The organism is Streptomyces sp. NPDC015131 (assembly GCF_043079975.1).
Lineage (GTDB): Bacteria > Actinomycetota > Actinomycetes > Streptomycetales > Streptomycetaceae > Streptomyces.
In genome coordinates this window covers 528965-578124 of record NZ_JBIBVB010000004.1, presented here as the reverse complement: position 1 = coordinate 578124, position 49160 = coordinate 528965, and the positions used below count along the sequence as shown (strand labels likewise).

Genomic DNA, 49160 nt, shown 5'->3' with positions numbered 1-49160 from the left:
CGACCCGGACGTGTACGCGCCCCAGGGCCGGAAGTCGGTTCCCTTCTTCGACATGTCGACCATGACCTTGCAGTTGGTGTCCGGGTCGTACAGGGCCTCGTTGTTCTTCAGCCCGTACTTGGCCCGGCGCTCTGGTCCCATGGCGCCCAGCATGTTGATCTGCCAGAGACCGTAGGACTTGTCCCCGGTGTCGGTGGTGAAGTTCCAGGCTCCGGTGAAGTACGACGACTCGGCGAAGCACACGGCGATGGCGGTGACCATGGGCACGCCCTTGCCGGCGTCCGGGTCGATGCCGTGCTTGTAGCACAGCCGCGCCACCTGCGCCGGGGTCAGCTGCCGTCCTGACAGTGGCATGTCATATTCCCTTTCCTTGCTGCTACCTTCAGGGCCTCTTCCAGATCACCGATCCGGGCCGGATCCGGAACCCTCGGCTCGGCGGTGATGAAGCCCCGGCCCCAGTGGAACGCCCACACCGCGGGCACGACGACAAACGCCAGCGGCCACAACATGGCGATCGCCGTCGGCGCCATGCAGTCGCACCGCGCCCGGTTCAGGCGGGCCTGCTGTTCCTCCCTGGTGTTGTAGTACGAGGTGTATATCGAGTCACGCCGACGGCATTCGACCCAGTGCCACTGCCCGTCCGGCAGGGCGCGGCGGCGTGCCGTTTCGAGCTTCACCCAGCGGCGCCGGGCAACGAGAAGGGCTCCTGCCGTGTACAGCAGGAGCCCGAGGATGCTGGCGAAGGCGGCGATCATATGTGCCTCCAGGTGTTGCGCCGGATGATGTCGCCGATGCTGGACGGTTCGACGTCGTACTCGTGGGCCAGGGCCTCGTAGGTGACCCCGCCCCGGGCATAGGTAATGCGGATCCTCCGGACGTCGGCCGTCGTCAGCTTGCTCTTGTGGTGCCTCTCGCCTCGGTGCGCGGCCATCACGCCACCTCCGGGGTGTAGCTGATCCGCTCCGTCGGCCGCATCGCCTTGGCCGTGGCGTCGCAGTACGCCTTCGCGGCCCGGACCGCCTCCTCGCGACTGTCGTACCGGTTCATCAAACTGGTCCATTCCTTGGGCTCGCCGCCCTCGGTCCAGGTGATGCGGTACTTCCAGCCCTGGAGGCTGGGCCAGGTGACCGAAGCGGCATAGCTGATCTCGATCTCGAACGTCGGTGCTTCCGGCGGCGCGGGTTCCGCCGGCACGCACCCCGCCTTCTCGCAGAACTTCGGCATCTCCGGATGGGCGACACCAACCCCGCCCGGCGGCTTCATCAGCCGGGCCATCAGGACCCCTCCAGAGCGGGGTCGTGAGCCAGCTCGGTGAACAGCAGGACCACGTCCTTCGCTGTCCGCTCCGGGGCGTCGCTCCAGCGGGCCAGGGGGTGAAGGGCGCTGTCGCCCGGAATGCTGTGCGGACCATCGACACCGAGGTTGACCGCGATCCTTTCGGCAGCCACATCAGCAGCGGCGTAGCGGTCGAGGGCGCTGCTTCCCAGGCCCGCATGCAGGAGAGCGCCGAGAGCGCAGCGCCGCCCCGCGTCGTCTTCCAGCTCCCCCTTGCAGAAGCCGTAATCTGCAAGGACACGGGCAGCCTCTCCGAAGAGGTTCATCAGAGATCGTCCTCCGACCAGTCACGTCCCTTGAGGGCGTACAGCTCGACCATACGGCGGGCGCGATTGTCGGCGCTGTAGAACAGGTCCCCGGCCTCGCTGTCGGTGAGCCCGAGCGCTTTCGCGCCGCCCACTTCGTAGGCCACGGAGGTCGTGATGAGGTTGTCGTCTTCGAAGACGCCTGCGGCCAAGGCCAGTTCTCGCGCTGTGGTATCGGTGCGCTGGTTCGGGTTGAGGAAGTGCATCGCCCAGCCGGCGACGCAGCGAGTCGTGCCGCAGATGTCTGGGCCGCTGTCCCAGCCGCCCTGGTCGTGGGTCTGGGGGTGCATCGTGATCTGGTCGTGGATCTTCTGGAACAGCTCGCGGTTGATTTCAGGTGTCATGGTGGGCCGCCTTCTTGAACGTGAGGAGAACGTCCTCGCGGGTGGTGTTGCTCCCGTCGTTCCAGTCGGGAACGACGTCTTCGGCCGGGCCCAGGATCCCGATGCTGGAGGTCAGCAGCGCACCAGCCTTGAGGAACAGGTCCCTGTGCTCGTCGGTCGGGCAGGCCGAGTCGTTCTCGTTGAGCACACGGGCAAGAGCGCCCAGGGAGCAGACCGGACCCGTTCGCTCGGCCAGCCACATCTGGTAGCGAACTTCCTCACGCCACTGCGTAATCTCGTCCATGGTCACCTGCCCTCCCTTCCACTCCGCGTCAGGCGGAGCGCAGTACGCGCCCTGGTGCCAGCCGTCGCGTTCGATGACCTCACGTGCCCGGTCGAGGACTTCTTCAGGTGTCATGGCGTCTCCTGCGGGGTGATGTATTCGATGTCGAGGCCGCTGTTGTGGCGCCGGGCGATGTCGAGGCAGCGGCGGTCGGCGGCGGCGACGGCACGGGCGCGGGTGCTGGCGAAGGAGTGGGTGGCGCCGGAGCCATGGGGCCCGTGCCATTCGGCTCGCCAGTGCCAGGTGCCGGAGCTGTAGGCCCCGGGGGCGATGGTGACGGTGAAGATCACGGCTTTCCCTTCCTCTCCCGTTCTTGGCAGTTCCGGCAGTGACGGACGTGCTCCTCCCAGGCCCCGGCCTCCGTCACGTCCTCCAGCACGCGCGGGTGCAGCGGCTCCTCCCGCTCCGCGCACGCAGCGGCAAGCGCGTACACCGCGGCGCCCAGTCCCCCCAGGCCGGCCCACAGCCACTGCTGGTACACGGCCATGGCGACGGCGAACAGCACCCACAGCAGGGCGATGAGTGCGTACCAGCTCCTCATCGCTGCTGCCTCCGCTCCAGCGCCCGTTCCACGGTGCGCACCCCGATCGCCAGCTCGTCGGCGATCCGGGCGTTGGCCAGGCCCTCGTCGGCCAGCTTCCACACGGCCTCGTCGTGGAGACGGCCCGTGCCCGAGCCGGGGTGGGTCGTCTTGTACTTCTGGTGGGCCTCGCGGCAGGGTTCGCAGAACGGGATGTGTTCGCGGTAGTGGATCTGGTAGCCGCGCTCCGAACCGCACGCCCCCGTCCACTCCGGGATCGCGTCCGGGTCGTCGATGGTGTCGTCGTCCCAGCAGGACGGCGGGGCCCAGTCACGGCTGCGCGCAACGGTGCGGATGCGAGCCTGGGCGTGGACGCTGGCTCCGAAGTCCGACGGGTCCGCGTGCTGCAACTTCTCGTAACCGTCCCTGATCCTGTCCCGCCTCACCGCGCTGATCACGCCCTGTTCTCTGATCACGCGCCAGAGGTTCGCGACGTGACCGTTGAAGCCCAGCTCTTCCGAGAGGACCGGGCCGGTGAAACCCAGGGCCATGAGAGCCTGCGCGCGGCGCTGGCTGCCGGTGATGTCGACGTGGGCGGAGGCCGCGGCGCGGACCGGCATCTCCGGCCGCACTGCCATGATGGCTTCGGCCTTCAGCCGCCTGATCGGCCGATCGCAGCGCTCGCCGTTGACGAGGCGGCTGACGAAGGACGGGGAGACGCCCGCGCGCCTACCGATCGTCCGCAGCGACATGCCGTGCTCGTCGTGGAGCCACCGGGCGTGCCGGATGACGGGCTCCGCGTCGATCAGCGGGGGCCTTCCGATGGAGTGCAGGTACCGGCGCTGCTTGGCCTTCCGGTTCAGTTCCTGCTGGCGGGGGTTGGTCATGTGTGCGCCCCCTTTCATCGGGGTTTCAGTGCTTGCGCATCAGCCGGGCGAAGTCCCCTGGCGTCACGTCGAAGGGGAGCCGGCCGTCGTTGAAGATGTGGATGCCGTGGACGCGGTGGACGTCGTCAGCGGCCTGGGAGCAGATCATCTTGTCGGAGCGTTCGACTCGCGCCCGCAGGATCCGGGTCAGCACCGGCAGCCGAAGCCGGTACGCGGCCAGGTAGAAGTAGGTCGTGTAGTTGTAGCCGGCGCCGACCCGGCGCCTGCACTCGTCCACGACCTGGCGGGCCTGGTGCTCGTCCCTGACGAATCGCAGGAGTGCGACCGGCCTGAACTGGTACTGGGACCAGGGCGTGATCACGGCGCCGCCCGGCTGTGCCTCGAAAACGGTGCCGTCACCGAGGGAGACGGCCACGTGGGTCCAAGGCGAGACGTCGCCGTTCATCGCTTGAAGAGCCCGCACCACCGCCCCGACCCACCCCTCGATCTGGGTGAGGATCACGGTCCCTGCGGGCGGATGGGTCACAGCCGGCCCCCGAGCTGCATCAGCAGGTACACCGTGACCACCGACGCCAGCGCGATCACGGCGTAGATGACGAGCAGCGCCACGATCTCCAGCGGCGTCCACCTACTCATCCTCGGCCGCCCGCTTCATCGCGAGGATCACGTCCTCGGCGGTCCGCTCCGGGGCATCGTTCCAGATAGGGATGTGACTCAGCGGGACCACGCCCTCGTAGCGAGGGATCAGCCCTTCGCGTTCCAGGTGAGACCCCAACAGCGCGGCAGCCTCGTAGAACCTGCCCCCCATCATCCCTCGGTCACCGGTGACGCGCCGGAGGGCGCCGAGGGCGCAGGTGACGGGGTGCTCGGCGCCGGCCGACCAGTGCTCGTAACTGCCCTTGTGGTGTCCGTGCTCGGCTATGTATTCGGCGGCTTCCCGCAGGTAGTCGCTACTGTCCTTCACTCGCGCTCCCAGGTGTGTCGCAAAAGGTGATCAAGCAGGAGGCGGTCGCAGGCCACGCAGGTGGGGACGCCGTCCGGGACGGGCAACCCCAGCAGCTCGGCTCCGCAGATCGCCTTGATGGGCCAGGCGCCCTCGTCCGGATAGCAGACCTCGCACCGGTAGTGCGCCGGGAAGAACTCGGCCTGAATGGCGTCAGCATCGGTAACGGGTTCAGTCGTCGTCGGCATCGGCTTCCTCGTCTCTGGCGGGCTCGCACAGCAGGCACGGGCACCGCGGCTGCGGCACGTCGGGTCCCGGCTGCGGCGACGGGGCCTCGCCGCTGCCGCCGCAGATGGTGTTGGGCCGGGACTTGTCGCGGCTCGTGCTCGCCGACCGGAAATGCTCGACGAGGACCCCGTCGTCGACCGGCTCCAGGCGGTGGCAGTGCGAGCAGAAGCCCCAGCTCACTCCGGCCGCCACGGACGGACGTGCTTGTGGCCGCAGCCGCAGTAACGGACCTCGATCAGGTGGGCGCCGATGCGGGCGTCAGGATCGAAGGCCACGAAGGAGTAGCCGGTCCAGACGTGGACGTGGGTTTTCACGGCACACCCCCTGCCCGGTGGCGGATGATGGCGGCGCACGCGACGCACAGCGGCAGCGAGGCCGCCTTCTCCTCCTCGTCCTGGCTGCCGGTGCCGTACCAGTAGCCCGGCCAGGCGGTGCGACCGCACAGTGCCTCGGAGCCGGCGCCGTTGGGGGAGTGGTTCCACTTCAGCCGGTGGCTGACGGTGCCGCCCGGGAGGTAGACGGCGGTGTCACTCATCGGGAGGGGTCGGATTCTGCATCTGCACCGGCATCAGCGGTGACCACGGCCGCCAGTCCGGGGCGCCCAGTCGCCTCAGCATCTCCTTCACCGGCTGGCTCTCCACCAGCAGCGACGACGGGACGCCCATCGCCTTGGCGGCCTGGACCTCGGCGGCGAGCGTCTTGCGCTCATCACGCCGGGCGCTCTCGCTGAACCTGGATTCCTTCGCGAGCGTCTTCTGCATCTTCTCCAGGACGCTGACGATGTCCTCGGTGGCCTTGGTCCGCTTGTGCTCGGGGCCCTGGATCCGGTCGAACTCGCGCACCTCGTTGGCGATCTCTTCGAGCACCTGCGGGTCGAAGGCGCCGCTCTTCGCGTGCTTGAACTTGACCGGCTTGACGTCACCCGGGTACTCGCGCTCCGTCATATCCGTCCCGCCTTGTCGATGGTCTCCTGAAGCCGTTCGGCGGCGTCGAGGAAGGCCCGCTGCATGGCGAGGGCCTGGCCGAGGACGTCGTTGCGGGCGTCCTTCTTGCGGCGCTTCGACCTGCCGACGCCGATGACGCTGGGGACGAGCGCCCCGTACGCGTTGTCGACGATCTCGACGAGCGTCGATGTGCCGTCGCTGACCATGTCGATGGAGAAACGTTCCGGCGGGAAGGTGCGCAGGTAGGGGTTGGTGAACATCGTGGGCTCCCTAGGTGGGTTTGATGGGTTCGATGCGGTCCAGTTCGACCGGCCGCCCGCACTTCTCGCAGGTGACGGGCTGGCTGCCGTACCACTGCCGCCAGAATGGGTCGGAGGCGCTGCGGACCATGGTCATGTGCTGCTCGCACAGGGGTGCGGGCGTGGCGACGCAGTCCGTCTCCTCGTAGTGCCGGAAGACCGCGAGCCACGAGGCCCGCCTTTCGCACTCGTCGGTGAGCTGGAAGAGGCAGGGCACGTCGTAGTTGTGCATCGCCAGCAGCATCGCGTGCGGGTCGCTGCTGATCTCGTTCATGGGTGGATCACCCGGACGATCTGTTGCAGGTTGGGTCCGTCGTAATCGCTGCCGAGAGCGGCCACCGTGCCGGAACTACCCTCCGGGTTGAACCAGTTGGGCGGCACCTCGACGCGGTCGCCGATCTTCAGCGGCGTGCCGCCGTCGTCGGGATAGAAGGTCCAGAAGTAGGTGTAGAGGCGTTCGGTGTCGAGGAACCTGACCTGTATGAGCTGGATCACAGCAGGATGAACAGCACGATGATGATCAGGACTACGAGGGCGATACCGGCGATGGTCATGTCTTCTGCTCCTTTTCGATGAGGTAGTCGAGGTAGTGCCGCGCCTTCTGGAGGTCGATCAGCTTCGGTCCCTTCCTCCCGGCTCGGAGCACGTACTTGATGACGTTCGCCGCCCACGGGTCCAAGTCGTACGCCTCCCAGATCTGCCAGGGCTGCATCGCCTTGCCCTGGTAGTGCTTGGGCGCGGTCGACGGGTCCGACGGGCTGGCGCCGTTGTCGAGGGCCTTGAAGCTGTCCTCGTACGGGCTGTCCGCCGGCGGCTGCTCCTGCTTCACGGCGACCGGCTTGCACGGCGGAGGGAAGGGGCAGCCCGCGTTCTCGTCGTGCTCCTTGGAGTGCGAGACGCCCTGCGGGAAGGCCGGGTTGGGCGCCATCCGGCGCCTCACAGCCGCGCTCCTTCCATGAGCGCCTGCATCTCCCGCACCGTGACCCGCAGCGCGTCCAGCGACGTCGTCAGCTCGGTGATCTGGTTCGCCATCTGGGCCGACTCCCGTTCGAGCCGCGTGATCCGGTAGGCCTTAGACCTCGTCCACTTTCTCCACGCCGGGCACGGCCAGTGATCCAGGCATCCGAGGCAGATGGCGTCGAACTGGCCTTGCCGGTGGCCTTCGGGTTCCTTCACCAGGGCCTCCAATCCCACCGGACCTTGCCGTCCGCGCCGATGACCTTGATGCGCTGCATCGGCGGGCGCTGGGTCGGCTGTTTCGTCTTGCGCTTCCTGCCCTCGCCCTTGCCGGCCTCGGGCTTCTTCGGTTGTGGGGTCACGCTCAGCACCTCCGTGCCACGTCGAGCATCACGCGCTTCTCGTCGGGGTCGACCGACAGCCCGTAGAAGGTCTTGATCCACGCCACCTGCTGGACGTACTGGCAGCGGTTCGCCGGGGCCGCCCAGGCGCCGTCCTGGTCGCTCTTCGAGCGGTTCAGGGAGCTGGTGATGGCGTTGAGGGTGAAGGGGTTGACCTCGTCGTTGGCGAAGGTCCGGCGCTTGTTCTCCGACCACGCCCAGGCGCCCGAGTCCCACGCCTCTTTCAGCGCCACCGTGTGATCGATGTCGAGGGTCGACGGGTCGCTGGTGAAGCGGCCGTCCCACCGCGAGAACCAGCTGCCGTCGTCGCGGCGCTCGTGGTTGAGGATCCAGGCCCGGACCCGCGTACCGGCGTAGCCGAAGGCGTCCCGGTAGTAGCCGGTGGTGTGCTCCGGCTCCACCTTCAGGGCCTGCACCGCCCGCGTCAGCGCCGAGGGCGGCTTCGGTGCCGGTGGCCGTGGCGGGGGAGCGGGTTTCTGTGCCGCTGCCGGGGGCGGCGAGGTTGTTCGGGGCGTCTGGCGAACAACCGGCGCCTTCCGCGTCGGGGCCGGCTTCACCGTCGGCTTCACCGTCGGTGTCGCCTTCGGTGTCGCCTTCGGTGTCGGCGTTGGTGTCGGCGTCCGCGCCGGGGACGGTGTTGGTGTCGGTGTCGGGGACGGCGGCGTGGTGGCCGGCGCGGACGACGTCGGCGTCCAGGGCGCGGGCCGCGACTCCTGATCTCGGGGGACGGCGTACACGACGGTGACACCCAGCAGGGTCAACGCCAGCCACAGCGCCCAGGCATGCCACCGGCGCCGCGGGGGCCGCCGGTGCCGGGTCACCCGCCGCCGCCTCCGTTCGCGTACTCCTCCATGACGGCGAGGTCGTCGCGCTCGTCCTCGCCGATGGCGATCACGGCGCCGAGGATGAGGCCGAGGAAGAAGTAGATCATGGTCGCCAAACCTTTCCGTCGAAGGTGAAGGAGCAGTCCGGCCGCATGTGCACGACGTGGTGGAAGGTGTGGCCGCCGTCCACGACCAAGATCCCGAACCCCTTCTGCCAGTTTGGGGAGCCGGACTTGATGTACGTGGCGTGCTTCTCGTGCATGCCGTGACCGATCTCCATACCGGTGATCGTCCGCCGGCTGCCGGGCAGGCCGACGGTGGTCGACACCGTGCCCAGGCGGTGCGTGTGGCCGCACATGACCGACGCGTTCCAGCGCTGGGCGAGACCGAAGGCGGTGCGGCCGGGGACGGGGGACAGGCTGCCCTCGTGCCCGTGGGCGGCGATCCAGCCGGGCGCGACCCTGAAGGGCCTGCGCTCCAGTCGGGTCTTCCGGTCCTTGATGCCGAGGATGGCGTCGAGCGTGAACTCGGAGTCGGGGCCGCCCAGCGCGGGGGCATACCGGTCGATGTACGTCTCCATGCGCTCGTCGTGGTTGCCGACCTTGATCCAGTCAAGGTCGAAGGTGTCGAGGATTTCGCGAGTGATCTTGACGTTCTTCCAGAAGGTGGGGGAGAACTCGCCCGCCGCTCCCTTGTTCCAGCGGCCCACCTCGGGCTGGTCCATCAGGTCACCGATCTGGCCCTTCTGCGAGGGCTTCACCGCGGCGATGAACTTCTTCATCACCTTGATGTAGCTCGGATCGTGGTACGGGACCTGGAGGTCCGAGAGAACGACGATCAGCTCGCTGCTCACCTCTCGCCCTCTTCCTGGAACGAGTCGGCAGCGAGCCGCACCACGTCGGCGACGAACGTCCGGCTCTCGCCGTCGATGACGACGGAGGCGATATACCTCTGTTGGCCGATCGGCGAGACGGCCTCTTCGGTCTCGAAGAACTTCAGCTCTGCTCGGTACTTCATCACAAGCCTCCACAACAGGGGCAGTTGAGCATCAGGCAGTGCCCGTTCAGCCCGTACTTGATCTCCTCTGCCGCACACATCTGGGCGATGCGTTCCTGGAACGTGAGGCGGCAATCTCGTCTGATGGCCCGGTTGATCGCGTAGTCGAGGAGAAAGACCGCGTCACCCGGCAGCGGAACGGTCACGATCGAACGCCCCGCCGGAATGTTCACAGGTGATGCACCGGCACGTACCGGTCTGAGATCGGCCCCTCCTGGCCGGGGATGACGATGTCAACGGTGTGGTCACCGACGCACACCTCCCAGCCCCTTTCCATCAGCACGGCCAGGAAGTCATTCCACAGCTGCCGTGCCTGCTTCTCGTCCTCCATGGCGAGGGCACCTTCCGTCATCGATGGCGTATCCGGTCGGCAGAGGGTTGCGTCGTATTCCGCAGCGGCACGCTGGTCCGTACGCGTTCTCCTCCGCCCAGAGCCCGGCCTCCCAGCGCGCGATATCGGCGCGGATGCGGGCGACAATCACCGGGTCCAGCTCGTTCTGGCCGATGCGTTTCGACTTCGCCATCACAGGCTCGCCATCCCGCACGCGACCAGGTCGCGGGCCATGTTCGGCGGCACCGCGTTCCCGGCCATCCGGACGCGGTCCCGTTTCGAGCCCTGCCAGCGGTAGGTGTCCGGGAACGCCATCGCCGCGGCGTACTCGGCCGGGCTCAGCATCCGGAAGGAGCAGTCCTCCAGCACCGGGGCAGCGGGGGCAACCAGGCCGTGGTGGTTGCCGCTGGCGCACACCGTGGCCAGGGGCTCGGACACCGGCCTCGTCTTGCTGCCGCCGCCGCGCAGCTCGGCGATGAACGGCGGGATGACGACGCCTTCACTCTCGCGTGTCGTGCGGGTCCGGAAGGGCTGGTCCGTGAGGTAGGCGGTGTCGTTCCACGTGCCGCCGGCCGGGACGAGCAGCCCCGTCTCGTTCCTGGCCGTACAGGTACGGAGCGGCGTGGTGACCGGCGAGGGCTGCTTGCCCTCCCTGCCCTCCACTGGCACCAGGGCGGTGCCGTAGCGCTCCAGGCCGAGCCGGATGCGCGCCATGGTCTTGTCGGCCAGCGGGCGAGTCCTGTCGCCGATGCGCTGCGCGGGGAGTGCCCAGTCGATGGCCTCGGCAGCCGGCCGGGTCTCCGGCTCCGCCTGCTGGCCGCATGCGGTGCAGCGGAAGACGTACTGCTGCCGGTACTTCCCGGCCTGCTTCCCCGGGTCCTTCCACGACTGGTAGGTGTTGCGGACCGCCTCGCAGTCCGGGCACCAGGCGCGCGGGCTGGTGTAGCGGGGCACGTCCGGGCACCGGGTGCCCTTCGGGTGCATGAGGCAGAACCAGCGGTCGCGCCACTGCGGGGCGGCCGGCCCGAGCGCGCCCGCGAAGGCCGCGTTCAGGAACACCTCGTGCAGGCAGTAGCCGGTGTCCTCCATCGAGACCCGCCAGCCCCGGAAGCCGTTCCACTTCCGGACCTCGCAGACGTTCTCCACGAAGATCAGCCGGTAGCGGTGATGCTCCGCGAACCGCTGGACGTCCCACATCGTCGCGCGAGAGCGCTCGGCGTCGATGTTCTCTGGGTCGTCCTTCACGCCCCGGGCGACGCTGTGCTTGGTGCACGACGGTGACGCCCAGATCATGTCGGTGCGCGGGTACCGGCGGGGGTCGACCTGAGAGATGTCGGCGCAGTCGTGGTCGGCGCTGGGGTGGTTGTCGTTGTGGGTGTCGACCGCCAGCCTCCAGTGGTTGATGGCCATCCGGATTTCGACACCGGGGACGGAGACGGCGCCGGTTGAACTGCCGCCGCCCCCGCAAAACAGATCGATAAGGGTCGGCATCGGCCGCTCCGCTGTTCAGTTGTTGTGCTGGGTCAGGAGTCGAAGCCGAAGACGATGCGGGCCTCGTACCCGCCGGCTTTGGCAGCGGCGTATCGGGTCCAGGCGAGGAAGGTCTCGCAGCTCTCTCGCAGCGGTCGGGTCCAGTAGACCCGGACATGCGTCCATCCGGGCGGGGGCGGGACGCCGTCCTCTGCGAGGACGATGTTGCGGCCGGAGATACCGCCGCTCCATCCCTTCGGCGGAGGGCTCACCCGGTCCCAGGACTCGTACTCCGCACGGCTGATGTAGCCGCATTCGTTCAGCGGCTGGTCCCAGCCCTTCCAGTCCATGACCTCCGGGAGCGACAGCCAGGAGAAGGAGTGGTCACCCAACCAGGGTTCCTCGTCATAGCCGCACGTGACGCCCTTCGTGCTGTCCAGATTGAAGTCCTTGGGCCAGTCGCGTGGTGCAGCGATCGGCTCGATCGGTTCGTGCGTTTTAACACCGGCGAACCCGGCGCCGTTGCGGACGTCGGCCAGGGCGGCGAAGAGCCGGTAATTGCGGTCGTCCTCCATCCGGCAGTCGGTGTACCAGTAACCGCCGGCCGCGTACCGCGTTTGCAGCACGCCGTGGATATCGGTCCCCATATGTAGTTGTCCTGTCTTGTGCTGGGTCAGGCCCGGTGGAAGATGGAAGCGATCACGTAGATTCCGGCGATGACGATGAGGATCCACGCCTGCATCTCGGTCATTCGTTCACCCCCTTGTCCACGATGTACTTCTCGATGAAGTCGAGAGCGTCGCCCTCCGACCGGCAGCGCACGGGCAGCACCACCGAGGCGTCGTCACCAACGGCCAGGTGGGGCCGCCACGGGTACTCCTCGTCGTAGTCCGCATCGCCCGGCTCCAGCCGGGTCGCCGACCAGGCACCGGCAGCGTCCGGCTCGGGCGCCTTCGCGTCCTGCCCGGAGCCGTCCTGGGGCGGGTTGGTCTCGCCGCTCTCCTCCGCCTTCGCGGCCTGGTACGCGGACCAGTGGCCGACGATGTTGGCGTAGATCGAGATGAGCAGCACCCAGAGGATCGAGTCCTTCCACCACAGCATCGTGGGGACGACCAGTGCCATCCACACCACGGCCAGGGCTACGTGGACCCAGGCCCAGATTTTCGCCTTGCGGGCCCGGCTCATGCCATCGCCCGCTGCTGCACGCGGTAGCCGCTGCGGATGGTCTGTTCCGCCTCCCGCTCGGTCAGCCCAGCGGCTGCGGCGGCCTGGCCGAGGAGGTTCAGGGCCTCCTCCTCGGAGGCGCCGTCCTCGCACATCGCGCGGGACGCCCAGAGCAGGCAGTTGTTCCGGTTGCCTTCGGGGGCGTACATGACCTTCTCGGCGAGGCCGCCGTAGCTGCCGCCGCCGGGGTGTGAGAACAAGGACTTCTCCCTCTTCGGTTTGGGTTTCTCCCGGCACAGCTCCACCAGCTCGGGCGGGCAGTCGCGGAAGGGGACGTCGTAGTCGAGGACGTAGCGGCCCTTGGTGGTCTCGCTCCCGGCGCCTAGGACGTAGCCGCCGCGCTGGCCTCCGTTGGACCGGATGTCGACGAGCGGGGCGCCGTACGCGGCGAGGCCGGCCTGCGACGCCTGGACGTCTTCTGGCCAGCGGTAGTACAGGTGGGTGCCGCCGGAGCCGGTGACGACGGTGTAGGTGTTGCAGATGTCGGCGACGTCGAGGCCGAGTCTTGCGCAGACGTCCAAGAACTGGTCGAGGCCGTCTTCGTCGCTGCCGTCCTTGGCCTTGTCGCAGTCCACGACCAGAAGCCCGGAGGGCCTGCACGCGATGCCGATGTTGGCGTTGGGGGAGTGCGTCCACCAAGCGGAGATCATGTTGGGATCCCGGGTGGCGACCTCGCCCCACTTGACCTTGTACGGCTTGCCGGGCCACAGCAGGTGCGGCTGCTTGTCGATCAGCTCCCCGGTCTCCGGGCAGACCGTGCCGCACGGGTTGACGGGGAACACCGCGAGCCCCATCGCGACGGCCCGGGCGGCGTCGGCGAGCTTCACTGTGGCTCTCCTATCGTTCCGTTGGTGAGGAACATGGCGAGGTACAGCACATCGGCCGGCGCCACGAGAACTTCCTCGGCCCACTCGCGGTTGTTGAGGGCCTTGTAGGCGGTGTTCCAGGCGTCGAGACGCTCGGCGATGGCGTGGTGAATGTCGCAGTCACTGCATGACATGTGACCTCTATTCAGTTGTGGGTGGCGAGGGCGCTCAGTTGCTATTCGGAGAGCCGTTTAATGCCTTGCCCGCACAGGCACCCTCGCCGGGCTACTTCCAGGGCCAGTCGGCGTTGCGTCCGGCCTCCAGCAGCGGGATCATCCGGAACGACGCGTCCGACAGGCCGCCGAAGGTGTGGCGGTTGCCCTGGCCCGCCTCGTGCCCGGCCTGGTAGCCGAGAAGGTTCCAGGTGTAGAGCGGGACGCTCGGCGGCAGGGCGCTGCCCGGGCTGGCCCAGCTGTGGGCCTGCTCGTCGGTGACGATCACCACCCGGTCGTGGCCGCTGAAGTGCTGCCGGACCGCCTCGGTGGTGAGCGTGCCGCCCAGGTCGTGGAACCGTGCCAGCATCGGCAGCAGCGACTCCGACGACCGGAACGGCACTTCCTGACTGCGGGTACCAAATTCGACCAGCGTCGCATTCACTGCCCGCAGCGCCAGCGCCGACCCGAAGACCGCGGCGGCGTCCGCGAACGTGAGCTGCGAGTGCTGGGACGTGCCCCAGTGCATCGAGCCCGACCGGTCGACCAGGATCAGCGTGCGCCCCGGCAGCTCCGGCACGTTGGCCAGCGACAGGTTCACCGCCTTCTCCAGCGCCCAGGCCCACCGCAGCGACGGCGCCGCGCGGTAGGCGGACAGGAAGCGCATCGGGAGCTGACGGGACCGGGCCACCTCGTCCGGGTCCGCGAGCCGGGCGGCGACGGTGGCGGCCACCTCGTCGCTGACGCCGGCCTCGTCGAAGTTCCGCAGGTTCCGCAGCAGCGCCATGTACCCCATCGACGGGATCATGGCCTCCCAGAGCTGCGCCTTGTCGACCTTCGACCCGAACGCCGACAGCGCGTCCTCCCACGCCATACCTGCACCGCGAAGAGCATTCGAGTCGAGCCACAGGTCCACGTCGCCGGAAGCGCGCAGAACAGCGTTGGCGCGGACCATGTGCAGCGACTCGGGCACCGGCTTGTCCCGCTTGTGCCGCCGGTCGATGGCGTGCTCGAACAGGTCTCCCTGCCACGGCGCCGTCGGCGTCGGGTGAACCAGCTCGATGACGTCACCGAAGCGGTAGGCGTGCGAGGCGGTGTCGTACTTCAGCAGCGACCGCTCGCTGTACAGGCGCCGGATCGCGTCGGCCAGGCCGCGCTTGATCGGCTTCGGCACGGAGCGGCCGTGGCGGGACGTCCAGTACGCCAGCAGCTCGCCCGGCTCGTCCGGCCGCTGGCACACCGCGTCGATGACCTTGCGATTGCGCCCGGTGAGGCCCTTGTCGAGGCGGGCCTTGACGAACTCAGCGGCGCCGACGAGGGCGGCGGTGCGCATGTTGCCCTCACCGCGCAGCCAGGTGAGCATGTCGGTGACCCAGTCCGGGTCTTCGACCGCCAGGGCGTGTATGAGCTGCGTGTACCGGTCGTCGCGCTGGCCGCCGTTCTCGTAGAAGGCGTTCTGGGAGACGAAGTTGGAGACGGCCAGCAGGAACAGCTCCGACTTGGCGTCCCGGAAGTAACCCTGCCCGCCCTCGTACGTCGCGGTCGGGTTGGTGCTCTTGATCGGGGAGCGTCCGGTGGCCTTGGCGGTGCGGGTGTTGAAACGAGACACGGCGGGTTTCCCCTTTCAGGGCAACGAAAAAGACGCCCTGGTGGGGGCGTCTTTGAGAGAGGGGGTGTTCGCGAGATCAGGGGGGCGGCCGGGCTTTCTAAGTGGGGAAGTATCCGACTGCCTGCGCACCGCGAACGGTGAAGATCTGGGGGATGCCAGAGATCAAATCGGTGACGGTACGTAAGCGCTCTGCCAACTGAGCTACACCCGGGCCAGGCCCAGGTGGCAGGACTCGAACCTGCGACCACTCGTTCCTCAAACGAAGTATCCGTCTCCTGCGCACCTGGCATCGATGCTCAGAGGGTCAGAGATCGGGGTCGGCTCGGGGATCATTTCCATTTTCAGTGAAGTATCCCGGGCCTTCGCACCTGACCAGCTTGCCCAAGAATGCCCGAAATGATACCGGGCGTCAAGGGGTTATTCGTCGTAGTCGGCGACGCTGTCGGTGTCGTCGCCGGCCAGTTCGGCGATCGTGTTCTGGAGGTCTTCGAGGGCCTGCTGCTCCTCGGTCTCCGCCGTCTCCAGCGTCTCGACGATGTGCTCGACCTTGGCGTGCGCGGCGCGCGCCTTGTCGGCCTTCGCCTTCGCCTCCTCGAACCGGTTGGCGGCGGCCTTCAGCGCGGACGGCTTACGGCCGGGCCGCTTGCGGGTGGTGGTGGTCTCGGTCATGGCGGGTCTCCTTGGTTACTTGCTGGTGATCCAGAGGACGAGTTCGATGAGTCCCCACAGCGCGACGCCGGCCCCGGCGAGGTACAGCAGGAAGAATGTGCCGAGACAGCCCATGGCCGCCCGGTCTTCGTTGCGCGTCACCGGAACATCGCGGCGAGCTGCATCGCCCCGTCCTGCGTCATGTCGGGGGTCACGTTGATGCCCTTGCTGCGGAGGAAGTCCGCCAGGGCCGGTTCAACGCCCGCAGCCGGTGCAGGGGCCGGGGCCGTCGAAGGGGCACCCGCCGCCTGCCACGCCGCGGGGGGCGGGGTCGCCGCCGGCGGCGGTGCGGGGGTGGCGTTCATCCCCGCCCAGGCGTCGTACTGCGGGGGCGCCTGCTGCGGCATGCCGGAGGACGGCTGCTTGAACTGCCCAGCCTGGAACGCGGCGTGCACCGGCCCCGCCATGGCAGCGTCGGCGTCGGTGTAATCGCGCAGCACCCAAGCCTCGTTGCCGCTGCTGGTCATGGCCTGGTCGAGACGCCCGAGTACCTGGCCGCCGACGTCGTTGCGGACGCTCTTGGCCAGGTTGCCGAAGATCCGGCCGTCGTGGAACACGGGCGGCTGGCCCGTGGTGGGGTCGGTGGCGTCGACCACGACAATGTCGGCGTCGGCAGCGGGGCCGATGCCCTTCGACGTCTTCGCCTGCGGGTCGTATGCCTTCGGGTAGATCAGGAGAAGCCTGCCCTTGTGCTCGTGGGCGTTGAACATGTCTCCTTGACCGGCGGGGCGGGAGAACTGGGGAGGTGTGGTCACGCGGGTCTCCGTATTCGGTTGTTGTGAAGTTGTGGGGCGCGCACTACGTGGCCTTGGCGCCGGCCTGGTGCCACAGCACCATCACGTCCGCGCGGTAGTAGCGGCGGTGGCCGCCCAGGGTTCGTACGGCTCGGAGGCGTCCCTCGTCGGCCCAGCGGCTCACGGTGCGGATGTCGACCTGGAACAGCTCGGCCACCTCGCTGGGACGCATCAGCTCAGGCTCGGCCATTGCACCCACCCCCCGACAGATCCTTCGCGCCGGGCAGATGGAACGGACACCACCGGCAGTCGGGGGCGACGGGGAAGGCGGCCGACACCGCGGCGAAGTCGGTGGGCTCGCCGAGCACGGCCGGGACGCACTGTTCGTCCTGCACGCGTTCGGCGATCCGCTCGACCCGCGCGAACGCGTCGAGCGCGATCTTCGGGTTGTAAGGCTCGGTCCAGGTGTACAGATCATCGAGGCTGGCCTCGTCCCGGGGCCAGCCGACGATGGCGACGTGGTCGACCTGCTCGCCCCGCAGCCGGGCACCGTAGGCGTAGGTGTGGACCTGCACCCGGTACGTCTGGCTCGGGCCGTGCGCCTTCAGCTTGTCCCGCGACCAGCGGCCCATCGCCTTGTGGTCGAGGAACATCAGCAGCACCCGGTCCAGCAGGTCACCGGTCCCCCGGGGTACCAGCTCACTCGGGAAGATCAGGGGTGTTTCGACCGCATAGCGACCAGACCCGGCGTCTGCCCATGTGAGCATGTCAGCGAGGCCAGCATGGATGCATGTCCCGACAAACGAGGCCCAGTTGTCACCACCTGGATTGACCCTCGGCATCCGCATGAGGGACATCGCCAGTCGACGGTCACATGGTGACCCGATTTCGGAAGGACCGAGAGTTGCCTGCTGCGACCGTTCCTGACGGTTCGTATATCCATGGAACATCTCCTTGAGCCGGGCCGTGACCTCCTTCCCCAGGTCAGTCATCGGCCGCGCCGCAGGCTTGCCGCCCGTCGGCTGGCTGAACAGCACCGGTTCATCCCAGCTCGCCGGCTGTGCGAAGCGCACACGCTCAGCGGCGGCACTCAACGCAGCCGAGTTCACGCTCGTCCGGTACGCCTCGTACTGTGCGGCCGCCACGCCGCCCAGCTGCTCGGCGTACTCAGTCGCCCCCGGGATCACCACGGCACCGGTCGCATTCGCACCGCTCGATGCAACGGCCTCCGGTCCCGGCCCGGTCGGGGAAGATCCGGTCGTAGTGGTCGCAGATGTCGCAGGGGCCGTCGCAGCGACCGTCGAGAACTCCGCAGACGGGGCAGTCGGCGAGGCCGCATCCGTACATTCGTCGTCCTCCAGCGGCGGCACCACGCCGGTCAGGGTCTCCGGCAGCTCGGGCGCCGGTATGTAGGTGCCGGACGCCTCACACTTTTCCGGGCGGCCCATGTGGGTGTGGATCCGGTACTTCCCCGCCTGGGTCGGCTTGAGGGCCTTCCCGCACACGTGGCAGTTCTTGTAGTCGCTCAGCGGGGGCACCTCCTCTATTCAGTTGTGGGTATGGCGGATCGATCAGGTACACGGCGGCCCGGATGAAGAACTGGGGATCGTCGCGGCCGTGGCCAAGCATGGTGTTGCAGGGGCGGCACAGCAGCCCGCGCACGGCGCCCGACTTGTGGTCGTGGTCGACGGACAGCTTCCGCGTCTTGCCGGTGGCCCGGCGGCAGATCGGGCAGCGGCGCTCCTGGTAGTCGTACAGCCGGTCGTAGTCGCCGGGGCCGAGGCCGTAGGTGGTCAGGACCCGGCGCTCGTGGGTGGCCTTCGCGCGGCGCCGCAGCTCCTCCCGCCAGTGCGTCGCGCACCTCGGCCCCGGGTTGGGGGCGGGCCGGCGAAGGTTGGGCGGACAGTCCTTGCAGATGGGTTTCCGGGGCCGTCCGCCAGCGTGATCCGGCATCCGGGTCAGCCCTCGACGAGGTCGACGATGGTGCCGAGCACGAGGATCAGGGCGAAGAGGGCCGCGCACAGCAGGGCATAGAACTGCCGGTCGCTGACACGGCGGCGGTGATCGCTCATTCCGGATCCTCCGTCCGGGGCGGGGTCAGGAGCCGTTCAGCCCGTAGCGACTCGCGCCGGGCTCGCTGCCGGGCCAGGCGCTGGCGGTCCCGGCGCTCGGCGTCGGCCGCCGTCTCGTTCTGGTACCAGCGCCCGCGTACGGGCTTCCGTCGCTGCTTCATCGGGACATCACCACCAGGAGCAGGGTCGCGACAGCGACCACGAGCTGGACCACGCCCACGACGGTGCGGACGACTTCCATCTTGGTGTTGGCTCTGGGGTAGTCGCTGGGCCTCATGACGTCACCTTCAGGATGATCGTTACGAGCGCCAGGGCGATGGAGATCACCGCGCACAGTCGCGCCCGCTGCCCGTAGTAGTCCGACTGTGCCCACGGCTCGCTGTCCGGGGGCTTCTTCCACGTCCAGCTCACGACGAGCCCCTTGCGCTGTAGACGAGACGCTCGGAAGTGCGCCCCCGCGTCTCCCAGAGAGCGCCAGGGCGGGGATCTTCGCGGACCAGGCGGGCGAGTTGTGCGCGGCGCGCGGCGGTCGCTGAGACCTGCCGCTGGACTCGGCCCGAAACGACTACGGTCAATACGGAACTCATGACGGTGCTCCGTCCAGCTCGACGGGGTCCCCGCCGCAGACGACGACGAACCCCTGGGCGACCAGGGCAGCGGCGTTCTCGCGCCAGTGATGGGCGCAGAGATCGATCTCGCTGTGCCCGGCCGGCGTCGGCTTCCACATCCGGTAGGCCGCCGCAGCCGGGCACCGGCTGTCACACCGGTCGGCCGCGGTCAGGGTGGGGGGATCGATGGTCATGTCGATCACCGCCTTTCCGGATGGGTGACGCTGCTTGGCGTCTTCGAGAGAGGCTTCGAGGATCGGCGTCATGTCGCCGTTCGGGTCCTGCGGCCAGGGGGTCATGACGGGACTCCAGTCGGGGATGGGAATGAGGCCCGGCGCCCGCCCCATCCCAAGGGCGGAGATCCATCCCGCAAAGCGGGCGCCGGGGGCTTGGACCCGGACCCTCCCGTGGCGTAAGGCGAGAGGGTCCGGGGGTGCCGCTGCGACCCCGGAAGGTAGGACCGGGGGAGCGGCGACCCCTCCCACACGCAGCCCGTCACAGGGCGCGGGGAGGGGCGTAGGGCCCTCACGAAATTGCGGGTAGTTGTCCAGCTCCCGGTTACGTGAGGGTGTATATCAGCCAGTCCAGCGGACGTAGACGTGGCTTTGGCCATCGACGGTTCGCGCCACGGTTTCCATGCCCGGGAATTGCTTCCGGAGACGGTAGGCCCGCTGTGCGGCGAGCTGCGGCGAGGGGAATGGCTCGGGCCATACGGCCCACTTGTTTCGCCGCTTCTTCAGCTCCGCGACTGCGTCGAGAGTTTCCTGCTTGTGTCGCCTCCCCCTGTTGTCAAAACTGACGGCAGGGGGAGCCTTGACGTACTCCATCATCGTTTCCTTCATGCCACGTGCTTCCAGGTCCGGCCTTGCAGAATGGCCGCCATCGACGGCCCGCTGATCCCGTACTTCCGGGCCAGGGCCGCCTGCGTCCACCTTCCGGTGGCGAACGACTTACGGGCTTGCCGCACCTTGGCGGTGTTCATCTTGGCGGAATGATGATTGGTGCCGATGCCCTTGGGATGCTTCATGTTTGATCTCACTTTTCAGGTACGCGCAGCTCGTCCAGAACTGCTTGCATTTCTCGGATCGTGTCGTTGCGGACCAGCTTCACGATTTCCCAGATGAATAGATCGTCCGGGGCGATAGTGACCGCGAAGGGGTTGTTGTAGAGAGCGCGGTTGATGATTCCGGATACCGACTTCCTCAGCCGCGCCTCTCGCCTTTCGTTCATCTCCATCTCACGCCGCCAGTGCCAGAATCCGCTGAATCGTTTCAGCGTCAGCGGTTTCGATCGTCCCGTCGACAGCGCGGATCATGTTCCGCTCCGGTCGGGACATTCCGCGAACATGGCCCTCGTGATGCAGGTAAGTGTTGAACGCCTGCCAGGCACCGAACGCTGTTCCGCGCCAGGGAGAAACCCGGTCGTCATTGCGCCAGAGTTCCCACAGGGTGTCGCGCTTCTTTTCCGCCAGCGTTGCGGCTCGCGGCGAATCCTCGGGGTCCTCCGGGAAGGGGGCAGCATCGTCAAGGATGCGGTCGAAAGCACGGTCGCTGACGTCGATCGCCGACAGTGCCGCTACCTGGGCGGAGAAGTCGTCGGCGATGCCGTAGACGATTCCGAGAGCTTCGCGGGCGTCGTCCAGGCGCTCGATGCTCTTGGAGGAATGCCGCACCTTGAAGACCTGGCCGACTTCCCGGTCCAGCGCCGCCCGCATCGTGTTGTCGCAAACGACGTTGGTGACGACGCGCTTGTAGGTGGTGGCCACTGATCCGTCGAACGACGTTGCCGCCAGCAGGAAGGGGCGGAACACGACACCCTCGGGCGTCTCGATGTTCTCCGGAACCTCCACCGAAACCCACGCCACGGCGCCTCCCCTGAGAAGGCCGGCAGAACCGATTTGCAGGTGGTCGTCCAGAATGTTGGAGACGCCGGTCAGCAGCCACTCGCCGTACTGGTGGGGCCGATAGCCGGGCTTGAAGATGCCCATCACGTGGCCGTTGTCGCTGCGGACGATGGCCTTGCGGTCGGGGATGCAGCCAGGCTGACCCTGGACGTAGAGATTGCGCTCTTCGGCCGTCCAGTCGAACAGTCGTCGCTGGACGACCTCGACGGGGATGGGGCCGGGGAAGTGGTTGTCGTCGCCCTCGCGGTAGTGCCACGCCTTGCCGCGCTTCTCGACGAAGCCTATGAGGGTGTTGCTGCTGAGCCAGTCGCGGGTTTCACTGGACATGCTGATCACCTTGGGATGAGAGGTGGTTGGGGATGCAAAAGGCGGCACCAGCCGAAGCTGCTGCCGCCCTTGTTGTTGGTTGTGTCGCACCGTCCGTACGGTTCGCGATGCCGTACGACCATGTACTTGCGCTCACTGCGCGGTAGGTGCCGTTCCTCGGGTAGTCCGGCCCCAGGCTCGGGGCTCCAGTTCGGGGCCTTGCCGCCCGTTCGTGCTCCTCACGCCCGGGACCATGCGCGCCGCCACCGGAACGAACCGGTGGAAAACCCCCCGGCACCGAGGTACCAGGGGGAGCGATATGTGATGTAGGCTCGCCGCGTTACCGCAGGTCAGAGCCCGTCAAGAAGAAGTCGTACCACTCGATGGTCGTGCCGATGAGACTCGCGGCGACGATGCGCCGGAGATTCGACTCGGCGGGTGGAGCGGTCGCGGGGGAGGACATCGGCACCACTTCCTGATGTTCGAGGGGACGTAAGCGTGTCGCCACACCGTAGGAATGGGCAGGTCAGCGGCGTATGTGGTGGGACACCATAGTTGGCAGCCCCGGAGTGCGCGCGCCCACCATGGGTCGACCAGGCGTGCCGAAGCCCGCAAGTGGCGGTGGGAGACCGTCCGGACCGGTGTTCCGTGGCGGGATGTGCCCGTCGAGCTCGGGGCGTGGGGGCGGATCTGCGACCTATTCCGCCGGTGCCAGCGGGGTGGCACCTGGAATCGGTTTCTCACCCCGCTCCAGGCCCTGGCCGGCGCGCAGGGAACGATCTCGTGGGACCTGAGCGTCGACTCCACGGTTTGTCGCGCTCATCAGCATGAGGCCATGGGCCCGGAATCACGGTGACCCGCAGAAGGAACCGCCGGACGGTGTCGTCACCGAGCCGCGTGATCACGGACTGGGACGTTGGCGCGGCGGGTTCATCACCAAACTGCACTTGGCTGTCCGAGCAGGGTCAGAAGCCTCTATCGATCGTGGTGACGGCCGGGCAGCGCGGCGACTCGAAGTATTCGCTGCACCATCCCGAGCAAGGCCGACCAGACGCGTCACACAAGCAGCGCGGCTCCCGCGGTGATCGACAGCAGAATTTTGACCCGGTCGACTACCGCGAGCGCCACGCGGTCAAGTGCGGCATCTCTGATCGTTTCACATCACGGGGGCGTTGCGGGAGCGGCGACAGACCGTGCGGGCGCTCGCCGGGTGCGCGCGGCTGGCGGACCTACTGGAGGCCGAATGCGACCTGGAGGCGCTGTCCTTCTACCCGCACCTGCTGGCCTGGGAGCTCGCACAGTTGCCAGCGGACAAGCGCGTCATGCCGGTGATCCTGCTGGACACCTTCGAGGACGTCGGCGACCGCACGCACCGCGACCTGGAGCGCCTCATCCAGAGGGTGGTGTGGCTGATGCCGAACTGCTTCTTCGTCATCACCGGCCGCTCCCGCCTGCAATGGGCCGACGGCGCCCTCCAGGGACAGCTCGACTACACCGGCCCCGCCGCCTGGCCGGGCGATCAGCGCCGACATCCGCAGGTCATCACCGACCGTTCCCACGGCCTGCCGCTGTACCTGGACCTGTCGGTGATGCGGTTCCTGGAGATCCGCCGCACCGGCCGCACCCCGCAGCCGTCCGACTTCGACCACGACTTCCCGGCACTGATCGCCCGCACTCTGTCCGACCTCACTCCCGACGAGCGGCACGTCCTGCGCTCCATCAGCCTGCTGGACGCTTTCGACCTGCCCCTGGCCACCGCGGCCGCCGGACTGCGCCACGAAGCGCCGGCCCTGCGGCTGATCGAACGGCCCTTCGTCCGCGAGAACGTCTTCGGCCTGTGGCCGTATCACCTGCACGGGCTGATCCGCTCCACCGTCCGCGGCGCCGACGACCAGGCCGAGGACCGCTGGTCACCTCGCGACTGGGAGCATGCAGCCAAGCGAGCGCTGGCCGCCCTCGGCGAGCAGTACAGCGCGCGCACCGGCCGGGACCGGCTGCTGCTGGTCGGCTACCTGCGCCAGGGCCTGGCTCTGGCCCGCGACTTCCGACTCGACTTGGGCTGGCTGGCCGACGCCGCCTGGGCGTACGTCGGCGACTCGGTGTGGGAGCCGATCGCCCCACCCGCCCGCGACGGCGGCGCCAGCGGTGTGGCCACGGCGGCCGACGCACTCGTCGAGCTCCTGGCCACTCTCGCCCGTCGCCAGCACGAGCACCGCTCGATCACCGCCTCCCGCCTCACGGCCGTCACCAGTGCCGGACTGCTGCCCGCCGACCTGCACGAGATGGCCGTCTACTACCTCGCCAAGGCCCAGCGCGACCTCGGAGACTCCGCCGCCTCCCGCCGCGGGATGCAGCTCGTCGCCGACGGTGGCGGCCGCCTGGCCCCCGCCGCCCGGCGGGGGCTGGCCCACCTCGCCCGCCTCGCCGGTGACTTCCCCACCGCGTACGACACCGCACGCACCCTCGGCTGGCACGGCCGCCAGCACCGCGTCAAAGGCGACATCCTGTGGCCGCACGGCGACATGGGCCCCGCTGCCGCCGCCTACGCCGTCGCTCGCAACCTGGCCGAGCAGCACGGCGTCGCCGGGGAACGCGCCACAAGCCAGGCCCAGCGCGCGCTCGTGGCGGCCTTCACCGACCCCGCCGTCGCGGACGACGAGATTCACCTCGCCGAGCAGCTCCTGACCGGCCTGGACCTGCGCGCCACCAGCCTCATCGTGAGAATCGCCGCGCTCGTCCGCGACGCCGGCACTCCGCGCGGCCTCGAGGTCGCGTGCGACCTGAGGGCCGAGACCCGCGGCGCCGGCATCACCGCCGCTGAAGCCGTCCTGGAATTGGCCCTCGCCTTCCACCACGCCGTCCTCGGCGAGCAGGACAAGGTCCGTGCCGTCGTCGACCGCCTGCGCGAACTCACCCGGACAGGCGACTACGCCTACTACGCCGACCTCGCTCACTACATGGGCGGCCTGCCGCTGCCCGGCCCCTCCTGCGCTCAATGGATCGACGGGGCCGAAGCTGTCCGCGCCCGGGGCATCGCCTCGTCCAATCCCGCCGTATCCGGGTTGGAGCCGGCGGGTAGCCACGGCCCGGATTCAGGGCGCACCGGGTCAAAAACGCGGACCGCCTCGCCGATCTACCGGCCGACCAACTGGACCCGGCCCGTACGGCGTTCGGCCCTCCCGCCCAGAGCTCCAAGCACGAAAGGCTTGGGGCCCCGGGCAGATCGCCGCGAGGGCGCCGTTACGCCTTGGCGCTGACGACCTCGGAACACCTCTGTCCTGCAGCACCGCCCACGCAGGCCCAGAAGCCCAGGCTCGTACCCTCTGCGATGTTCCCCGTCTTCGTCGCCGTGTACGGGGAGCTGTGACCGTACGTGCTGGCCTCGCGCACACCGGAACTGGTGCTTATGTAAGCCGCAATACCGAAGCCGTCCGCGACAGTGTCGAATGCCTGAAGCTTGTCACCGTTGGCAGTCCAGACCGCCTTGCCGGCGTACTTGCCTTCGGCGTACACGAATATGGTGCGCGACCCATCGGGCAGCATGGGGCCCGAGGAGAACGACGCACTAGACGGCGCCGCCGCGGCGGCGCTGCCCACACCGGCCGACATGACACCACCGACAGTAAGAGCAGCGGTCGTCAGGATGGCAGCAGCGCGCCTGTTAACAGAGGTCTTCATAGCGAACCTTTCTGATTGATCGTCATGAAGATCCTACTCACAGGACCTTCACAAGGCACGCTCGCTTTCCGCCGGGCTTGGAGAAACCTCGCCAAGCCGCGGTGTTACGGCTAGCCGTGCTGGTCGTTGGGGCTGCAGACCGGATTCGTGGCTCGGTTGGCCCGCCGACGGCGGTACGCCTTCTGCCGGCACGCTGCATCGCAGTACGCAGCATCTGTACGCCCAGTCCTAACGGCCTCGCCGCAGGCGCCGCAGGGTCGGCCCGATCCCCGCCCCCCGTTACGCTTCCGCGTGAGGGAAGTGCGGCAGGCCCGCGAGCAGGTCACCCCTCGCATCAACACCTCCGCCCCCGCACCACGACCAGGCCGCACCCGGCCACACATGCCTGGGGCGGGAGCGCCGCGCCCCGGCCGGCCAGGCCCCACCACTCGGCGGACTCGGTTCGCCCTGCGGAGACCACCCGGGCCCGACCCGTATCCGGGTCCCGACGCCCCCCGCTCGAAACACGTCTCGCAGATCAGGAACCGGATGAGCCTCTGGCGGCCCTCCTGCCGCTGGAGACCATCGACCAGGTACGCCGTACCGCCGAGGAGGCCGGTGCCGCATACCGCACAGAGCCGAGAAGAACCTGCACGTGGACCCGTATCGACTGCAACGACCAGCGTGGCCAGCCGTATCGGCGCCGCCCCAGCCGATTCGTCATGATCAGCTGTCCACCAGGCTCCAGCCCGTAGGACGGCTTCTGGTAGCCGCGCGGTGCAGGCAGGCCCTGACGCTCGGGGGAGATTAGGGCCTGCATGCCGCCTCGGGGGAAGCTGACGCGGTTCCCGAAGCCAGAGCGCGGAATCGGGGAGTCTGGCACTGCTGAGCGCCCCGCGGCCGCCGGGCGAGAGGCTGCTGCACCGCCTGACCGTCGCGGACGCCGGGATCTCGCTGGAGGCGAGCGGATACAGGGGTTCTCCGAGCCGGAGGTCCATGCCGCCGATGCCGTCCCCGGCCGCCTGGCGGAACGCCTGCAGACCCTCCAGGCACGCAAGGTACCCACCTGCGCCCGGCGCGGCGAGACCCTGGCGGTGCCCGTCGGCGCCCGGGACGTGCACCGGCCGGACCTCGTCGTGGTGCTGCCCGGCGGCCGACTCGCCGCCGTCGAGGTCGAGCTCACGGCCGAGCCCGCTGCGCTCCGGGCGATGCTGCGCGCGTACAAGCAGACTCGGCGCCCGGTGGCGTCGCCACCGAGCCCGTCGTGCGCCGGCTGCAGGGCAGCCTCGGGCCGGGTGGCCGGTGGGCCGACGGTGTCGTCCAGGAGCTGGACCTCCTGCCGCCGGGCGGGCCCGACCGGGCACCGGCGGATCCTTCCGGGTACGACCGTTCACCGCCGTCGACCAGGCTGTGAGCCGTGGGGCGGAGCTGCAGGTCGCCGCCCGGTTACGGAGTGGATAGCGCGCGCTTACGCCCGTTGCCACCCCGGTATCCAGCGCCATTGCCGTCCGGCGCGTCAGCCCTCCTCGCCGGTCCTGCGGCCGCAGATCCGTATGCGCGGACGGTGCTCCCGCAGCACAGGAATGCCAACGTTGTTGACGAGACCGGCGCTTGCCGGTTCCGCGGGGAGGAAGTCGGTGCCGCCGCGTTGGTTGAGGGGGCTGCCGAGGGGAAGCCCGAGGAGGTTGCCGTCAAGCGCCGGCGCCGTCGACGTGCCGTCATTACTTCCCCGCTCCTCAGGCCCGTGGTCCGCCGTGCCCTGCCGGGCCAGCGCGGGTGCGGCAGGGCATCGGACGTCCTGCGTGACGCCAGCTTGTCAGCTGCCCCAGGGGGGACAAGATGGCCGGGCCGAATCACAGCGCTCGAGGGCCGACCAATCGCTTCGATGGCCCCTGCGTGGTGAGTGGATCAGCATGAATCCTCCGCTGGAGAGAAAGCCCCGCCGCTGATCAGGAGCGGCAACATCAAGCGGAATGCGCACCCCGGTTTAATTGGTTGAATAATGAAAATATTCTGCCGCGTACAACATCTATGACCAATAGACACCGAAAGCTCTTACGGGGTGATCTTGATCACGCTAAATCCGTTTGATCGCCACTCTTGCCCACGGGTAGTCTTTCGAATCGCTCGGCCAGACCGCCGAGCAGGGGGCCGGGGGAAACGGGAATCATGGGGGAAATATTTCCATCGCGCGCTTTCAGTTCGAGCTCTGTGGTATCTCCCTTTCGGGAAGCTAGCGACAGTGTCTGAGCTGCCGGTATTGACGTTCGAGGCACCGTTATGCGCGAACGCATTAGCCGCTGAAAGACGCCAGGAGAAAGATCAGGTACAGCACGGCCGCGCCTCCGGTGGCCGCCCCAATCGCGCACTGCAGACGATCGACCCGCTTGATCAGCCCGGTCGTTCCGAAGGTCAGGGCCAGGCTGCCAAACAGCAGCGGGAACGCGACACCCACGTAGCTGATGAACACCGTGGCGATGAGGGCGAGCACGCCGAGAATGAGTGATACGCGGCCGTAGAGCGACGTGGCGTCGTCCGTGGGTCGGGTGGTCATAGCGGGTTCCTCGCTGCTTCTTCGGCGTTATCGGGGCCGCGGGAGAGCCACCCCCCGCGACTCTATGATGGCATCTCTCTCCCGATTCCCCGTCCCTTTTCACCTAGAAGAAGCGCGTGAGATCGAGATCACGCCGCCGCGTGCCAGCCAAGGCGCACGGAATGGAAAAACGGGAGGAAAAGCATGGCACATCGCTCTGCGATGAGACTGGCCTCACTGGCACTGGCACCGATGGCGCTGCTGGCGACTGGCCTGCCGGCCGCTACGGCGTCCGAAGGAACGCCCAAGCAGGATGAACCGGTGTTCACCATGTCAGCGCTGGCTGGCGACCGAATAAAGGATGTCACGGGAGGAAGCGCCCGGAACGCCAAGAACACAGTCTCGGCGACGCATGGCTTCAGTGTGGCGCAGGCATCCTCGGGCACAGCGGCTGTGGTCGACCGCTCCATGGTGCAGCAAGGGATCACTGTGGCCTACGGCGCCTCCTTCGTGGACCTGTCGTGGAAGCCATACGCGACGGACGCTCGTTACGTAGTAGTGCGAGACGGTGTGGAGGTGGCCAGCCTGGAGGCGGGGGTCTCGGCGTTCCGCGACACCCAGGTGAAGCCGGGCACCGACTACGACTACCAGGTGGTGCCGGTCCTGCCCGAGCAGGGCCACCCGGACGCCCGACTGTGGGGTGTCAAGGCGTCGATGCCCGCCTCAGGCTCACTGACTGACCTGCGCGACGAGGCAAAGGCGCGCGCATCAGCCGCGGCGGTCGCCTCGACTACGACGCTGTCCTGGATGACCTTCATTCCGCAGCCGAAGGTCTCTGCTCCAGGCGCCGGCTGCGACTACGGATCGGCCTACGCCTTCGGCGGTGACAACCGCACGGCGTTCGACTGGAAGTCCAGCAAGTACCGCACTGCGGCACACGCCACCGTCACATGGCGCACTAAGGCCGTCACCGGCAACGTGTCCGTCCGGTCCACCACCGTGTACAACAAGCGGACCGGCCAGAAGGTTGCGACAAAGACTGCCAGCGATAAGGACATGGCGGTCAAGAGGCTGGGTGCTGGCAGCAACTACGTTGACATACGCATGGTCACACATGCCACCAACCCGTTCTGCAGGGGGCTCGGCGGCGTCAAGGGAGCCATCGACGGAGCCATGACCATACAGCTCACCACGAGCGGCAACTACACCATCCGCTCTGGTAAGCACCGCCTGATGCCGAACCACCACATCTACATCTACGACGGCGGACGGGTCACCAACGTCTACACACGCAGCTACAGCAACGTGGCCTGCCTCATCGGCTCAATCACATGTCCCGAGGCCGACCTGACCGGCCATCGAGGCAGCTTCTGAACCCCACCTGAACAGGCCAGGAGCACAGGGGCCCGCCGCCCACCTCACGCGGCGGGCCCCGTTCGGCGACCGCAACGGCACCCGAACCCGTGACTGCAGCGCGGATTTCCGCCTGGTCGGTACGGAGCACGTCCCGCTGACGGCTGCCTGGCTGTCTGCCTCGACGCCGGTCCAGGCGCGCAGGTGCCAACCGGCGGCGGGAAGACAGAGGCCGGTGGCGGGGCGGTGAGGCGCGGCGGCGGGGTGGCACCCGGCGGACCCGACCGCCGGCTCACCACGGCCTCTCCAACAGCCCACGGTGCCTTCCCCTCTCCAGCCTTCGGCACTAACTGCGCCAACCACCACGGCACACACGCGCACGGCGCCACCACGGCAGGCACCGGAGCAGCCAACGGCAACCTCCTCGGCCTCCCCCTCGGCAGTCCCCTCAACCAGTGCGGTGGAGCCGACCTCCCCCCAGCAGCAGCGGCGCTCACAACGCCGGAAACGGCCTCATCCAAGCCGATGACGGTGGCGCCCTCGGGGGTGTCCTCCTCAGGTAGCGCCTGCCACAGATTCGCCAAGGGGGACTTCGCGCGGCCCCTGCGCCCGGGCCGTACGCACGCCCGGGCGGCCTGGTCCGTCCCGGCGCGTTGTTGGTGTGGAGGTTCGGGTTACTTGGCCAGGGCCCCGGCGAGGGATTCGGGCGGGAAGACCATTCCGCTGGCCTCCAGCAGTCGGCGGAGCGAGGGGAACTCGTAGCTGCGGTAGCCGGTGATCACGATCTCTTCCTCCCTGAGGGTGGCCAGGGCGGCCTCGACGGACCCGACGCTCAGGCCGAGGGCTCCGGCCAGGTCGCTCTGGGCGGGGCCTTCCACCCTGAAGTCGTACTTCTTGCCGAACACCGCGCAGTGCATCACGAGGTGGCCCAGCAGACCGGCCAGGCGCTGTACGGCCTTGAGGTTGTGCCGGTTGTAGATCCGTTCGGTGGCCTCGTACCGGTCGGTGACCGATATGCCGATGGCCTTCATCAGCGCCGGGTGGGTGTCAGCCACCGCGCGCATGCGGTCCATGGGCATGTAGAGGGTCCAGGTGTCGTTCAGGCAGATGGCCGTCGGGGTGGTCATCTTCTCGTCGAAGAACTCCATGCAGCCTAGGACGGCGCCGGCGCCGAGGATGCGCACCGTGCTGGAGGTGCCGATCGGGGTGCGCTCGGCGACGCATCCTCGGAGCACTATGTGGACGGCGGTCCCGGCCTGGGGGCCGCGCAGCTCGGCGTCGCGCCGGTGCTCGCGGGAGCTGGTCTGGGCCAGCTCCTTGAAGGCGGCGCGCAGGTCGGGGGGAAGTTCGCGCATGAAGGGGTTGCGCTCGAAGACGGTGTTGAGCTGGAACGGCGGCTTGTCGCGGTCGATCTGGCCGGTGCTGATGTCGATCTCGTAGTAGCGGGATCCGACTTGCAGGGGCTCATTGCGCTTCCAGAACGTCATTACTTCGCTCCAGGAGCCGCGTTGGGGTCCGCCGGGGCGGTCACCGCGGGCTGGGCCGGCTGGAGCGCCTCGAACGCCTTGGGGAGCGCGATCACGAGGCCGATGATCGCCACGATGACGCTGGCGATGCGCGCGGGCGTGGCGCTCAGCGTGCGGACGGTGAACGCGATGGTGGCCGCGATGATCGCAACGATCATGACGGCAGCGACAAGGAACGTCATTATTCCTCTGCTTCTTCGTTGAAGAGATCGGGTCTGGCGCCGTGAAGTTGTTGTTCTGACGAAGAGCGATCGGATTGGTGAGTTCCGGCCAACTCCTCGCGCCCGGGCTGCTATCAAGTCACTCGGGGGATCCTGACCATATCCCACGGATGGGCGCATCCCGTCACTCACTTGAGTGGGAGGCGTTGCGCTAAGTGGGGGATCCCCCTCCGGCGGGGAAAGCGGCGTTCAAATCCCCTACGCATGGGGGTTTCGGGCCTACTCTTGGGTAACACCCTGATCTTCGGGATTCTCAAGGCGGCCTAGGGCATACGTTGAGGGCGCTGACGTTGGAACTTTGATCGGGTCTGGCGCCAGCAGTCGGGCGTGAGCTTCGGGGGGTGGTGCCCTCGGAGCCGCCCGGCACTTGAATTTTGCGCCCCGGCGAGGGGTCACGGCGGCATGATCAGCCGTAACTACGAGTGGCGATGTCCCTGACAATTGCAGGGGTCTCGCCACTCTCCTGTTTTTAGGGATGATCGATCGCTCTGTTCGGATTCCGTACCTCGGTAAGTCCTAACAGTTGAGATTGCGGCTTACTCGGGGCGCCATGATTCCTACCCCCAGGCCGTTCACGAGACATGAGTCACACCGACTAAATCCGTTGTGCAGAAATGTTTCTGATCAGCAGTCATGTTATGGAGCCCTCAACCAACATCTCACCCGGTCAAGCCGGCCGGGCAGCGGCAGGCCGACGCGCACACGCACTCGAACCGTCGTACACCCCAAAGCCGAAACTCAGCCCTCCCGCGCCACCACAGCCCCCGCACCCCCGCGCAAGCCGAGTACGCAGCGGCCTTCAAGCGACGGCTCGACCGCCCCGCGACCCGACGAACACGCCGCCGACGCAGCGCACGGCCGCCGGCGCCCGGGAGGGCCCCGGCCGTCACCGCAGCGCCGAAGAGCCAACGGGCGACATCGCGGTGGCCCGCACCGCCCTCGGCCGTGACAGCGCCCTCACGGCCTCCGCCATGCCCACACCGGACATGGGCGCTCGACAGCCGGGAGCATGCCGAATACCCCGGGGCAACAGCCCGACCAGCGCTCCCGCAGCGCGACGCCAGAAGCCGGGGCGCAGCACCGGGCGGTACGCATGCCGGAACGAGCTCGGCGAGTCACTAGTCCTCGGCCGGGATACGGCGCAGGAGTCGGCCTTGCAGCTCGCCCGCCCACACGGCGACGTCGTCCGGCAGCGGCGCCCCGGTGCGCAGGTGCTCCAGAAGCGCGACGGCCGTGCGGAGGGGTCTCCTACGAGACCGTCCCCACCCGCCCGCTCCTCCGGTCCGCGCCGTCATCGTGGGCGTGGACCGTCCAGGTGGTGCCCGCCCGAGGGGGCGCAGCGGCCCGGACGGTCGTGCACACCACCGACTGCGCCATGGCTGGCGAGGGACCCGAGCTTGATCTCGACCAGGCCCTGAACGCCCTGCGCCGCCGGCGCCGTGGCCTGCGCCGAATGCGACGCCGCCTCGCTGACTCCGCTGACCTAGGCGGGATGCCCCTCGGGCTTCACCGATTTAGGCTGGTCACCGACCCCAGGGGGGCAGCCTGGGAGGTTCCCGATACCGAGGCCGGTATGGAGCGGCGCGATCTCGTTCGGTCTGGTGACTTCTCTGAACTGACCAGCAGCCTGCACACGACAGCCGCCCGGCACCTCCACTAGGGGACGGGTGCCGGGCGGCTGTTGTTGGCTACGGGTGTCCGAGGAGCCAGCTGCCGGGGGCGTTGGGGTCTTCGCTGGCCAGGTACTCGCGCCAGGTGGCGTAGTACTCGTCGCGGCTGATGCGGCCGTCGCCGTCGCGGTCCATCTGCTCCATTGCGGTCTTCGCGTCCTCGGTGGACATCCCCCACACCTCCCAGATGCGGTCGATCTCTTCGCCCTGGAGGACGCCGTCGCCGTTGATGTCGGCGGTGTCGAACTCGGCGTCGAGCGCGTGGCGGAACGTCTTGTCGAGGAGGCTGAGGTCGGCGACGTGGCGGTGGAGTCCGGCGTGGAACTCCTTCCTGCTGACCCGTCCGTCGCCGTCGGTGTCCATGTCCGCGACGATGTTGTGGTGGACCTGCTGGTAGGCCTGGTGGAGTGCCTTGGCCTGCGCGGAGCCCTCGGCGTGGCCGAAGCCGGCAGAGAACTTCTGGGCGGTCCTGGCCCAGTCCTCGGGCTCGATGTAGCCGTTGCTATCGGTGTCCAGCAGGTCGAAGAAGCGGTTGAACTTACGGGTCCGCAGATCGGTAGCCGTCGTCATCAGTACCTCAGCAGGTGCGTGGAGATCGGGTCGCAGCGGATCTTTCCGCCTCGCCGCCGGGCAAGGCCAGCGGATCCGGCTTCGATCACGCGAACGGCCGATTCCTCCCATGAGCACGTACCTGGTGTGTGCTCACATGCCCCACGGGGCGCAGGACGTCCTGGGCGTGGTTCACGCCCACAGGCGGGCGAGGAGGAGCATGTACCGGCCGCTGGCGTCCGGCAGGTGGCGCACGGTCTCGAAGCCGTGCGCCGACAGCTCGCCGTCGAGCTGTCGAGCAGTGAACCGCACCGCGACGGCCGCGCGCACGACCTCGCCGCAGGGGAAGGCCATCTGGTGCGCGGCGGGGTGGCCGGGGACCAGGACGCTCTGGTCGGCGAGTGCACGCAGGCCGATCTCCACGCGCCGCTCGGGTGCGGACCAGGCGACGTGGTGGGCGTAGGCGTCGAGGTCGAAGTCGGTGCCCAGATCGCGGTTGAGGATACGCAGGCAGTGCAGGTAGAACGCCTCCATGAGACCCGCGGCATCCCGGTAGGCGGAAACCATCCCCTCCACGTCGTGCAGCAGGGGCACGCCCAGCAGCAGGCCGTCACCCGGCCGCAGGCTGCCCGCCACCAGCTCCAGCAGGCCCTGGCGCTCTTCGGGAAGCAGGTTGCCCAGGGTGCTGCCGAGGAAGGTGACCAGCACGGGGCGCCGGCCGGGCTCGCGCAGCGCCGCCGGCCACGGGCGGGTGAAGTCGGCGGCCACGGCGCGCACCGTGGTGCCGGGTGAGGCGTGCCAGAGCCTGTCGGTCAGACGGTTGAGCGCGCTGGTACTGACGTCGACGGGCAGGTAGGTGGCCGGGGCGGTCATGTGCGCAAGGAGCGGCAGTGCCTTCTCCCCGGTGTCGGAGCCGAGCTCGATCAGGGTCCGAGCCCCGCTGGCGCCCATCACCGCGGGTGCGTGTGTGTGGAGGAGCTGCATCTCCAGCCGGTTGAGGTAGTACTCGGGCTGCTCGCGGATCCGGTCGTAGAGCGCGGTGTTGTGCTCGTCCCACAGCAGCCGGTAGGGCAGGCGGGGTGGTGTCTGCCGCAGGCCCGTCGTCAGCTCTGTGCGGGCCTGCAGCAGGGCGTCCTGCTGGAGGGCGGACGCGGACACCGACACCATCAACCTCGCGGAGGGTAGTTTTTTGAACTCGGAAGGTCACTATAGGGTTTGGGTGTGCAGACAGAGGAGTACGGAAGCCGCCTGTACGGCTTCGACCAGCCGCTCGAACGCGAACGCATCGGCCTGATCGGTGAGGTCTTCGACGCCTACACCCGCCGCCGGATCACCGACCTCGGTCCCCTGACGGGCCGCCGCTGCCTGGACGTCGGCGCCGGCCCGGGCACCGTCGCCGCCTGGCTGGCCGGCCAGGCCGCCCCCGAGGGCGAGGTAATCGCTCTCGACCGCGACACCAGCCTGCTGCACGAAGCCGGCCATCCCGGGGTACAGATCTGGGGCGCCGATGTCCACACTGCCACCGACGACGAACTGCCCAAGCCGGGCTTCGACCTCATCCACGCCCGCCTGACGCTCTGCCACCTGCCCAAGCGCGAGGAAGTCCTCCCGCGCCTGGTGTCCTGGCTCGCACCCGGCGGCCACCTCATCGTCAGCGACGTCATCAACACCATGGCCGCCGCCTCCCCCCACCCCGCCGTACGCGCCCTCACCCAGGCCTACGACCGCGCGCTGCTCACCACATTGGACAGCGACCTGAACTACGCCCGCGCCTACCCCACCCCCCTCACCCGGGCAGGCCTGACCGATGTCGACATGGCAGCAGACGTCCCCCTCGTACGCGCAGACCGCCCCACCGCCCGCTTCTGGACGCTCACGTTCGCCGCCATGCGCACCGAGATCCTCGCCACGGGCCTCATCGACGCCAACGGCTTCGACGCGGCCATCGACCACCTGACGGCCCCCGGGACCCACGAACTCGGCTACACCCTCGTCTCCGCCTGGGGCCGCGCCGCCTAAGGCGCCGCGCGAACGCCACGGGTGCCCGCCCTACGCCGCCAGCCTGGGACAGGGCGCTGTTGGCCTCCGCGAGGAGTCAGCCGTCCCTGACTCCGGCAAGGGCGTCGGCGAGTTCGTCGTGGCTCATGTGGGAGCGGCCGCGGATGCCGGCCTTGGTGGCCTTCTCGTACAGCTCGGCCTTCGTGAGGGACTCAAGCGGCTTTGCGCGATGTCGTGCCCTTGGCCCCTTCCCTGCCCAGTGCCGTCCTGCGGAGGTGCCGGCAGCCCGTGGAACCATCCCTTCAGCCACGGGCTCAGGGGGGATGACGTCGCATGGAACGGGTTGAGGATGCACGGGAGCTCATGCTCGGTTACGTCCATGCTCTGAGCGCGATAAACGAGGCCATGAGGGTGGCGATCCCCTCACTGGAGCGACTGGGAGATGTTTTCGGCCTGGCCCGTTCGCGCCGGATCATCGGCCGGAGTGGACACGCCGGCACCTACTCCTACACGGTTCATGGGGCAGGGTGCCGCTTCGTCAGCGGCGACGGCACGGAGGTCGATGTCGACTTCGCAGCCGACGGGAGCGAAGTCTTCGACTTCTGTCGGCTGCGCTGGTACGGGCTGAGCCTGCCGGAGCCTGTTGACGTCACGGATCAGGACCTGCAGACCGCGGTACGGTCCCTGAAACCGCTTCTGGACGAGGTGCGACCGGGGTGGTTCAGCGTCGCCAACTGATCGCTCAGGATGAGGAACGCAGGCGGCGCAGGCATATGAGGCTGCAGGCCAGTTCGAGCAGGCCCTGGTGGAGATCGGCGCGTCGCTCGTAGCGGGTGCGGAGCTGTTTGCACTGGTGCAGCCAGGCGAAGGCGCGCTCGACCACCCAGCGCACCTTCCCCGGTCCGGAGCCGTGGGCGACGCCTCGTCGCGCCATCAACGGCTTGATGCCGCGCTTCCAGAGCAGACGGCGGTACTTGTCGAAGTCGCGTCCCCGACGGCATACAGCCGCCGGGGCTTCCGACGAGGCCGCCCTCGCAGGCCCCGGATCGGCGGGACAGCATCGAGCAGCGGCAGGGGTTGAGTGACATCGTGCCGGTTGCCGCCGGTGAGCGTGACGGCGATCGGGGTGCCATGACGGTCGACGATCAAGTGGTGCTCGGAGCCGGGGCGGGCACGGTCGACGGGCGAGGGGCCGACGTGATCCCCCCTTCAGGGCCCGGACATGCGAGCCGGCCACAGCACAGTCGTCCAGGTATAACGAGTCCGCGCGGCGCAGCTCGGCCAGCAGGGCGGCGTGCAGGCGAGGCCATACGCCGGCCTCGGTCCAGTCCCGCAGCCGGCGCCAGGCTGTCACCCCTGAGCAGCCCAACGGTCTCGGCCGGGACGTCGCGCCGGGCGACTCCGGTCCGCAGGACGTATTGATGCCGCCAAGAGCCGCCCGGTCCGGAACGCGAAGTCGCCCGGATGCCGGCGGCGTCGTTCGGGAACGGGTGGCAGCAACGGAGCCGGGCGCAAGACCACGGGCGTAGTTCGTCACGAGGCAACCGTTCTCCTCGCGGCCATCAACGAGTGGCTGCGACCAGCATATTTGAAATACACCCTAGACCGCTGTCTTCTGCATTCCAGTCAGAAAGCCCTTGATCGCGGCCAGTTCCCGCTCGTCGTATCCCCGCAGCAAGTCCACCGCCCGATCGATGAGCGGTCCGAAGTGGGACCAGCCGAGGGCGACCGCCCGCTCATCCACTTCGATGGTGACCTTGCGGCGGTCCCGCGCATTGCGCACTCGCCGCACATGCCCGGCCTGTTCCAGGCGGTCGACCAGTGCTGTGGTTCCTGCCGAGTTGAGCCCGAGAGCGGTGCCCAAGTGCCCTGCTGTGGTCTCCTCGCCGGCGCGGGCGGCGTCCATCAGGGCGATCAGCGCACGCACGTCGGTGGGGTGCATGCCGTTGCGCTGTGCGAACCGAGTGCTGTGACGGCCCAGGTCGACGGCCACCGCGCGCAGCAGGTGGACGATCTCCATCTCGGGCCCTTGCTCAGCTCGTTCGACGAGTTCCTCGCCCTCCTGATCGGCCACGGACCACCTCCACTATCATCTCGCCCAATAAGTATCTTGCTGAGCGAGATAATAGAGGAGTCGCCGTTCATGAACGCTCGCGATACGTACGACGCCGACATCTTCCTCATGGCCTACGACAAGGTCATGACCAAGTGGCCTGCCGCTCGCGAGACGGCGACCGTTCCCACGCCCTTCGGTACGACACACGTCAACATATGCGGCCCGGCCGACAGGCCCTCACTCGTCCTGCTGCCCGGCGGAGGGGGCGCAACCTCCGCGTCCTGGTACGCGCAGGCCGTCGAACTGTCACGCACTCACCGGGTGTTCGCCGTCGACTTGATCGGCGCCCCCGGACGCAGCACTCCCCACGGCGACCGCCGCCCCCGTACGGTCGCCGACCTGTCGGCCTGGCTGGACGCGCTCCTCGACGGCCTCGGAGTGGCCGAGACCGACCTGGGCGGACACTCGTACGGCGCCTGGATCGCGCTGCATCACACTATGCGCGCGCCCGACCGGATACGCCGCCTGGCCCTTCTGGACCCGACCCAGTGCTTCGCCGGGTTCAGCCCGGCCTACCTGCTGAACGCACTGCCCATGCTGCTGCGGAACACGCCCCGCCGGGTCCGAGCCTTCCTGGAGTGGGAGACCCAAGGCTCCGCCCTCGATCCCGACTGGCTCGCCCTCCAAGAGGCGGCCGCCGGTTTCCCCTCTCTTCGACCCGTAACCGGGCCGCGCCCGGCACCGAACGCTCTGCGCAGCTTGGACCTGCCGGTCCTGTTGCTCCTCGCCGGAAGCAGCAGGACCCATGACCCCTCCAAGGTGGCCGCCCGCGCCGAGGCGCTGTTGCCACGCGTCGCAACGACCGTGCTGCCGGATGTGTCCCATCACGCGCTTCCGCACGCCATCCCGCCCGAGGCGAACCGTAGCCTCGCCAGCTTCCTTGGCTCGGCCAAGAGCACTTCCGACACACGACCTAGCCGCTGATCCGGTGGTAGCCGGCCGGCTGTCCCGCCGCCTGGCCGAGCTGGTGCGCCATCTGCGCGACGATCGGGTCCGCGGCGGCGAATGACGGCGCTCCCTCAATACAGACGTACCACGTGCCGGCGAGCTCCCAGGAGGCGCAGACCAGCGTGGCGCCCGTACGGAAGCAGTGGTCGCCGTCGCCGTCTGCGCGCTCGCAGGAGAGGGACTGGGGTTGCAACACGGATACGTACGTACCTCGTGGCAGGGCGGGCCAGTCGTCGCCGCTCACCAGACTGATCGTGTACTCGATCACGCAGGCATCCTGCCACCTGCTCAGCCGTCGGTCATGCCGGGCTCGGAGTCCGGTCTATATTCGATTCTGGTGGCGTGGAGAAGCATGTACTTGCTCCACGCAGACCTGGCCCGGTCCGCCGCGTTGACAGAACCACCTCATGACGTACCGCTTCATTGCTCGTGCCGCCAGCACGGAGTTTGATCCTGACGGTTGCTTCACCGGAGCCGTTCTGAAGGGTGAGTTTTCGATCGGACGAGGGCGAGCTCGAGGTCGTCATCGAGGCGCGCCTGGCGAGGCGTCGCGCGGTTCTGCGAGGTCCTTGCCCAGGTGCTCGGCTACGGCAGGGCGGATGCTCAGCCTGTGCAGCTGGCCTCTGAATGAGCGAGGTTGGGGCCGTTCGGTCGAGGGTGGGGGTAGGGAAGATCCACCTCTGGTCGTACTGCGCGCCAGACCTGGGGGCGATGCCGGGCGGGCCGTGCGCTTCTACTGTCGGTGTCCATGAAGACGTTACGCATACTGCGTCCGGCGGCCGTCGCGGTCGTCGCCCTGGCCCTGGCCGTTCCGGCGGCGCAGGCGCAGGTTCCGGCTGGTCCGGCATCCGCCGCTGTCGCCGCGGCCGTTCCCGCAACTACCGGAGTGGTACTGCCCGAGCCCACGGGCCGGGCGGACGTGGGCCGGTCGACGCTCCACCTCGTGGACCCCTCGCGGCGGGACCTCTGGGTGCCGGAGCGGCGGCGCGAGTTGATGGTGGACGTGTACTATCCCGCGCGTTCCTCGAAGGGCGCGCCCTCTCGCTACGCGGACCGGCGCGAGGCGGAGCTGCTCCTCGCGGAGGTCGGGGTGCGGGACGCGTCGGTGGTGGAGGCGCTGGCGGCAACGCGTCCCCACAGCACCGTCCACGCCCGTCCCCGCCCTGGGAAGCACCCTCTGGTATTGCTCTCACCCGGTTTCGGGGCGCCCCGGTTCACGCTGACCACCCTCGCGGAGGACTTGGCGAGCCGCGGCTACGTGGTCGCCACCGTGGACCACGCCTACGAGTCGTCGGGGACGGTGTTCCCCGGCGGCCGCGTGCTCACCTGCACAGCGTGCCGGAAGGCCGAGACGGCGGAGGACATGCGCAGGGCGACCGTCAACCGGGGACAGGACCTGTCGTTCGTCCTCGACCGGCTGACCGGTCCGCGCCCGGCCTGGCGGCACGCCGGCATCATCGACCGGCAGCGCATCGGGGCAGCCGGCCACTCGCTGGGCGGTGCCGCGGCCGCCTCGGTCATGGCGAACGACGACCGGGTCCGGGCAGGCGTCAACATGGACGGTGCCTTCGGGGACCCCGTACCGGAACGGGGGCTCGATGGGAAGCCGTTCATGATGTTCGGCACGGGTGACGCCGCCCACCAGCCGGGCGGCGAGGACGTGACCTGGGACGCCGCGTGGCGGAACCTCGACGGGTGGAAACGGTGGCTCGCCGTGACGGGAGCGCACCACTTCACCTTCTCGGACGTGCCGGTCCTGTTCGACCAGCTGCACGTGCCCTATCCCGGCGACGCGCAGCCCACGATCACGCCCGCGCGGGCGGTCGGCGTGGTGCGCGCGTACACCGGTGCCTTCTTCGACCTGCATCTGCGCATGCGGCCCCAGCCGCTCCTGGACGGTCCCACGGCGGACAACCCGGAGGTGCGGTTCAACCACCACGAAGGGTAGGGGAACGAGGTGCCCCATTGAAGGGCCTGGCCGCCGCCAAGGGGTGTGCGGCCAGGCCCCGTTGTTGCCGTCGGTGTTACGGGGCGTCCACCAGGACGCGGCCGTCGGCCGGGGTGCGGGGCGCGGTCGCGGTGGCGTACGCGGACTCGACCCGGGCCTGTTCGGTCGCGTTGGGGAGGGCGTTCCGGCAGGAGGTGCCGGCGCTGGAGCCCGACATCAGCTGGGAGCAGGGGCCCGGCTTGGTGTCGGGCAGGCCCAGGTTGTGGCCGAGTTCATGGGCGGTGATCCGTGTCTTGTCGTACCCCTGGGCGACCGCCTGGCTGCCGAGTTGGACGACGCCGCGTCCGCCCGGGCGGACCGGGCCGAGGGTGGCCTGCGGCCAGCCCGTGGTGGCCACGATCTGGATCTCGGCCCGGGTGCCGGGAGCGGCCTTCACCAGCTTGACGTTGTCCACGTTGTTGTTCCACGCGGCGACTCCGGCCGTGACGGCCGCTTCCCAGCCGCCCGCCCGGCTGTCGTCATAGCGGAGTGTGACGACCGCCGAAGCGCGTTTCGTCGTGGTGGGTTCGGGTGCGGACGCGGCGTTCGCCGCCGGTACCGCCGTTAGGAGCACCGCTGCCGCGGTACCGGCTATTCCCAGCCGTAGGTAGTGCACCATCGCTGTCCTTTCACCTGTGGGGGCCCGGCCCTGGGGGACCGGGAGTGAGAGTGACGTGAGCATGCCAAGGTGCACGATACCGCCCGGGGCCGCTCCGCAGCAGCCCCTCCGCGTCAGTCGATGATGGTGGCGATCCCCCGGCGCCGGAGGTCGGCCAGGCCGCCGAGCATCGCCTCGATCTGCTCGGGGGAGTGCCCCGTCCAGCCCTCCAGCTCCGACACGACGCGCACCGGCTCGCGCGTGCGGTACGAACGGGTGGGATTACCCGGGAACTTCTTGTCCGTGACGTTCGGGTCGTCCTCCAGCTCCCCGGTCGGCTCGACCACATAGATGCGCCCCGGCCCGTCACTGGCCGCGAGTTCGGCACCCCAGGCGGCGGCGTCCAGGGTCTCGGAGACGTAGATGTGGCGGGAGGTGCGGCCCTCCTCGAAATTGGACGCGTGACCGGGGGTCAGCAGGTCCCCCGGCACCAGGTCCGCCTTCGTACCGTGCAGCAACGTCCCCTCCTCGTACACCTGGAAGGGGATCGGGGCGCTGGTCATGGGCTGCTCCTTCGGCGTGGGCTGCGGGTACCAGGGAACCACGCCGGCCCCCTCACCCGACCCGCAGCCTCACGTCCGTCGCACCGCGAGCCGCCGCCACCACCGCGGCCTCCGCGTCCAGCCGCTCGCGCACCGCCGCGGACAGCGGCCCGAACGGTGTCACCGTCACGTCCAGCCGCCGGCCCGCCGCCCTGGCCCGCCACGTGCCGGCGATCTCCGTACCCGCCAGCAGGGCGCCCGGCCCGCCGACCGGCCGCCACACCTCCTTCGCCCGGCCCCTGTCCGGCACCACCAGCGCCCGGTCGCGGGCCTGGAGGAAAGGGTCGCCGGGCGGCAGCAGCCGTACCAGCCCGGGGTCCACGGCCGACACCAGCGCGTCCCGGGCGTCGGCCGGCAGCCACGCCCGCCTGCCCTCCACCCACACCTCCGCCAGGTCCCCGGGCCACACGGACCGGACCGCGGCCGGCCGGGTACCGAGATGGGCGGCCACCTCCGCGGGCGTCGCCGGACCCAGGAACCGCAGAAAGGCGCGCACCAACTCGTCCGTCCCCGACGCCCCGTCGGGCACCGGGAAACGCTCCGGGAGCGGAGCGAGCACCGTCCCGCGCCCCTCCGGTACGACGCCCACCGCGCCGAAGAGCCCCGCCTGCTGGAACAGCAGCCCCGAGATGTGCCGGGCCCCGCACGGCTCGCACCAGTACGTCAGCGACTCCGGCACCGCCGCGCTGACCGCCGTACTCACCTCGCCCTTCGCCATCGGCCCGCCGACCACCGCGCGCAGCGCCCCGGCCGTGACCCGGAACGCCGCGACACCCAGCCGCGCCCCCTCCTTGATCACCGCCGTGTCGATGCGCGCCGTCGCGTCCGCGTCGTCCACCGGCCACAGGGCCGCCGCCAGCGCCGGGAGGTCCCCGGACCGGTGCAGATGCGGCGCCCCGCGCAACGACCAGACCAGCCGCAGCCCGTCGGGCGACGCGCCCCGGGCGGCGAGCGCCTGGCGGGCCGATCCGTACGGCGTGTCCCGCACCCCCAGGGCCAGGACGTCCGGCGCCGGGGACGAGCGGTCGAAACCGTGCGCCGCCACCCGGTACGCCAGCACCCGGTCACGGCTCACCTCGGAACGCTGCGCGCTGCTCACGACCGCACCCTACCCACGCGGCACACCACCCGGCGGGGAACCCGTCGCCTCCCGCAGGACCCGCGCCACCAGTGCCGGGTCGTCCACCATCGGCACATGGCCGCAGCGCGGCAGGGCCACCAGCCGCGCCCCCGGGATCGCCGCCCCGGCCCGCTTCGCCTGCCAGGGCGGCAGGAGCGGGTCGCGGCTGCCCCAGGCGACGGTCACCGGCACACCCGGCACGTCCCCGCCGCCGGCCGGCCCCGGCGCCCGCCCGGCCCGCAGGGCCGCCCTGGCACCCGCGCCCTGCCGGGACAGGGCGAGCACGGCGTACGCGTACCTCCGCTCGGCGGCCGTCCAGAAGCCCGCCGGAGCCAGCGCCGTCACCGTACGCGCCAGTCCGGCCCGGCCCAGGCACAGCGCGATCAGCCCGCCCAGCGAGTGGCCCGCCACATGCGGCCGCTCCACGCGCAAACCGGCGAACAGCACGCCCAGCCACGCCACCGCCGTGTCCAGGTCCCACGGCACCGCCGGGTCCAGCGGCGGGGAGTCCCCGAAGCCGGGCAGGTCCAGGGCGATCGTCTCCCGGCCGGGCAGCAGCGGAACCACGCCGTCCCACACCCGGCGGTCGTCCCCCAGGCCGTGCAGCAGCACCAGCGGTTCACCGGCGCCGCACCGCTCGTACGCCACGGTCACGGTGGGCGCGGCGGTCGGGGCGCCGCCGTCCGTCACGGCCGCCCCGGCGCCCGCGCGGACGCGCGCGTACGACACGGAGCGACAGGCACTGTCCCCGGACATCGGCCACCTCCCGCCGGCCCCGGAAGGAGTGGGTACACCGGGAGAACGCCCCGGGAACAGCGACCGTTCCCGGGGCGTCGTCAGGCCACGCTCGTCCCGTCACATCGGGGGCATCAGCACGGAGTCCACGATGTAGACGGTGGCGTTGGCCGTGGGCACATTGCCGCACACCACGTTCGCGGTGCCGTTGACCTTGTACGCCTCACCCGATCCGGACGTGGTCACGGTGCCCTTCTCCAGCGTCTCGAACGAACCGTTCTCCAGCTGCTGCGGAGTGAGCTTCTGGCCCACCACGTGGTAGGTGAGGACCTTGGTCAGTGTGGCCTTGTCATTGAGGACCTTGTCCAGCTCGGCCTTCGGGATCTTGGCGAACGCGTCGTTGGTGGGCGCGAAGACCGTGATGTTCTGGGCGTTGTTGAGGGTGTCCACGAGCCCGGCCTTCTTCACCGCGGTGACCAGGGTCGACAGCGCCGGGTTGTTGGACGCGGCGGTGGCCACGGGGTCCTTGGCCATGCCGTCGAAGCTGCCCGCGCCGTCCTTCGGCACGGAAGCGCACGCCGGGCCGAACGGGCCGTCGGCCGCCGCCTTCTCCCCGGCGCCGCCCGGAGTGTTCTCCCCGGCCCCGCCCGGGGTGGACGCGGCGCCGGCCGAGGGGCCGTCCGCGGCCGAGTCGTTCGCGCCGGAGTCGTTCATTCCGCAGGCCGTGAGGGCCAGCGGCAGGGCGACGGCGGCCGTGACGGCGGCGAGGGCGTGACGGGAACGGATCGTGAGCATGGAGTTCGTCTCCTTGTGAAGGTCACCGGTACGAGGTGGGCACCGGCCCGGTCGGATCGGATCCGGTCGGGTCGGTCGGGTCGGCCCGGCCCGGCCCGTTCGGGTCGGTTCGGGTCGGTTCGGTTCGGGTCGGTTCGGGTCGGTTCGGTTCGGGGAGGACGGCGGGCGGACGCGCCGGCCCGGGAGCGGGTGAGCGAGTCCTTCCGCCGTCCTCACACGCCTCATTCGGAGGGCTCGCCGCACCGGATTGGTCCGCGCCGAAAGTCCGCTCCCGCACCCATCCGCGCGGGGGCCCGGCTCCGAATAGGGAGCGAGGCGGAAGCACGGGCGGCCGCCGCCCGCTTCCGGGACGACAAGGGAAAGGCTCGCCAGTGGACGAACGGCAACCCGTGATCGGTGCCACGGGCCCCGCCCGCCGGGTGGGTGCCCGGTGAGGGAGATCGCTCGTATCGGTGGCTCACCGTCCGTCGAGCCCGACCTCGCGGAGGTGGTCGCGCGGGTGGCCGAGGGGGACCGGGACGCCTTCGCGTCGCTGTACGACGCGCTCGCCGGCCCGGTCTACGGGCTGGTGCTGAAGATCCTCAGGGACCCGGCGCAGTCGGAGGAGGTGGCGCAGGAGGTCATGGTGGAGGTGTGGCGGCACGCCGCCCGCTACCGCCCCGAGCAGGGGAGCGTGACGACCTGGGTGATGACCATGACCCACCGCCGGGCCGTGGACCGCGTCCGGTCGGAGCAGGCGGCCGGCGAGCGCGACCGGCGCAGCGCCCGCCGGGACCACACCCCGGCCTACGACCAGGTCAGCGAGGAGGTGGCCGTACGGCTGGAGAGCGAACAGGTACGGCGGTGCCTGCGGTCGCTCACCGAACTGCAACGGCAGGCCGTGATGCTCGCGTACTACCAGGGATACACCTACCGGGAGGTCGCCGCCTCGCTGTCGACGCCCCTCGGCACGGTCAAGACGCGGATGCGTGACGGGCTGATCCGGCTGCGGGACTGCATGGGAGTGAACACGTGAACGGGGAACACCTCCACGCCCCCTCCGGGGCGTACGCGCTCGATGCGCTGCCGGACCACGAACGCGCCGTGTTCGAGCGGCACATGACCGACTGCGCCGAGTGCGCGCGCGAGGTGCGCGAGCTGTCGGCCACCGCCGCCCGGCTGGGCGCCGCCGCGGCCGCCGTACCACCGGCCGCGCTGCGGGAACGGGTACTGGCGGAGATCACCACCGTCCGGCAACTCCCGCCGCACGTCGCGCCCGGCAGTGGTGCGGGCCGGTCCGGTCCGGCGTTCCGGGGGCGGCTGCCGCGCCTGGTGCTCGCCGCGTGCGTGGCGGCCACGGCGGCGTTCGGGGGAGTGGTGGTGTGGCAGCACGAGGACGTCCGGCGCGCCGAACAGCGCGCCCAGCGGGCGGAGCAGCGGACGGCCGACATGTCGCGGGTGCTGTCCGCCCCCGACGCCCGGACGGTGACGGGCACCGAGGGTGGGGCCAGGGTCGCCGTCGTGGTCTCCCGGGCGGAGGACAGCGCCGTGTTCCTCTCCTCCGGCCTGCCCGAACTGCCCGCCGGCAAGACCTATCAGCTGTGGTTCGACGACCGCGGCGGCACGATGAGGCCCGCCGGCCTCACCCGCGGGGACGGCGGCCTGGTGATGGACGGCGCGGTGGACGGCGCCACCGGGATGGGGGTCACCGTGGAACCCGCCGGAGGGTCCCCGCAGCCCACCGGCGCCCCGCTGATGCTGATGACCCTGCCCGCCTGAACCAGGGGTTCAGGGGGTCAGGGGTTCTCACGGCGGGAGACCGGGGGCTCACCCCACCGTCACCACCACCGAGTGCCACCCGGCCGCCCCGTCGGGGATCGTCCGGGTGCGCTCCTCGGGCTGGATCGCGCCCGTACGGTCGGTGGCGCGCACGGTCAGCGTGTGGCTGCCGGGCGTGGCCCTCCACGGGTACGACCACTGCCGCCAGGTGTCGGCGCTGTCCTCGGCGGCGAGGTCGGCCTCCCGCCAGGGACCGTCGTCGACGCGCAGCTCGACCCGGTCGATCCCGCGGTGCTGCGCCCAGGCGACACCGGCGACCATCACCGTCCCGGCGGCGGGGCGCGCGAAGGGCTTGGGGGTGTCGATCCGGGACTGGGTCTTCACCGGTGCCTCACGGGCCCAGTCGCGGGCCACCCAGTACGGGTCGTACGCGTCGAACGTGGTGAGCTCGATGTCCTCGATCCACTTGCAGGCCGAGACGTAGCCGTACAGGCCGGGCACCACCATACGGACGGGGAAGCCGTGCTCGAAGGGCAGCGGCTCACCGTTCATGCCGACGGCCAGCAGGGCGTCGCGCCCGTCCATCACCGCCTCGACAGGGGTGCCCAGCGTCATGCCGTCCACGGACCGGGCCACCAGCTGATCGGCGGGGCCGCCCTTCGACGGCGGCCGCACCCCGGCCTCGGCCAGTACCGAGGCCAGGCGTACGCCGGTCCAGCGGGCGTTGCCGACATAGGGGCCGCCGACCTCGTTGGAGACGCACGCGAGGGTGATGTCCCGCTCGACCAGCTCCCTGTCGAGCAGGTCCCGGAAGGTGAGCGTCAACGGGCTGCGCACGCCCCGGCCGTGGACGCGCAGCCGCCACCGGCCGGCGTCCACACGGGGGACGACCAGAGCGGTGTCGACCCGGTAGAAGTCCTCGGTGGGCGTGAGGAACGGGCTGACCCCGGCGACCCGCACCTGCGCGCCCCGGGGCACCGGTGCGGCGGGCGAGTCGGGCCGGGGGAGGACGAGCGCCGCCCGGGACGACACGGCGTCACGCGCGCGTGCCCCGCTCAGCGTCTGGCCCGCGACGCCCGCCCCGGTGGACGCCACGGCGGCGGCGCTCGCGCCGATCAGGAACCCCCGCCGGTCCCAGCCCACCTCCGAGGGCCCCTCCATGGACCCCTCCGAGGACCCGGGCTCGGGCCCCTCCATGGACCCCTCCGAGGACCCTGGCTCGGGTCCCTGCGAGGACCCCGGCGCGGGCCGGGTGAGGCGGCCGGACAGCCAGTACAGCACCGCCGCTCCGGCGAACCCGCCCAGCAGGGAGGGCAGTCCGTCGGCGAGGGAGCCGGAGTCGGGGCGGGTGACGGCCGCGACGGCCCCCACCGGACCCAGCAGCAGCGCCCCGGCCGCGGCGGCGCGCCGGTGGCGCAGGGCCAGCAGTCCGAGGCCCGCCGCCAGCGTGGCCAGGACGACGAGGATGCCCGCCTGGAGGACCAGTTTGTCGCTCTCGCCGAAGGTCCGGATCGCCCAGTCCTTCACCGGCGCCGGGGTACGGTCGATGGCCGCCCCGCCCACCGCCGTGACCGGGCCGGCCTCCGGGCGTACGGCGTGGGCGGCGAGTTCGGCGACGGCCAGCGCCGCGTAGCCGGCGAGCAGTCCGCTCAGAGCGGCGAGCAGCCGGCGGAACCAGGGCTTTTCGGTGGAGGTCACACACCCCGTTCGGAGCCGGGCGGCGGGCGGATTGGCCGGGGCGGGGCCGTTTCGCCCGGAGGGGACGGTCCCCGCGGGGCTCAGTCCTCCGGGTGCAGCAGCCCGCGCTCGTACGCCTTGAGCAGCCGCTGCGGTACGAGGTGAACGGTGCCGTCCACCGTCAGGGGCACCAGCTGCGGGGTGGTGGCCTTCCACTGGGCGCGCCGGTGACGGGTGTTGGAGCGGGACATCTTGCGCTTGGGCACAGCCATGACGGGTCCTTTCTGAGGAGCGGGGGAGCGGACTCCAGGCTACATGAAAATGAATCCCATTAACCTTGGGGGGTTCGGCTCGGGTGGCACGGGCGGCTCCGGGCCGCTCCCCGCCTCCTCCGCCCGCGTTCAGCCCGCTTCCGCCCGCGCGGCCGGTGGGGTGTCCGCGTAGGGGTCCTTGGGCTGGGCGGCCCTCTCCACCCCGGTCGCGTCCAGTTCCGGGCGGGCGTCGTCGGCACCGGGCCGGCCGGCCGGGCGCCAGACGCCGGTCACCGTCACCCAGGCGTCGGCCGGGGGCGCCCCGGCGCCGTGGACCCTCACCTTCAGCACCCCCGCGTCGGCCGCGCAGCACGCGATCAGCAGGCGGCTCAGGTACCAGCCGCCGTCCTCGCCCGGTGTGACGAAACCGGTCAGGCGCACGGTCCTGCCGTCCAGCGACCGCCCGGTGTCGTGGACGGCACGGGCGCTGAAGTCCCGTACGGCAAGCGGCAGCGGATCGCCCTCCGGCAGCGGCGGGAAGGTCCCCGTGCGCGGACCGGCCACCATCTCGTCCCGCGCGGCCGTGTACGAGCCGAGCGCGGGCGGCGCGAAGAGCAGCAGCATCACCGCCGGTACGTACAGCAGCCAGGCCACCCGGGGCCCGTGGGCGTGGCTGTGCCCGTGCCCGTCGTCGCCCCCGCTCCCGTGCGCCCGCTCCGGAGCGTCCGTCGCCTGGTCCGCCGGCCGGTCCCGCAGGTGCGCCCGGGCCTCGCGTACCGCCGCCGCGACCCCCAGCGCCAGCAGCAGCACCCCCGTGGCGATCAGCGGCAGGCGCAGCCCGGCCTTCACGTACCGCAGATACAGCTCGCTGAGGAGCGACACCCGGAGCACGGCGGCGCCCAGGAGGACGAGGAGCGCGATCTGGAACCGGCGGGTCACAGCAGCCACCACCCCACGAGGACACTGGCGAGCACCGCCACGACGAAGGTCGCGGAGGCGAACCGCACCGCGAAGGCCCGGCCGAAGGTCCCCGCCTGGAGCGCGACCAGTTTCACGTCCACCATCGGCCCCACCACCATGAACGCCAGCCTCGCCGTAGGGGAGAAGCCCGTCAGGGACGCGGCGACGAAGGCGTCCGCCTCCGAGCAGACGGCGAGCACCACGGCCAGGGCGGCGAGCGCCAGGACGGAGAGCCAGGGCGATCCGGAGACCGCGTCCAGCACGGACTGCGGCACCAGCACGTTGAACGTCGCGGCCGCCATCGCCCCCACGACCAGGAACCCGCCCGCGTGCAGGAAGTCGTGCCGCAGCGCGTCCTGGAACCGGGCCGAGGGGGAGCGGCCACCCGCGTCCCGCTCCCCGGAACCGGAACCGGAACCGGGAACGGAACCGGAACCGGGACCGGAACCGGCCCCTGACCCGGCCCCGGGCACGCCTCCCGTCCCGGGCAGACGCAGCCACTCGGGCCTGCCCAGCCCGATCCACAGCCAGCCCATCGCCATGGACACCGCGAGCGACGCGACCAGCCGCGCCACCACCATCTCGGGGCTGCCGGGGAAGGCGACGGCGGTCGCCACCAGGACGATCGGGTTCACCGCCGGCGCGGACAGCAGGAACGCGAGCGCCGCCGCCGGGGCCACCCCGCGCCGCATGAGGCT

At 69.7% G+C, this 49160-nt stretch carries 72 protein-coding genes, 1 tRNA gene and 1 pseudogene (2 of these 74 running past the window's edge); 10 read left to right on the top strand and 64 right to left on the bottom strand.

What is annotated here, in order from left to right:
• From ACF08D_RS18590 to ACF08D_RS18480, 23 genes are all read right to left on the bottom strand, one after another.
• A protein-coding gene (locus tag ACF08D_RS18590; protein WP_392223782.1) for a peptidoglycan-binding protein crosses the window boundary here: on the bottom strand, positions 1-354 show its start. It extends 408 nt beyond the left edge of the window; the window shows 354 of its 762 coding nt (coding positions 1-354); it begins with the start codon at positions 352-354; the stop codon falls past the left edge of the window.
• Positions 330-755 carry a hypothetical protein gene (locus ACF08D_RS18585; protein ID WP_392223781.1) on the bottom strand — a complete coding sequence of 142 codons (426 nt, stop codon included), beginning with the start codon at positions 753-755 and terminating at the stop codon, positions 330-332. Before ACF08D_RS18585 ends, ACF08D_RS18590 begins: the two co-directional genes overlap by 25 nt.
• Positions 752-931: a hypothetical protein gene (locus tag ACF08D_RS18580; protein WP_392223780.1), complete on the bottom strand. Its 180-nt coding sequence runs from the start codon at positions 929-931 to the stop codon at positions 752-754. Before ACF08D_RS18580 ends, ACF08D_RS18585 begins: the two co-directional genes overlap by 4 nt.
• Positions 931-1275, bottom strand: a complete 345-nt coding sequence (locus ACF08D_RS18575; protein WP_392223779.1) for a hypothetical protein — start codon at positions 1273-1275, stop codon at positions 931-933. The genes ACF08D_RS18580 and ACF08D_RS18575 overlap by 1 nt, the downstream gene beginning before the upstream one ends.
• Positions 1275-1601, bottom strand: coding sequence for a hypothetical protein (locus ACF08D_RS18570; RefSeq protein WP_392223778.1), 327 nt, complete (start codon positions 1599-1601; stop codon positions 1275-1277). The genes ACF08D_RS18575 and ACF08D_RS18570 overlap by 1 nt, the downstream gene beginning before the upstream one ends.
• Complete coding sequence (locus ACF08D_RS18565; RefSeq protein WP_392223777.1) at positions 1601-1984, bottom strand: hypothetical protein; 384 nt, start codon at positions 1982-1984, stop codon at positions 1601-1603. The genes ACF08D_RS18570 and ACF08D_RS18565 overlap by 1 nt, the downstream gene beginning before the upstream one ends.
• Complete coding sequence (locus tag ACF08D_RS18560) at positions 1974-2381, bottom strand: hypothetical protein (protein ID WP_392223776.1); 408 nt, start codon at positions 2379-2381, stop codon at positions 1974-1976. The genes ACF08D_RS18565 and ACF08D_RS18560 overlap by 11 nt, the downstream gene beginning before the upstream one ends.
• A complete protein-coding gene (locus ACF08D_RS18555) occupies positions 2378-2596 on the bottom strand; it encodes a hypothetical protein (RefSeq protein ID WP_392223775.1) in 219 nt (72 codons plus the stop codon). Before ACF08D_RS18555 ends, ACF08D_RS18560 begins: the two co-directional genes overlap by 4 nt.
• On the bottom strand, positions 2593-2847 hold the full coding sequence (locus tag ACF08D_RS18550) for a hypothetical protein (RefSeq protein WP_392223774.1): 255 nt from the start codon (positions 2845-2847) through the stop codon (positions 2593-2595). Before ACF08D_RS18550 ends, ACF08D_RS18555 begins: the two co-directional genes overlap by 4 nt.
• Positions 2844-3713, bottom strand: coding sequence for a hypothetical protein (locus tag ACF08D_RS18545; RefSeq protein WP_392223773.1), 870 nt, complete (start codon positions 3711-3713; stop codon positions 2844-2846). Before ACF08D_RS18545 ends, ACF08D_RS18550 begins: the two co-directional genes overlap by 4 nt.
• Before the next feature lie 25 nt (positions 3714-3738).
• Entirely contained in the window at positions 3739-4239 is a 501-nt protein-coding gene (locus tag ACF08D_RS18540; RefSeq protein ID WP_392223772.1) for a hypothetical protein, read from the bottom strand.
• Between the two features lie 102 nt (positions 4240-4341).
• On the bottom strand, positions 4342-4677 hold the full coding sequence (locus ACF08D_RS18535; RefSeq protein WP_392223771.1) for a hypothetical protein: 336 nt from the start codon (positions 4675-4677) through the stop codon (positions 4342-4344).
• Positions 4674-4904 carry a hypothetical protein gene (locus ACF08D_RS18530; protein ID WP_392223770.1) on the bottom strand — a complete coding sequence of 77 codons (231 nt, stop codon included), beginning with the start codon at positions 4902-4904 and terminating at the stop codon, positions 4674-4676. Before ACF08D_RS18530 ends, ACF08D_RS18535 begins: the two co-directional genes overlap by 4 nt.
• A complete protein-coding gene (locus ACF08D_RS18525; RefSeq protein ID WP_392223769.1) occupies positions 4888-5124 on the bottom strand; it encodes a hypothetical protein in 237 nt (78 codons plus the stop codon). The genes ACF08D_RS18530 and ACF08D_RS18525 overlap by 17 nt, the downstream gene beginning before the upstream one ends.
• Positions 5121-5258: a hypothetical protein gene (locus ACF08D_RS18520; protein ID WP_392223768.1), complete on the bottom strand. Its 138-nt coding sequence runs from the start codon at positions 5256-5258 to the stop codon at positions 5121-5123. Before ACF08D_RS18520 ends, ACF08D_RS18525 begins: the two co-directional genes overlap by 4 nt.
• Positions 5255-5479, bottom strand: coding sequence for a hypothetical protein (locus ACF08D_RS18515; protein WP_392223767.1), 225 nt, complete (start codon positions 5477-5479; stop codon positions 5255-5257). Before ACF08D_RS18515 ends, ACF08D_RS18520 begins: the two co-directional genes overlap by 4 nt.
• Entirely contained in the window at positions 5472-5888 is a 417-nt protein-coding gene (locus tag ACF08D_RS18510) for a hypothetical protein (protein WP_392223766.1), read from the bottom strand. The genes ACF08D_RS18515 and ACF08D_RS18510 overlap by 8 nt, the downstream gene beginning before the upstream one ends.
• The gene (locus tag ACF08D_RS18505; RefSeq protein WP_392223765.1) at positions 5885-6148 is read right to left on the bottom strand and encodes a hypothetical protein; all 264 of its coding nucleotides are present in this window, start codon (positions 6146-6148) and stop codon (positions 5885-5887) included. Before ACF08D_RS18505 ends, ACF08D_RS18510 begins: the two co-directional genes overlap by 4 nt.
• A gap of 10 nt (positions 6149-6158) precedes the next feature.
• The gene (locus ACF08D_RS18500; protein WP_392223764.1) at positions 6159-6461 is read right to left on the bottom strand and encodes a hypothetical protein; all 303 of its coding nucleotides are present in this window, start codon (positions 6459-6461) and stop codon (positions 6159-6161) included.
• Positions 6458-6682, bottom strand: coding sequence for a hypothetical protein (locus ACF08D_RS18495; RefSeq protein WP_392223763.1), 225 nt, complete (start codon positions 6680-6682; stop codon positions 6458-6460). Before ACF08D_RS18495 ends, ACF08D_RS18500 begins: the two co-directional genes overlap by 4 nt.
• Positions 6683-6737: 55 nt before the next feature.
• Entirely contained in the window at positions 6738-7127 is a 390-nt protein-coding gene (locus ACF08D_RS18490; RefSeq protein ID WP_392223761.1) for a DUF3310 domain-containing protein, read from the bottom strand.
• Between the two features lie 232 nt (positions 7128-7359).
• Positions 7360-7506, bottom strand: coding sequence for a hypothetical protein (locus ACF08D_RS18485; protein ID WP_392223759.1), 147 nt, complete (start codon positions 7504-7506; stop codon positions 7360-7362).
• A 2-nt stretch (positions 7507-7508) separates the two neighbouring features.
• On the bottom strand, positions 7509-7946 hold the full coding sequence (locus ACF08D_RS18480) for a DUF1524 domain-containing protein (protein ID WP_392223757.1): 438 nt from the start codon (positions 7944-7946) through the stop codon (positions 7509-7511).
• Here ACF08D_RS18480 and ACF08D_RS18475 point away from each other — a divergent pair.
• Complete coding sequence (locus ACF08D_RS18475) at positions 7930-8262, top strand: hypothetical protein (protein ID WP_392223756.1); 333 nt, start codon at positions 7930-7932, stop codon at positions 8260-8262. The genes ACF08D_RS18480 and ACF08D_RS18475 overlap by 17 nt on opposite strands.
• Positions 8263-8472: 210 nt before the next feature.
• Here the strand turns inward: ACF08D_RS18475 and ACF08D_RS18470 are convergent, their stop codons facing one another.
• From ACF08D_RS18470 to ACF08D_RS18360, 23 genes are all read right to left on the bottom strand, one after another.
• The gene (locus ACF08D_RS18470) at positions 8473-9222 is read right to left on the bottom strand and encodes a hypothetical protein (protein ID WP_392223754.1); all 750 of its coding nucleotides are present in this window, start codon (positions 9220-9222) and stop codon (positions 8473-8475) included.
• Positions 9219-9386 (bottom strand): hypothetical protein, encoded by a 168-nt coding sequence (locus ACF08D_RS18465; RefSeq protein ID WP_392223752.1) that lies wholly within the window; start codon positions 9384-9386, stop codon positions 9219-9221. Before ACF08D_RS18465 ends, ACF08D_RS18470 begins: the two co-directional genes overlap by 4 nt.
• On the bottom strand, positions 9386-9598 hold the full coding sequence (locus ACF08D_RS18460; RefSeq protein ID WP_392223750.1) for a hypothetical protein: 213 nt from the start codon (positions 9596-9598) through the stop codon (positions 9386-9388). The genes ACF08D_RS18465 and ACF08D_RS18460 overlap by 1 nt, the downstream gene beginning before the upstream one ends.
• Entirely contained in the window at positions 9595-9756 is a 162-nt protein-coding gene (locus ACF08D_RS18455) for a hypothetical protein (protein WP_392223749.1), read from the bottom strand. Before ACF08D_RS18455 ends, ACF08D_RS18460 begins: the two co-directional genes overlap by 4 nt.
• Positions 9757-9948: 192 nt before the next feature.
• Positions 9949-11247 carry a DNA cytosine methyltransferase gene (locus ACF08D_RS18450; protein ID WP_392223747.1) on the bottom strand — a complete coding sequence of 433 codons (1299 nt, stop codon included), beginning with the start codon at positions 11245-11247 and terminating at the stop codon, positions 9949-9951.
• 32 nt (positions 11248-11279) lie between these two features.
• On the bottom strand, positions 11280-11873 hold the full coding sequence (locus tag ACF08D_RS18445) for a hypothetical protein (RefSeq protein WP_392223745.1): 594 nt from the start codon (positions 11871-11873) through the stop codon (positions 11280-11282).
• Positions 11874-11973: 100 nt separating this feature from the next.
• Positions 11974-12411, bottom strand: a complete 438-nt coding sequence (locus tag ACF08D_RS18440) for a hypothetical protein (protein WP_392223743.1) — start codon at positions 12409-12411, stop codon at positions 11974-11976.
• Positions 12408-13277, bottom strand: a complete 870-nt coding sequence (locus tag ACF08D_RS18435) for a bifunctional DNA primase/polymerase (RefSeq protein WP_392223741.1) — start codon at positions 13275-13277, stop codon at positions 12408-12410. Before ACF08D_RS18435 ends, ACF08D_RS18440 begins: the two co-directional genes overlap by 4 nt.
• Positions 13274-13450: a hypothetical protein gene (locus ACF08D_RS18430; protein ID WP_392223739.1), complete on the bottom strand. Its 177-nt coding sequence runs from the start codon at positions 13448-13450 to the stop codon at positions 13274-13276. The genes ACF08D_RS18435 and ACF08D_RS18430 overlap by 4 nt, the downstream gene beginning before the upstream one ends.
• Positions 13451-13541: 91 nt before the next feature.
• The gene (locus ACF08D_RS18425) at positions 13542-15077 is read right to left on the bottom strand and encodes a TROVE domain-containing protein (RefSeq protein WP_392223737.1); all 1536 of its coding nucleotides are present in this window, start codon (positions 15075-15077) and stop codon (positions 13542-13544) included.
• Between the two features lie 217 nt (positions 15078-15294).
• Positions 15295-15364 (bottom strand) — tRNA-OTHER (locus ACF08D_RS18420).
• A 130-nt stretch (positions 15365-15494) separates the two neighbouring features.
• Positions 15495-15746 (bottom strand): hypothetical protein, encoded by a 252-nt coding sequence (locus ACF08D_RS18415; RefSeq protein ID WP_392223735.1) that lies wholly within the window; start codon positions 15744-15746, stop codon positions 15495-15497.
• A 15-nt stretch (positions 15747-15761) separates the two neighbouring features.
• Positions 15762-15887 carry a hypothetical protein gene (locus ACF08D_RS18410; RefSeq protein WP_392223733.1) on the bottom strand — a complete coding sequence of 42 codons (126 nt, stop codon included), beginning with the start codon at positions 15885-15887 and terminating at the stop codon, positions 15762-15764.
• Positions 15884-16540 carry a hypothetical protein gene (locus ACF08D_RS18405; RefSeq protein ID WP_392223732.1) on the bottom strand — a complete coding sequence of 219 codons (657 nt, stop codon included), beginning with the start codon at positions 16538-16540 and terminating at the stop codon, positions 15884-15886. Before ACF08D_RS18405 ends, ACF08D_RS18410 begins: the two co-directional genes overlap by 4 nt.
• Positions 16541-16583: 43 nt before the next feature.
• Positions 16584-16769 carry a BldC family transcriptional regulator gene (locus ACF08D_RS18400; protein WP_392223730.1) on the bottom strand — a complete coding sequence of 62 codons (186 nt, stop codon included), beginning with the start codon at positions 16767-16769 and terminating at the stop codon, positions 16584-16586.
• A complete protein-coding gene (locus tag ACF08D_RS18395) occupies positions 16756-18057 on the bottom strand; it encodes a hypothetical protein (protein ID WP_392224112.1) in 1302 nt (433 codons plus the stop codon). The genes ACF08D_RS18400 and ACF08D_RS18395 overlap by 14 nt, the downstream gene beginning before the upstream one ends.
• Entirely contained in the window at positions 17945-18472 is a 528-nt protein-coding gene (locus ACF08D_RS18390; RefSeq protein ID WP_392223728.1) for an endonuclease VII domain-containing protein, read from the bottom strand. Before ACF08D_RS18390 ends, ACF08D_RS18395 begins: the two co-directional genes overlap by 113 nt.
• 115 nt (positions 18473-18587) lie before the next feature.
• On the bottom strand, positions 18588-18752 hold the full coding sequence (locus tag ACF08D_RS18385; protein ID WP_392223726.1) for a hypothetical protein: 165 nt from the start codon (positions 18750-18752) through the stop codon (positions 18588-18590).
• A 112-nt stretch (positions 18753-18864) separates the two neighbouring features.
• A complete protein-coding gene (locus tag ACF08D_RS18380; RefSeq protein ID WP_392223725.1) occupies positions 18865-19002 on the bottom strand; it encodes a hypothetical protein in 138 nt (45 codons plus the stop codon).
• A 172-nt stretch (positions 19003-19174) separates the two neighbouring features.
• A complete protein-coding gene (locus ACF08D_RS18375; protein WP_392223723.1) occupies positions 19175-19498 on the bottom strand; it encodes a hypothetical protein in 324 nt (107 codons plus the stop codon).
• A gap of 539 nt (positions 19499-20037) precedes the next feature.
• On the bottom strand, positions 20038-20226 hold the full coding sequence (locus tag ACF08D_RS18370; protein ID WP_392223721.1) for a hypothetical protein: 189 nt from the start codon (positions 20224-20226) through the stop codon (positions 20038-20040).
• Positions 20227-20234: 8 nt separating this feature from the next.
• The gene (locus tag ACF08D_RS18365; RefSeq protein WP_392223719.1) at positions 20235-20435 is read right to left on the bottom strand and encodes a hypothetical protein; all 201 of its coding nucleotides are present in this window, start codon (positions 20433-20435) and stop codon (positions 20235-20237) included.
• A gap of 1 nt (position 20436) precedes the next feature.
• On the bottom strand, positions 20437-21429 hold the full coding sequence (locus ACF08D_RS18360; protein ID WP_392223718.1) for a DUF932 domain-containing protein: 993 nt from the start codon (positions 21427-21429) through the stop codon (positions 20437-20439).
• Positions 21430-22580: 1151 nt separating this feature from the next.
• Here ACF08D_RS18360 and ACF08D_RS18355 point away from each other — a divergent pair.
• Entirely contained in the window at positions 22581-24665 is a 2085-nt protein-coding gene (locus tag ACF08D_RS18355) for a hypothetical protein (protein WP_392223716.1), read from the top strand.
• Here ACF08D_RS18355 and ACF08D_RS18350 read toward each other — a convergent pair.
• Both ACF08D_RS18350 and ACF08D_RS18345 read right to left on the bottom strand, forming a co-directional pair.
• Positions 24649-25086: a hypothetical protein gene (locus ACF08D_RS18350; protein WP_392223714.1), complete on the bottom strand. Its 438-nt coding sequence runs from the start codon at positions 25084-25086 to the stop codon at positions 24649-24651. The two genes, ACF08D_RS18355 and ACF08D_RS18350, sit on opposite strands and share 17 nt — an antisense overlap.
• A gap of 2272 nt (positions 25087-27358) precedes the next feature.
• Entirely contained in the window at positions 27359-27619 is a 261-nt protein-coding gene (locus tag ACF08D_RS18345) for a hypothetical protein (protein WP_392223712.1), read from the bottom strand.
• Between the two features lie 231 nt (positions 27620-27850).
• On the opposite strand from ACF08D_RS18345, the gene ACF08D_RS18340 reads away from it, so the two are divergent.
• Positions 27851-28972, top strand: a complete 1122-nt coding sequence (locus ACF08D_RS18340) for a hypothetical protein (protein WP_392223711.1) — start codon at positions 27851-27853, stop codon at positions 28970-28972.
• 653 nt (positions 28973-29625) lie between these two features.
• Here ACF08D_RS18340 and ACF08D_RS18335 read toward each other — a convergent pair.
• A complete protein-coding gene (locus tag ACF08D_RS18335; protein WP_392223710.1) occupies positions 29626-30438 on the bottom strand; it encodes a Crp/Fnr family transcriptional regulator in 813 nt (270 codons plus the stop codon).
• Positions 30438-30659 carry a hypothetical protein gene (locus tag ACF08D_RS18330; protein ID WP_392223708.1) on the bottom strand — a complete coding sequence of 74 codons (222 nt, stop codon included), beginning with the start codon at positions 30657-30659 and terminating at the stop codon, positions 30438-30440. Before ACF08D_RS18330 ends, ACF08D_RS18335 begins: the two co-directional genes overlap by 1 nt.
• A 1048-nt stretch (positions 30660-31707) precedes the next feature.
• Between ACF08D_RS18330 and ACF08D_RS18325 the strand changes: the two genes are divergently transcribed.
• Positions 31708-32358 (top strand): DUF6233 domain-containing protein, encoded by a 651-nt coding sequence (locus ACF08D_RS18325; RefSeq protein WP_392223707.1) that lies wholly within the window; start codon positions 31708-31710, stop codon positions 32356-32358.
• A gap of 28 nt (positions 32359-32386) precedes the next feature.
• On the opposite strand, the gene ACF08D_RS18320 is transcribed toward ACF08D_RS18325, so the two are convergent.
• Together ACF08D_RS18320 and ACF08D_RS18315 are read right to left on the bottom strand one after the other, a co-directional pair.
• The gene (locus ACF08D_RS18320; RefSeq protein WP_392223705.1) at positions 32387-32938 is read right to left on the bottom strand and encodes an EF-hand domain-containing protein; all 552 of its coding nucleotides are present in this window, start codon (positions 32936-32938) and stop codon (positions 32387-32389) included.
• Between the two features lie 171 nt (positions 32939-33109).
• Positions 33110-34084: an L-histidine N(alpha)-methyltransferase gene (locus tag ACF08D_RS18315; RefSeq protein WP_392223704.1), complete on the bottom strand. Its 975-nt coding sequence runs from the start codon at positions 34082-34084 to the stop codon at positions 33110-33112.
• A gap of 54 nt (positions 34085-34138) precedes the next feature.
• Here ACF08D_RS18315 and ACF08D_RS18310 point away from each other — a divergent pair, with 54 nt between their 5' ends.
• Together ACF08D_RS18310 and ACF08D_RS18305 are read left to right on the top strand one after the other, a co-directional pair.
• Positions 34139-34936 carry a class I SAM-dependent methyltransferase gene (locus ACF08D_RS18310; RefSeq protein ID WP_392223702.1) on the top strand — a complete coding sequence of 266 codons (798 nt, stop codon included), beginning with the start codon at positions 34139-34141 and terminating at the stop codon, positions 34934-34936.
• Positions 34937-35248: 312 nt separating this feature from the next.
• Positions 35249-35653: a DUF6896 domain-containing protein gene (locus ACF08D_RS18305; protein WP_392223701.1), complete on the top strand. Its 405-nt coding sequence runs from the start codon at positions 35249-35251 to the stop codon at positions 35651-35653.
• 4 nt (positions 35654-35657) lie between these two features.
• Here the strand turns inward: ACF08D_RS18305 and ACF08D_RS18300 are convergent.
• Together ACF08D_RS18300 and ACF08D_RS18295 are read right to left on the bottom strand one after the other, a co-directional pair.
• Positions 35658-36436: pseudogene (locus tag ACF08D_RS18300) on the bottom strand (IS5 family transposase).
• Between the two features lie 79 nt (positions 36437-36515).
• Positions 36516-36935 carry a MarR family winged helix-turn-helix transcriptional regulator gene (locus tag ACF08D_RS18295; protein WP_392224097.1) on the bottom strand — a complete coding sequence of 140 codons (420 nt, stop codon included), beginning with the start codon at positions 36933-36935 and terminating at the stop codon, positions 36516-36518.
• A gap of 123 nt (positions 36936-37058) precedes the next feature.
• On the opposite strand from ACF08D_RS18295, the gene ACF08D_RS18290 reads away from it, so the two are divergent.
• A complete protein-coding gene (locus ACF08D_RS18290; RefSeq protein ID WP_392223700.1) occupies positions 37059-37955 on the top strand; it encodes an alpha/beta fold hydrolase in 897 nt (298 codons plus the stop codon).
• On the opposite strand, the gene ACF08D_RS18285 is transcribed toward ACF08D_RS18290, so the two are convergent.
• A complete protein-coding gene (locus ACF08D_RS18285) occupies positions 37945-38247 on the bottom strand; it encodes a hypothetical protein (protein ID WP_392223699.1) in 303 nt (100 codons plus the stop codon). The two genes, ACF08D_RS18290 and ACF08D_RS18285, sit on opposite strands and share 11 nt — an antisense overlap.
• A 480-nt stretch (positions 38248-38727) precedes the next feature.
• On the opposite strand from ACF08D_RS18285, the gene ACF08D_RS18280 reads away from it, so the two are divergent.
• Positions 38728-39927, top strand: a complete 1200-nt coding sequence (locus tag ACF08D_RS18280; protein WP_392223697.1) for an alpha/beta hydrolase family protein — start codon at positions 38728-38730, stop codon at positions 39925-39927.
• 76 nt (positions 39928-40003) lie between these two features.
• On the opposite strand, the gene ACF08D_RS18275 is transcribed toward ACF08D_RS18280, so the two are convergent.
• The 5 genes from ACF08D_RS18275 to ACF08D_RS18255 form a co-directional block, all read right to left on the bottom strand.
• Entirely contained in the window at positions 40004-40585 is a 582-nt protein-coding gene (locus tag ACF08D_RS18275) for a snapalysin family zinc-dependent metalloprotease (RefSeq protein WP_392223696.1), read from the bottom strand.
• 113 nt (positions 40586-40698) lie between these two features.
• The gene (gene arr, locus ACF08D_RS18270; protein WP_392223694.1) at positions 40699-41127 is read right to left on the bottom strand and encodes an NAD(+)--rifampin ADP-ribosyltransferase; all 429 of its coding nucleotides are present in this window, start codon (positions 41125-41127) and stop codon (positions 40699-40701) included.
• Between the two features lie 52 nt (positions 41128-41179).
• Positions 41180-42265 (bottom strand): DNA glycosylase AlkZ-like family protein, encoded by a 1086-nt coding sequence (locus tag ACF08D_RS18265; RefSeq protein WP_392223692.1) that lies wholly within the window; start codon positions 42263-42265, stop codon positions 41180-41182.
• Between the two features lie 9 nt (positions 42266-42274).
• Complete coding sequence (locus ACF08D_RS18260) at positions 42275-43015, bottom strand: alpha/beta fold hydrolase (protein WP_392223691.1); 741 nt, start codon at positions 43013-43015, stop codon at positions 42275-42277.
• A 126-nt stretch (positions 43016-43141) separates the two neighbouring features.
• On the bottom strand, positions 43142-43816 hold the full coding sequence (locus ACF08D_RS18255) for a fasciclin domain-containing protein (protein WP_392223690.1): 675 nt from the start codon (positions 43814-43816) through the stop codon (positions 43142-43144).
• Between the two features lie 430 nt (positions 43817-44246).
• On the opposite strand from ACF08D_RS18255, the gene ACF08D_RS18250 reads away from it, so the two are divergent.
• A complete protein-coding gene (locus tag ACF08D_RS18250; RefSeq protein ID WP_392223689.1) occupies positions 44247-44831 on the top strand; it encodes a sigma-70 family RNA polymerase sigma factor in 585 nt (194 codons plus the stop codon).
• On the top strand, positions 44828-45574 hold the full coding sequence (locus tag ACF08D_RS18245) for an anti-sigma factor domain-containing protein (protein ID WP_392223688.1): 747 nt from the start codon (positions 44828-44830) through the stop codon (positions 45572-45574). The genes ACF08D_RS18250 and ACF08D_RS18245 overlap by 4 nt, the downstream gene beginning before the upstream one ends.
• A 48-nt stretch (positions 45575-45622) precedes the next feature.
• Here ACF08D_RS18245 and ACF08D_RS18240 read toward each other — a convergent pair whose 3' ends face one another.
• The 4 genes from ACF08D_RS18240 to ACF08D_RS18225 all read right to left on the bottom strand — a co-directional run.
• On the bottom strand, positions 45623-47272 hold the full coding sequence (locus ACF08D_RS18240) for a molybdopterin-dependent oxidoreductase (RefSeq protein ID WP_392223686.1): 1650 nt from the start codon (positions 47270-47272) through the stop codon (positions 45623-45625).
• An 80-nt stretch (positions 47273-47352) separates the two neighbouring features.
• Positions 47353-47523, bottom strand: coding sequence for a 50S ribosomal protein L32 (rpmF, locus tag ACF08D_RS18235; RefSeq protein ID WP_392223685.1), 171 nt, complete (start codon positions 47521-47523; stop codon positions 47353-47355).
• 129 nt (positions 47524-47652) lie between these two features.
• The gene (locus ACF08D_RS18230) at positions 47653-48441 is read right to left on the bottom strand and encodes a TIGR03943 family putative permease subunit (RefSeq protein ID WP_392223684.1); all 789 of its coding nucleotides are present in this window, start codon (positions 48439-48441) and stop codon (positions 47653-47655) included.
• Positions 48438-49160, bottom strand: the 3' portion of a protein-coding gene (locus tag ACF08D_RS18225; protein ID WP_392224096.1) for a permease. It continues 261 nt past the right edge of the window; the window shows 723 of its 984 coding nt (coding positions 262-984); its start codon lies beyond the right edge, outside the window — the gene reads right to left on this strand; its stop codon occupies positions 48438-48440. The genes ACF08D_RS18230 and ACF08D_RS18225 overlap by 4 nt, the downstream gene beginning before the upstream one ends.

Excerpts from the sequence above, each read along its gene's own strand:
- ACF08D_RS18585 (WP_392223781.1), bottom strand. The coding sequence starts at position 755 with ATGATCGCCGCCTTCGCCAGCATCCTCGGGCTCCTGCTGTACACGGCA.
- ACF08D_RS18580 (WP_392223780.1), bottom strand. The coding sequence starts at position 931 with ATGGCCGCGCACCGAGGCGAGAGGCACCACAAGAGCAAGCTGACGACG.
- ACF08D_RS18575 (WP_392223779.1), bottom strand. The coding sequence starts at position 1,275 with ATGGCCCGGCTGATGAAGCCGCCGGGCGGGGTTGGTGTCGCCCATCCG.
- ACF08D_RS18570 (WP_392223778.1), bottom strand. The coding sequence starts at position 1,601 with ATGAACCTCTTCGGAGAGGCTGCCCGTGTCCTTGCAGATTACGGCTTC.
- ACF08D_RS18565 (WP_392223777.1), bottom strand. The coding sequence starts at position 1,984 with ATGACACCTGAAATCAACCGCGAGCTGTTCCAGAAGATCCACGACCAG.
- ACF08D_RS18560 (WP_392223776.1), bottom strand. The coding sequence starts at position 2,381 with ATGACACCTGAAGAAGTCCTCGACCGGGCACGTGAGGTCATCGAACGC.
- ACF08D_RS18550 (WP_392223774.1), bottom strand. The coding sequence starts at position 2,847 with ATGAGGAGCTGGTACGCACTCATCGCCCTGCTGTGGGTGCTGTTCGCC.
- ACF08D_RS18545 (WP_392223773.1), bottom strand. The coding sequence starts at position 3,713 with ATGACCAACCCCCGCCAGCAGGAACTGAACCGGAAGGCCAAGCAGCGC.
- ACF08D_RS18530 (WP_392223770.1), bottom strand. The coding sequence starts at position 4,904 with ATGCCGACGACGACTGAACCCGTTACCGATGCTGACGCCATTCAGGCC.
- ACF08D_RS18515 (WP_392223767.1), bottom strand. The coding sequence starts at position 5,479 with ATGAGTGACACCGCCGTCTACCTCCCGGGCGGCACCGTCAGCCACCGG.
- ACF08D_RS18510 (WP_392223766.1), bottom strand. The coding sequence starts at position 5,888 with ATGACGGAGCGCGAGTACCCGGGTGACGTCAAGCCGGTCAAGTTCAAG.
- ACF08D_RS18505 (WP_392223765.1), bottom strand. The coding sequence starts at position 6,148 with ATGTTCACCAACCCCTACCTGCGCACCTTCCCGCCGGAACGTTTCTCC.
- ACF08D_RS18500 (WP_392223764.1), bottom strand. The coding sequence starts at position 6,461 with ATGAACGAGATCAGCAGCGACCCGCACGCGATGCTGCTGGCGATGCAC.
- ACF08D_RS18465 (WP_392223752.1), bottom strand. The coding sequence starts at position 9,386 with ATGAAGTACCGAGCAGAGCTGAAGTTCTTCGAGACCGAAGAGGCCGTC.
- ACF08D_RS18455 (WP_392223749.1), bottom strand. The coding sequence starts at position 9,756 with ATGGAGGACGAGAAGCAGGCACGGCAGCTGTGGAATGACTTCCTGGCC.
- ACF08D_RS18450 (WP_392223747.1), bottom strand. The coding sequence starts at position 11,247 with ATGCCGACCCTTATCGATCTGTTTTGCGGGGGCGGCGGCAGTTCAACC.
- ACF08D_RS18445 (WP_392223745.1), bottom strand. The coding sequence starts at position 11,873 with ATGGGGACCGATATCCACGGCGTGCTGCAAACGCGGTACGCGGCCGGC.
- ACF08D_RS18440 (WP_392223743.1), bottom strand. The coding sequence starts at position 12,411 with ATGAGCCGGGCCCGCAAGGCGAAAATCTGGGCCTGGGTCCACGTAGCC.
- ACF08D_RS18430 (WP_392223739.1), bottom strand. The coding sequence starts at position 13,450 with ATGTCATGCAGTGACTGCGACATTCACCACGCCATCGCCGAGCGTCTC.
- ACF08D_RS18415 (WP_392223735.1), bottom strand. The coding sequence starts at position 15,746 with ATGACCGAGACCACCACCACCCGCAAGCGGCCCGGCCGTAAGCCGTCC.
- ACF08D_RS18400 (WP_392223730.1), bottom strand. The coding sequence starts at position 16,769 with ATGGCCGAGCCTGAGCTGATGCGTCCCAGCGAGGTGGCCGAGCTGTTC.
- ACF08D_RS18390 (WP_392223728.1), bottom strand. The coding sequence starts at position 18,472 with ATGCCGGATCACGCTGGCGGACGGCCCCGGAAACCCATCTGCAAGGAC.
- ACF08D_RS18385 (WP_392223726.1), bottom strand. The coding sequence starts at position 18,752 with ATGAAGCAGCGACGGAAGCCCGTACGCGGGCGCTGGTACCAGAACGAG.
- ACF08D_RS18375 (WP_392223723.1), bottom strand. The coding sequence starts at position 19,498 with ATGACCCCCTGGCCGCAGGACCCGAACGGCGACATGACGCCGATCCTC.
- ACF08D_RS18370 (WP_392223721.1), bottom strand. The coding sequence starts at position 20,226 with ATGAAGCATCCCAAGGGCATCGGCACCAATCATCATTCCGCCAAGATG.
- ACF08D_RS18365 (WP_392223719.1), bottom strand. The coding sequence starts at position 20,435 with ATGGAGATGAACGAAAGGCGAGAGGCGCGGCTGAGGAAGTCGGTATCC.
- ACF08D_RS18360 (WP_392223718.1), bottom strand. The coding sequence starts at position 21,429 with ATGTCCAGTGAAACCCGCGACTGGCTCAGCAGCAACACCCTCATAGGC.
- ACF08D_RS18350 (WP_392223714.1), bottom strand. The coding sequence starts at position 25,086 with ATGAAGACCTCTGTTAACAGGCGCGCTGCTGCCATCCTGACGACCGCT.
- ACF08D_RS18345 (WP_392223712.1), bottom strand. The coding sequence starts at position 27,619 with ATGACCACCCGACCCACGGACGACGCCACGTCGCTCTACGGCCGCGTA.
- ACF08D_RS18340 (WP_392223711.1), top strand. The coding sequence starts at position 27,851 with ATGGCGCTGCTGGCGACTGGCCTGCCGGCCGCTACGGCGTCCGAAGGA.
- ACF08D_RS18335 (WP_392223710.1), bottom strand. The coding sequence starts at position 30,438 with ATGACGTTCTGGAAGCGCAATGAGCCCCTGCAAGTCGGATCCCGCTAC.
- ACF08D_RS18330 (WP_392223708.1), bottom strand. The coding sequence starts at position 30,659 with ATGACGTTCCTTGTCGCTGCCGTCATGATCGTTGCGATCATCGCGGCC.
- ACF08D_RS18325 (WP_392223707.1), top strand. The coding sequence starts at position 31,708 with ATGCCGAATACCCCGGGGCAACAGCCCGACCAGCGCTCCCGCAGCGCG.
- ACF08D_RS18320 (WP_392223705.1), bottom strand. The coding sequence starts at position 32,938 with ATGACGACGGCTACCGATCTGCGGACCCGTAAGTTCAACCGCTTCTTC.
- ACF08D_RS18315 (WP_392223704.1), bottom strand. The coding sequence starts at position 34,084 with ATGGTGTCGGTGTCCGCGTCCGCCCTCCAGCAGGACGCCCTGCTGCAG.
- ACF08D_RS18305 (WP_392223701.1), top strand. The coding sequence starts at position 35,249 with ATGGAACGGGTTGAGGATGCACGGGAGCTCATGCTCGGTTACGTCCAT.
- ACF08D_RS18295 (WP_392224097.1), bottom strand. The coding sequence starts at position 36,935 with ATGGAGATCGTCCACCTGCTGCGCGCGGTGGCCGTCGACCTGGGCCGT.
- ACF08D_RS18290 (WP_392223700.1), top strand. The coding sequence starts at position 37,059 with ATGAACGCTCGCGATACGTACGACGCCGACATCTTCCTCATGGCCTAC.
- ACF08D_RS18280 (WP_392223697.1), top strand. The coding sequence starts at position 38,728 with ATGAAGACGTTACGCATACTGCGTCCGGCGGCCGTCGCGGTCGTCGCC.
- ACF08D_RS18275 (WP_392223696.1), bottom strand. The coding sequence starts at position 40,585 with ATGGTGCACTACCTACGGCTGGGAATAGCCGGTACCGCGGCAGCGGTG.
- arr (WP_392223694.1), bottom strand. The coding sequence starts at position 41,127 with ATGACCAGCGCCCCGATCCCCTTCCAGGTGTACGAGGAGGGGACGTTG.
- ACF08D_RS18255 (WP_392223690.1), bottom strand. The coding sequence starts at position 43,816 with ATGCTCACGATCCGTTCCCGTCACGCCCTCGCCGCCGTCACGGCCGCC.
- rpmF (WP_392223685.1), bottom strand. The coding sequence starts at position 47,523 with ATGGCTGTGCCCAAGCGCAAGATGTCCCGCTCCAACACCCGTCACCGG.